Annotated in this window: 48 protein-coding genes and 1 pseudogene (2 of these 49 cut by a window edge); 29 read left to right on the forward strand and 20 right to left on the reverse strand. The window is 63.6% G+C overall.

Annotation, left to right across the window (positions count from 1 at the left end):
• Together IEW24_RS11105 and IEW24_RS11110 are read right to left on the reverse strand one after the other, a co-directional pair.
• Positions 1 to 507 carry the 5' portion of a xanthine dehydrogenase family protein molybdopterin-binding subunit gene (locus IEW24_RS11105; protein ID WP_188578423.1) on the reverse strand. 1,803 nt of this gene lie to the left of the window's left edge, so the window shows 507 of its 2,310 coding nt (coding positions 1–507); the start codon lies at positions 505 to 507; its stop codon lies off the left edge, out of view.
• Positions 508 to 659: 152 nt separating this feature from the next.
• Positions 660 to 1,427, reverse strand: coding sequence for a competence/damage-inducible protein A (locus IEW24_RS11110; protein WP_188578425.1), 768 nt, complete (start codon positions 1,425 to 1,427; stop codon positions 660 to 662).
• Between the two features lie 163 nt (positions 1,428 to 1,590).
• On the opposite strand from IEW24_RS11110, the gene IEW24_RS11115 reads away from it, so the two are divergent.
• The 10 genes from IEW24_RS11115 (at position 1,591) to IEW24_RS11160 (ending at position 11,995) form a co-directional block, all read left to right on the forward strand.
• The gene (locus tag IEW24_RS11115; RefSeq protein ID WP_188578427.1) at positions 1,591 to 3,006 is read left to right on the forward strand and encodes a circularly permuted type 2 ATP-grasp protein; all 1,416 of its coding nucleotides are present in this window, start codon (positions 1,591 to 1,593) and stop codon (positions 3,004 to 3,006) included.
• A 133-nt stretch (positions 3,007 to 3,139) separates the two neighbouring features.
• On the forward strand, positions 3,140 to 4,090 hold the full coding sequence (locus tag IEW24_RS11120; RefSeq protein ID WP_188578429.1) for an alpha-E domain-containing protein: 951 nt from the start codon (positions 3,140 to 3,142) through the stop codon (positions 4,088 to 4,090).
• Positions 4,091 to 4,173: 83 nt separating this feature from the next.
• The gene (locus IEW24_RS11125) at positions 4,174 to 5,016 is read left to right on the forward strand and encodes a transglutaminase family protein (protein WP_188578431.1); all 843 of its coding nucleotides are present in this window, start codon (positions 4,174 to 4,176) and stop codon (positions 5,014 to 5,016) included.
• Between the two features lie 206 nt (positions 5,017 to 5,222).
• The gene (locus tag IEW24_RS11130) at positions 5,223 to 5,657 is read left to right on the forward strand and encodes an HIT family protein (RefSeq protein WP_188578433.1); all 435 of its coding nucleotides are present in this window, start codon (positions 5,223 to 5,225) and stop codon (positions 5,655 to 5,657) included.
• A 206-nt stretch (positions 5,658 to 5,863) separates the two neighbouring features.
• The gene (locus tag IEW24_RS11135; RefSeq protein ID WP_188578435.1) at positions 5,864 to 6,991 is read left to right on the forward strand and encodes an ATP-grasp domain-containing protein; all 1,128 of its coding nucleotides are present in this window, start codon (positions 5,864 to 5,866) and stop codon (positions 6,989 to 6,991) included.
• A gap of 138 nt (positions 6,992 to 7,129) precedes the next feature.
• Positions 7,130 to 7,993 carry a hypothetical protein gene (locus tag IEW24_RS11140; protein ID WP_188578437.1) on the forward strand — a complete coding sequence of 288 codons (864 nt, stop codon included), beginning with the start codon at positions 7,130 to 7,132 and terminating at the stop codon, positions 7,991 to 7,993.
• A gap of 27 nt (positions 7,994 to 8,020) precedes the next feature.
• A complete protein-coding gene (gene folB / locus IEW24_RS11145) occupies positions 8,021 to 8,467 on the forward strand; it encodes a dihydroneopterin aldolase (protein WP_244644303.1) in 447 nt (148 codons plus the stop codon).
• Between the two features lie 127 nt (positions 8,468 to 8,594).
• Positions 8,595 to 9,581: a class 1 fructose-bisphosphatase gene (locus IEW24_RS11150; RefSeq protein WP_188578439.1), complete on the forward strand. Its 987-nt coding sequence runs from the start codon at positions 8,595 to 8,597 to the stop codon at positions 9,579 to 9,581.
• Between the two features lie 60 nt (positions 9,582 to 9,641).
• Complete coding sequence (gene rpe / locus IEW24_RS11155) at positions 9,642 to 10,322, forward strand: ribulose-phosphate 3-epimerase (RefSeq protein WP_188578442.1); 681 nt, start codon at positions 9,642 to 9,644, stop codon at positions 10,320 to 10,322.
• 200 nt (positions 10,323 to 10,522) lie between these two features.
• Positions 10,523 to 11,995, forward strand: a complete 1,473-nt coding sequence (locus tag IEW24_RS11160) for a protein adenylyltransferase SelO (RefSeq protein ID WP_188578444.1) — start codon at positions 10,523 to 10,525, stop codon at positions 11,993 to 11,995.
• Positions 11,996 to 12,107: 112 nt separating this feature from the next.
• On the opposite strand, the gene IEW24_RS11165 is transcribed toward IEW24_RS11160, so the two are convergent.
• Genes IEW24_RS11165 through IEW24_RS11175 form a run of 3 tightly spaced genes read right to left on the reverse strand, consistent with a single transcriptional unit; the run spans position 12,108 to position 17,630 of the window.
• Complete coding sequence (locus tag IEW24_RS11165; protein ID WP_188578446.1) at positions 12,108 to 15,551, reverse strand: SbcC/MukB-like Walker B domain-containing protein; 3,444 nt, start codon at positions 15,549 to 15,551, stop codon at positions 12,108 to 12,110.
• Positions 15,548 to 16,195 (reverse strand): DUF4194 domain-containing protein, encoded by a 648-nt coding sequence (locus tag IEW24_RS11170; protein WP_188578448.1) that lies wholly within the window; start codon positions 16,193 to 16,195, stop codon positions 15,548 to 15,550. The genes IEW24_RS11165 and IEW24_RS11170 overlap by 4 nt, the downstream gene beginning before the upstream one ends.
• A complete protein-coding gene (locus tag IEW24_RS11175) occupies positions 16,185 to 17,630 on the reverse strand; it encodes a Wadjet anti-phage system protein JetA family protein (protein ID WP_244644304.1) in 1,446 nt (481 codons plus the stop codon). Before IEW24_RS11175 ends, IEW24_RS11170 begins: the two co-directional genes overlap by 11 nt.
• Positions 17,631 to 17,874: 244 nt before the next feature.
• Here IEW24_RS11175 and IEW24_RS11180 point away from each other — a divergent pair, with 244 nt between their 5' ends.
• From IEW24_RS11180 to IEW24_RS11190, 4 genes are all read left to right on the forward strand, one after another.
• Positions 17,875 to 21,474, forward strand: coding sequence for a S8 family serine peptidase (locus tag IEW24_RS11180; protein WP_244644305.1), 3,600 nt, complete (start codon positions 17,875 to 17,877; stop codon positions 21,472 to 21,474).
• Positions 21,471 to 22,883, forward strand: coding sequence for an MBL fold metallo-hydrolase (locus tag IEW24_RS11185; RefSeq protein ID WP_188578450.1), 1,413 nt, complete (start codon positions 21,471 to 21,473; stop codon positions 22,881 to 22,883). Before IEW24_RS11180 ends, IEW24_RS11185 begins: the two co-directional genes overlap by 4 nt.
• 172 nt (positions 22,884 to 23,055) lie before the next feature.
• Positions 23,056 to 23,265, forward strand: coding sequence for a hypothetical protein (locus IEW24_RS28745; RefSeq protein ID WP_244644306.1), 210 nt, complete (start codon positions 23,056 to 23,058; stop codon positions 23,263 to 23,265).
• Positions 23,262 to 23,897, forward strand: coding sequence for a DinB/UmuC family translesion DNA polymerase (locus IEW24_RS11190; RefSeq protein ID WP_244644307.1), 636 nt, complete (start codon positions 23,262 to 23,264; stop codon positions 23,895 to 23,897). The genes IEW24_RS28745 and IEW24_RS11190 overlap by 4 nt, the downstream gene beginning before the upstream one ends.
• On the opposite strand, the gene IEW24_RS11195 is transcribed toward IEW24_RS11190, so the two are convergent.
• A complete protein-coding gene (locus tag IEW24_RS11195) occupies positions 23,782 to 24,894 on the reverse strand; it encodes an alpha/beta hydrolase (protein ID WP_188578452.1) in 1,113 nt (370 codons plus the stop codon). The two genes, IEW24_RS11190 and IEW24_RS11195, sit on opposite strands and share 116 nt — an antisense overlap.
• A gap of 571 nt (positions 24,895 to 25,465) precedes the next feature.
• On the opposite strand from IEW24_RS11195, the gene IEW24_RS11200 reads away from it, so the two are divergent.
• From IEW24_RS11200 to IEW24_RS11235, 8 genes are all read left to right on the forward strand, one after another.
• Complete coding sequence (locus IEW24_RS11200) at positions 25,466 to 26,521, forward strand: oxidoreductase (RefSeq protein WP_188578454.1); 1,056 nt, start codon at positions 25,466 to 25,468, stop codon at positions 26,519 to 26,521.
• Positions 26,522 to 26,868: 347 nt separating this feature from the next.
• Positions 26,869 to 27,309, forward strand: a complete 441-nt coding sequence (locus tag IEW24_RS11205; protein WP_188578456.1) for a carboxymuconolactone decarboxylase family protein — start codon at positions 26,869 to 26,871, stop codon at positions 27,307 to 27,309.
• Between the two features lie 18 nt (positions 27,310 to 27,327).
• Positions 27,328 to 27,801 (forward strand): (R)-mandelonitrile lyase, encoded by a 474-nt coding sequence (locus tag IEW24_RS11210; protein ID WP_188578457.1) that lies wholly within the window; start codon positions 27,328 to 27,330, stop codon positions 27,799 to 27,801.
• Positions 27,802 to 27,850: 49 nt separating this feature from the next.
• A complete protein-coding gene (locus tag IEW24_RS11215; RefSeq protein ID WP_188578459.1) occupies positions 27,851 to 28,333 on the forward strand; it encodes a cytochrome P460 family protein in 483 nt (160 codons plus the stop codon).
• 30 nt (positions 28,334 to 28,363) lie between these two features.
• Positions 28,364 to 29,044, forward strand: coding sequence for a DUF4405 domain-containing protein (locus IEW24_RS11220; RefSeq protein WP_188578461.1), 681 nt, complete (start codon positions 28,364 to 28,366; stop codon positions 29,042 to 29,044).
• Between the two features lie 262 nt (positions 29,045 to 29,306).
• Complete coding sequence (locus IEW24_RS11225) at positions 29,307 to 29,753, forward strand: (2Fe-2S)-binding protein (RefSeq protein WP_188578463.1); 447 nt, start codon at positions 29,307 to 29,309, stop codon at positions 29,751 to 29,753.
• 11 nt (positions 29,754 to 29,764) lie between these two features.
• Positions 29,765 to 32,020 carry a xanthine dehydrogenase family protein molybdopterin-binding subunit gene (locus tag IEW24_RS11230; RefSeq protein WP_188578466.1) on the forward strand — a complete coding sequence of 752 codons (2,256 nt, stop codon included), beginning with the start codon at positions 29,765 to 29,767 and terminating at the stop codon, positions 32,018 to 32,020.
• 92 nt (positions 32,021 to 32,112) lie between these two features.
• A complete protein-coding gene (locus tag IEW24_RS11235) occupies positions 32,113 to 33,462 on the forward strand; it encodes a cytochrome c (RefSeq protein ID WP_244644308.1) in 1,350 nt (449 codons plus the stop codon).
• A gap of 15 nt (positions 33,463 to 33,477) precedes the next feature.
• Here IEW24_RS11235 and IEW24_RS11240 read toward each other — a convergent pair whose 3' ends face one another.
• The gene (locus tag IEW24_RS11240) at positions 33,478 to 34,374 is read right to left on the reverse strand and encodes a LysR family transcriptional regulator (RefSeq protein ID WP_188578468.1); all 897 of its coding nucleotides are present in this window, start codon (positions 34,372 to 34,374) and stop codon (positions 33,478 to 33,480) included.
• Positions 34,375 to 34,703: 329 nt separating this feature from the next.
• Between IEW24_RS11240 and IEW24_RS11245 the strand changes: the two genes are divergently transcribed.
• The gene (locus IEW24_RS11245) at positions 34,704 to 36,158 is read left to right on the forward strand and encodes an MFS transporter (RefSeq protein ID WP_244644309.1); all 1,455 of its coding nucleotides are present in this window, start codon (positions 34,704 to 34,706) and stop codon (positions 36,156 to 36,158) included.
• A 37-nt stretch (positions 36,159 to 36,195) separates the two neighbouring features.
• Positions 36,196 to 37,026, forward strand: a complete 831-nt coding sequence (locus tag IEW24_RS11250; protein WP_188578470.1) for an oxidoreductase — start codon at positions 36,196 to 36,198, stop codon at positions 37,024 to 37,026.
• A 90-nt stretch (positions 37,027 to 37,116) separates the two neighbouring features.
• Here IEW24_RS11250 and IEW24_RS11255 read toward each other — a convergent pair whose 3' ends face one another.
• The 8 genes from IEW24_RS11255 to IEW24_RS11290 form a co-directional block, all read right to left on the reverse strand.
• Positions 37,117 to 39,396: a xanthine dehydrogenase family protein molybdopterin-binding subunit gene (locus IEW24_RS11255; protein WP_188578472.1), complete on the reverse strand. Its 2,280-nt coding sequence runs from the start codon at positions 39,394 to 39,396 to the stop codon at positions 37,117 to 37,119.
• Positions 39,397 to 39,406: 10 nt separating this feature from the next.
• Positions 39,407 to 39,865 carry a (2Fe-2S)-binding protein gene (locus tag IEW24_RS11260; RefSeq protein ID WP_188578474.1) on the reverse strand — a complete coding sequence of 153 codons (459 nt, stop codon included), beginning with the start codon at positions 39,863 to 39,865 and terminating at the stop codon, positions 39,407 to 39,409.
• A gap of 285 nt (positions 39,866 to 40,150) precedes the next feature.
• A complete protein-coding gene (locus tag IEW24_RS11265; protein ID WP_188578476.1) occupies positions 40,151 to 40,927 on the reverse strand; it encodes an SDR family oxidoreductase in 777 nt (258 codons plus the stop codon).
• Complete coding sequence (locus IEW24_RS11270) at positions 40,924 to 41,952, reverse strand: alpha/beta hydrolase (protein WP_188578477.1); 1,029 nt, start codon at positions 41,950 to 41,952, stop codon at positions 40,924 to 40,926. Before IEW24_RS11270 ends, IEW24_RS11265 begins: the two co-directional genes overlap by 4 nt.
• Positions 41,953 to 42,020: 68 nt before the next feature.
• Positions 42,021 to 43,013 carry an aldo/keto reductase gene (locus IEW24_RS11275; RefSeq protein WP_188578479.1) on the reverse strand — a complete coding sequence of 331 codons (993 nt, stop codon included), beginning with the start codon at positions 43,011 to 43,013 and terminating at the stop codon, positions 42,021 to 42,023.
• A gap of 42 nt (positions 43,014 to 43,055) precedes the next feature.
• Positions 43,056 to 43,790: an SDR family oxidoreductase gene (locus IEW24_RS11280; RefSeq protein WP_188578481.1), complete on the reverse strand. Its 735-nt coding sequence runs from the start codon at positions 43,788 to 43,790 to the stop codon at positions 43,056 to 43,058.
• 265 nt (positions 43,791 to 44,055) lie between these two features.
• Positions 44,056 to 45,105: an alpha/beta hydrolase gene (locus tag IEW24_RS11285; protein ID WP_244644335.1), complete on the reverse strand. Its 1,050-nt coding sequence runs from the start codon at positions 45,103 to 45,105 to the stop codon at positions 44,056 to 44,058.
• 390 nt (positions 45,106 to 45,495) lie between these two features.
• Entirely contained in the window at positions 45,496 to 46,416 is a 921-nt protein-coding gene (locus IEW24_RS11290) for a LysR family transcriptional regulator (RefSeq protein ID WP_244644310.1), read from the reverse strand.
• Positions 46,417 to 46,534: 118 nt separating this feature from the next.
• On the opposite strand from IEW24_RS11290, the gene IEW24_RS11295 reads away from it, so the two are divergent.
• Together IEW24_RS11295 and IEW24_RS11300 are read left to right on the forward strand one after the other, a co-directional pair.
• The gene (locus tag IEW24_RS11295) at positions 46,535 to 47,665 is read left to right on the forward strand and encodes an alkene reductase (protein ID WP_188578483.1); all 1,131 of its coding nucleotides are present in this window, start codon (positions 46,535 to 46,537) and stop codon (positions 47,663 to 47,665) included.
• A complete protein-coding gene (locus IEW24_RS11300) occupies positions 47,662 to 48,111 on the forward strand; it encodes a nuclear transport factor 2 family protein (RefSeq protein ID WP_188578485.1) in 450 nt (149 codons plus the stop codon). The genes IEW24_RS11295 and IEW24_RS11300 overlap by 4 nt, the downstream gene beginning before the upstream one ends.
• A 119-nt stretch (positions 48,112 to 48,230) precedes the next feature.
• On the opposite strand, the gene IEW24_RS11305 is transcribed toward IEW24_RS11300, so the two are convergent.
• The 3 genes and pseudogenes from IEW24_RS11305 to IEW24_RS29100 all read right to left on the reverse strand — a co-directional run.
• On the reverse strand, positions 48,231 to 48,671 hold the full coding sequence (locus IEW24_RS11305; protein WP_188578852.1) for a tyrosine-type recombinase/integrase: 441 nt from the start codon (positions 48,669 to 48,671) through the stop codon (positions 48,231 to 48,233).
• Positions 48,672 to 48,728: 57 nt separating this feature from the next.
• Positions 48,729 to 51,314, reverse strand: a complete 2,586-nt coding sequence (locus IEW24_RS11310; protein ID WP_188578487.1) for a hypothetical protein — start codon at positions 51,312 to 51,314, stop codon at positions 48,729 to 48,731.
• 1,398 nt (positions 51,315 to 52,712) lie between these two features.
• A pseudogene (locus tag IEW24_RS29100) lies at positions 52,713 to 52,796 on the reverse strand (IS5/IS1182 family transposase); the annotation flags it as partial.
• Positions 52,797 to 52,937: 141 nt separating this feature from the next.
• Here IEW24_RS29100 and IEW24_RS11315 point away from each other — a divergent pair.
• Positions 52,938 to 53,384, forward strand: a complete 447-nt coding sequence (locus IEW24_RS11315) for a Ros/MucR family transcriptional regulator (protein WP_188578853.1) — start codon at positions 52,938 to 52,940, stop codon at positions 53,382 to 53,384.
• Positions 53,385 to 53,609: 225 nt separating this feature from the next.
• Here the strand turns inward: IEW24_RS11315 and IEW24_RS11320 are convergent, their stop codons facing one another.
• Together IEW24_RS11320 and IEW24_RS11325 are read right to left on the reverse strand one after the other, a co-directional pair.
• Positions 53,610 to 56,213, reverse strand: a complete 2,604-nt coding sequence (locus IEW24_RS11320; protein WP_188578489.1) for a TniQ family protein — start codon at positions 56,211 to 56,213, stop codon at positions 53,610 to 53,612.
• Between the two features lie 130 nt (positions 56,214 to 56,343).
• Positions 56,344 to 56,904 carry a hypothetical protein gene (locus IEW24_RS11325; protein ID WP_188578491.1) on the reverse strand — a complete coding sequence of 187 codons (561 nt, stop codon included), beginning with the start codon at positions 56,902 to 56,904 and terminating at the stop codon, positions 56,344 to 56,346.
• A 304-nt stretch (positions 56,905 to 57,208) separates the two neighbouring features.
• Between IEW24_RS11325 and IEW24_RS11330 the strand changes: the two genes are divergently transcribed.
• Both IEW24_RS11330 and IEW24_RS11335 read left to right on the forward strand, forming a co-directional pair.
• Positions 57,209 to 57,448, forward strand: a complete 240-nt coding sequence (locus tag IEW24_RS11330) for a helix-turn-helix domain-containing protein (protein WP_188578854.1) — start codon at positions 57,209 to 57,211, stop codon at positions 57,446 to 57,448.
• A gap of 202 nt (positions 57,449 to 57,650) precedes the next feature.
• Positions 57,651 to 57,671 carry the beginning of a hypothetical protein gene (locus IEW24_RS11335; protein ID WP_188578492.1) on the forward strand. The gene runs 648 nt beyond the window's last position, so 21 of the gene's 669 nt are visible here — the first part of the coding sequence; it begins with the start codon at positions 57,651 to 57,653; its stop codon lies beyond the right edge, outside the window.

Consider the following 57,671-nt stretch of genomic DNA (forward strand, 5'->3'; position numbering starts at 1 on the left):
TGAAGTGAAGGCGATGTTGCCGGGCCGCTCCGCATACACGAGCGGCGCGCCGTCTTCCGCCGCCACTCCGAGATCGGCGACCGCCGGCAGAGCGTCCCAGTCGATCTCCAGTGCCTCGGCGGCATCGCGCGCGGCGCTCAACGTATCGGCGACGATATATGCGATCGGATCCCCCACGTGGCGCGCCGTACCGCCCGCTAGCATGGGATGACCGGGCACCCAGAGCTTGTCTTCGCCAACAATCGTGATGGCGGCTGCCATCGGCATGTCGCCATAGTCAGCGAGATCATCGGCCGTGAGGATCAGCCGCACACCCGGCAGGGCGCGCGCGATCTCCAGATCTGCGAAGGCAAAGCGGGCGTGGGCATAAGGGGAGCGGACCACGAGGCCCACCCACGCATCGCTGGCCGCCGCGGCATCGGCCACATAGCGACCGCCGCCCGTCAGCAGGGACGCATCCTCGACACGCTTGTGGGGCTGCCCGACACCGAACTTCAGTTGCGCCATATGCCCGCTCCCGCGTGCCTGCTGATGCCTGCCTCAAGGCGTAGCATGATCGACCTGCGACGCCGCAAGCCAATTCGCATGCCGTGTCGCAGGCGCATGCTGCTCGGGCATGCCTCGGAACCTATCGGGGAACCTCTGGTCCGCGATCCCGTTCACCCCACGCTCTGCCGCCCGGCCACCATGGCCATCACGGCCTCACGCGCTGCAGCAAGAGCGTGCGGGTCGCGGGACCGCACCACGAGGTTGGTGTTGGGCCCGGTGTCGGAGGTGAAGGGATAGGACCCGATGGATACCCCCGGAAAGCGTTCGGCGATGGCCTTCAGGGGCGCAGCGATGTCGCCCTCCTTGGCATTGGCCAGGACGGTTTCGGAGAGCATGCGCGGCCCGGTGTCCAGCGTCGGCAGCACCACTTCCAGCATTGCGTGCATGATGGCCGGCACGCCGGCCATGACGATGACGTTGCCGATTCTGAAACCCGGTGCCTTGGAGACGGAATTGGCGATCAGATCGGCACCGGCGGGGATGCGGGCCATGCGCAGGCGGGCCTCGTTGAGGTCCTTCTCCGCGATGAATTGCAGCAGCATGGCCTTTGCGCGGGGATCGACGTCGATGGACACGCCGAATGCCTTTGCAACCGCGTCCGCTGTGATGTCATCATGGGTCGGCCCGATGCCACCTGTGGTGAACACATAGGTGTACCGACGGCGCAGCGCGTTGAGAGCATCCACAATGTCCTCTTCCACGTCGGGAACGACCCTGACCTCGCGCAGATCGGCCCCGATCTCGGTCAGCCGCTCGGCGATGTGGCCGATGTTCTTGTCCTTCGTCCGGCCGGAGAGAATCTCGTCGCCGATCACCAGAAGCGCCGACGTGATCTGCCGTTCCGCCGCGACCGGTTGCGTGCCGTTTGCCTCCGCCATCCACCTTCCTCCTGCCTACGGCAGAGCCATACCGCCTGCCGCTGCACATGAATTGTTCAACACATTCATCTTTGTACCCGATTGAGGCCCACGAATGATGCGTTAGCCCTTCCTTGGCACGATGTTTGTACATAGGCTGAATTGAACCGGAGTGGCAGTCCCGATGGCGCGTGCGTTCGACGAGATGTCCAGTGATGACGGCAGCGTCCGTAAAGCCTATGAGACGTTGAGCCGCTGGTTGACCAGTGTGCCGCATGATGTGCTCGATCATCGGCGCAAGGAGGCGGAATATATCTTCCGCCGCATCGGCATCACCTTCGCCGTCTATGGCGAGCAGAATGCGCAGGAACGGCTGATCCCGTTCGATATCGTTCCGCGGATCATCACCAGCGATGAGTGGACCCGCCTCGCCAAGGGGCTGGAGCAGCGCGTGAAGGCGCTGAACCTCTACATCAAGGATGTGTATTCCAAGCGCGAGGTTCTGCGCGCGGGCATCGTGCCCGAGGAACTCGTCTATCAGAACCCGGCCTTCCGGCCGGAGATGAACGGCCAGTCGGTGCCGCACGATCTCTACGTGCACATCGCCGGCATCGACATCGTGCGCACTGATCCCAACAGCTTCTATGTGCTGGAAGACAATGCGCGAACCCCGTCCGGCGTGTCCTACATGCTGGAGAACCGGGAGATCATGCTGCGGTTGTTCCCCGAGCTGTTCTCCATGCACCGAGTGGCGCCGGTGGAGAATTATGCCGACGACCTGCTCGCTACCCTGCGCTCACTTTCGCCCAACGGCGCGCATGAGCCCAACGTCGCGATCCTCACGCCCGGCATCTACAATTCGGCCTATTACGAGCACTCCTTCCTCGCCGACAAGCTGGGCGTGGATCTGGTGGAGGGGCGCGACCTCTTCGTCGAGGACAATGTCGTCTACATGCGCACCACCGAGGGGCCGAAGCGCCTCGACGTGATCTATCGCCGGCTCGACGACGATTTCCTCGACCCCCTCGCCTTCCGCCCCGACAGCGTGCTGGGCGTGCCCGGCCTGATGAGCGCTTACAAAGCAGGCAATGTCACGCTCACGAATGCCGTCGGAACAGGCGTTGCGGACGACAAGGCCGTCTACAGCTACATGCCCGAGATCATCAAATTCTATCTCGGCGAGGAGCCACTGCTGGCCAATGTGCCCACATGGCGCTGCCGCGAGCCCGACCATCTGAAATATGTGCTGGAGCATCTCGGCGAACTGGTGGTCAAGGAAGTCCACGGCTCCGGCGGATACGGCATGCTGGTGGGGCCGAAATCCGACAAGGCGCAGATCGAGGCCTTCCGCGCCAAGCTGAAGCACGATCCGGCCAATTTCATCGCCCAGCCCACTCTGGCACTCTCCACCTGCCCGACGCTCGTGGACGAAGGTGTCGCTCCACGTCACGTGGACCTGCGCCCCTTCATCCTGTCCGGCTCCGACAAGGTGCGCATCGTGCCCGGCGGGCTCACGCGCGTGGCCATGAAGGAAGGATCACTGGTGGTGAACTCCAGTCAGGGGGGAGGAACGAAAGACACCTGGGTTCTCGACGCCTGAGGCGGAGGTGCCCGCCGGCTTGTGTGGCAGGCTGACGGGGAAACGTTTTCCCGCCGGTCTCGTCAGGGAACCGGTTCTGAGCCGCGGCGCCATACGGCACCGCTTGCCATGTTTCTTTTGAGATGGGCTTTTCATGCTCTCCCGCACCGCCGATAATCTCTACTGGCTGAGCCGCTACGTGGAACGCGCCGATTGCCTGGCGCGCATTCTCGACGTGGCCCAGCGTCTCTCTCACACGCCTGTCACCTATGGCGGCTCCACCAATGAATGGAGTTCGGCCGTACTCACCGCCGGCTGCGTGGAAGGCTTCGTTGCCCGCCATGGCCCCGTGGAGAACGCGACCGAGGAGAATGTGGTCTCCTTCATCGCGTTCGACCCGGAAAACCCGTCCTCCATCCGCAATAGCTTCGAGGTTGCCCGCACCAATGCGCGCTCGGTGCGCACCGCGCTGACCTCGGAAATGTGGGACGTGATCAATTCCGCCTGGATCGAGCTGCGCGCCTTTCCGGACAAGGCCATGACGCGGGAAGAACTCTCCCGCTTCCTCGCCTTCGTGAAGGAGACTTCGCTGCGCTTCGACGGCGCCACGTTCCGCACCATGCTGCGCAACGACGCCTACTGGTTCTCGCGTGTCGGCGCACATGTGGAGCGGGCGGACAACACCGCACGCATCCTCGACGTGAAGTATCACGTGCTGCTGCCGGAAAAAGAGCACGTGGGTGGGCCGCTGGACTATTTCCAGTGGGCCTCGATCCTGCGCTCCGTCTCCGCGCTCACCGCCTTCCACTGGGTGTACCGCGACAGCGTGAAGCCGTGGCTGGTGGCCGACCTGCTGATCCTGAACCGGCAGATGCCACGCTCTCTGGCGGCCTGTTACGACAATCTCTCGCGCAGTCTGGATGACATCGCCGCCGCCTATGGTCGGCAGGGGCCCGCGCAACGCCTCGCCCGCTCCACGCTGGCCAAGCTGTCCAACCAGTCCATCGACGAGATCTTCCAGGCTGGACTGCACGAATTCATCAGCGACTTCATCGGCGACAACTACAAGCTCGGCAACGAGATCGTCGAGCAGTACCTGACCTGAGTTTTGCGCCGGCGCGCCGCCGGCGAACCAACGTGACACCGGAATGACAGAGGGCGGCACCGGCCGCCGACGGGGGAATGGGAATGCGGGTGCGCGTGCGGCATGAGATCACGCATCGGTTCGAGCCGGCGGCACGGCACGCCATTGCCACGCTGCGGCTGACCCCGCGCAGCCATGTGGGCCAGCATATCCTGCGCTGGACGCTGGATGTGTCGCCCGACTGCCGCCTGATGCCGGAGGAAGATGCATTCGGCAACACGGTTCACACCTTCTCGGTGGGCGGGCCGGTGGAGACGATCACGGTCATCGCCGAGGGCGACGTGGACACGCAGGACACCACCGGCGTCATCGCCGGCTCGGCCGAGCGGTTTCCCCCCTCCCTCTTTCTGCGCCAGACCGACATGACCCAGCCCGACGCGGCCATCATGAAGCTGGCGGACGCAGTGGCGACCAAGGCGACCACCCCCCTCGACCGCCTGCATGGGCTGATGGTGGCGGTCCACGAGGGCACCACCGAGACGGCCCCCGAAGCGGATGCGACGGCCATTGCCGCCGGCAAGGCGCTGGCGGCTGGCGAAGGTACCGCAGCCTCGCTCACGCACGTGTTCATCTCCGCCGCCCGCCACCTCAAGCTGCCGGCCCGGCAGGTTTCAGGCTATGCCGTGATGGCGGACGTTCCGGCCGCCTTCCGCGAATGGGCGGAGGCGCATGTTCCCGGAATCGGCTGGGTGGGTTTCGACTGCGGCAAGAATGTCTGCCCGTCTGACGGCTATGTGCGGCTGGCCGTGGGCCTCGATTCCCTCGCGGTGGCGCCCATGCTGTCCACCGGTTCGCGGGCCGAGAATACGGCCGTGGCACGTGACTTCTTCCAGTCCCCCAAGTCCGGCCAGAGCCAGCAGCAGGGACAGGGCCAGCGCCAGGAATAGGCAGCGCCTCACCGCGCCTTCGCCTACCCGGCTTCCTTCCGTCAACTTGACCCGTGTGCTCGCGCCTGCGATGCCCCCTGCGCTTGAGCACGTTCCGTTCGGATCGCGTGATGATCCGGATGGTAGAACGTTCTCTATCAAGGTTTAGAGGCTCAACGATCAGGTTGCTCAACCTGATCTGATCAGCCTCCGAGAGGAGACACCGAATGAGCGCGACGACCGCCTACGACACCAACAACGTTTTCGCCAAGATCCTGCGCGGCGAACTGCCCGCCCATAAAGTCTATGAAGACGACCGCGCGCTGGTGTTCCTCGACATCATGCCCCGTGCGCCCGGCCATGCGCTGGTGATTCCCAAGGCCCCCGCCCGTAACATCCTCGATATCGAGCCCGATGATCTCGCCTATGTGCACCAGATCGCGCAGAAGGTGGCCAAGGCCGGCATGAGCGCTTTCGGGGCCGACGGCGTGACCCTGCAGCAATTCAGCGAGGAGGCCGGCGGGCAGGTGGTGTTCCATCTGCATGTCCACGTGATCCCCCGCGTGGCCGGCGTTGCCATGAAGCCGCCTGCCAGCGAGATGGAGAATGGCGACATACTCGTCAGCCATGCCGCCAAGCTGAAAGCCGCGCTGGAAGCCTGAAGCCGCCCCTATCCACGATACCGTGCGGCGCACACAGGGATATTGCGTCGCACGGCAGGGTGCTTTTTCCGTCCTGCCGCCTTGGTTATGCTGTTCGAGCCATAATGGCGCCCGCGACCGTGAGCGGGGAACCGGCGCCGGAGGAGTGCGTTTCCTCCCACCGTGTCCTCGTTGACCCCCTTCCCCGTCACGGAGGACGACACGCCATGGACCTTGCCGTCATCGCCTTGTGCGCCCGCCCGCTCGTGGCCAGTGCTGCGCGCGCCGGCCTTTCGCCGCTGTCGCTGGATCTGTTCGCCAATCTCGACACCTGCGCCAAGGCGGCCCGGTGCGTGCGCGTGCATCGCTCGAATGGCGCCTTCGATGGCGATGATCTCATCGCCGCCCTCACCAATCTCGGCCCTGCCGGACTTCCGGTGGTGCTCGGCGGCGGACTTGAAGATGATCCGGCGCTCATGGAGCGCATCGCCGCGCGCAACCCCATTCTTGGCAATGGACCGGCCACGGTACGGGTTCTGAAGGATCCGCTGGCGCTGGCAGCCTTGTGCGGTGCGCTGCGGATCCCCTTCCCTGATGTCTCGCTGAACGCCCCCGACGCAGCATTCGCTGCCCGGCCTGCGCTTGAGAAGAAGATCGGCGGCTGTGGTGGCGGCCATATCCGCCGCCGCGCCGCCGGCGATCTCGCGCCACCGCCGGATGGTTTCTTCCTGCAACAGGAAGTATCGGGCGACATCTATTCGCTGCTGATGCTCACCAACGGCACTGAAGTCAGGACGATCGGTGCCTGCCGCCAATGGCACGCGCCGGACGATACCCACCCCTATCGCTACGGCGGCATGGTCGGCCCCGTCGCCTTGCCTGCGCGCCACGCCTCCGCCATCGAGGCTGCCGCCCGCGACATCGCGCTGGCCTGCGGGCTCGTGGGGCTGGTGTCGGTGGACCTCGTCATCGGCGCCGATCGCTGGTGGCTGGTGGAGGTGACGCCGCGCCTCAGCGCGATACTGGACATTCTCGACGCCGATCCGTTACCGCCTTTGCTCACCGCCCATCTCGCCGCGTGCGGCGGCCAGATGCCCGGCCCGTTGCCGATGCCGAAGGAACATCGGGCCTGTGCCGTGCTCTATGCCACGGCAGAGGTCATCATTCCCGATGGCCAATGGCCCAGCGCGACCGCCGACCGGCCGGCACCCGGAACGGTGGTGAAGGCCGGTGCGCCCATTTGCACCGTCCACGCCGCCGGCACGGCTCCTGCTGCTGCGGAAGACCAGTTGACCCGCCGATTCATCGAAGTGCGGGAGTGGCTGGGGCTTGAAGCGGTGGAACTCGCGGGCTGAGCCCGACTTCCCTCACCAAAGGGGAATGAGTCTATACTCGCGGCAGAGCAATTCCCGCGGAAACGAGCGTGGTTCTGCGCCAGGAATTGAGCCCAGCCCATGGCCAGGAGCATTTCCGCGTTTCCATGATATGCGGAAATGCTCCTGGCCTTGCGGCTGATGGGTGACGAAAGGCGTTCCATGCGCGTCTTCCTGTGCGAATACCTCACCGCTGGCGGTTTTCGGGCCGCCCCGCTGGAGGCACTCGCGCCGGATCGTGTGCGTCAGGCCCTGCTGCTGCGCGATGCGCTGGCGCGGGATCTGGAGGCCATTCCCGGGGTCACGGTGGTGCTCGCCCATGATGACCGCCTGCCCGCGCCAGAGACGCTGAGCACTGCCGTGCCGGATGGCACCGATCCGTGGGTCATCTGGACCGAGCTCGCTCGGCAGGCGAACGTCGTCTGGCCCGTGGCGCTGGAGCCGGCCCGCCTCGCCACCATGGCCAGCAGCTTCCGGCATCTGACACCGCATGTGATCGCACCGAGCGCCGATGCGCTCGCTCTTACGGCAGATCCTCTTCGCCTTTCATCCCTGCTGGCGCGGGCTGGAGTGCCCGTTGCCGACACGCGCGGCGCCCCCGCCTCCCTTTCCGTCCTTGCCCGGCCGGATGGCACGACCCTGCTGGGCGTGAACATTCCGGATCTGGCAGCAGACGGCAGCGCCCGCGCCATCACCGTCGGTGCGCGGCCAGACACCAATGGCGCGCTGGCCGCTCTGGCCGCTGCTGTGGTTGAGGCGGTGCCGGGCCTGCTCGGCCTTGTCGATATCCACATTCGCCTGCAGCCGGGAGCGGCCACCGTGACGGGTATCCAGCCCGGCCCAGGTCTCGCTTATGCGGGTCTTCACCGTTCGCGCGGTATCAACCCCCTGGCCTTCCTGCCCGCCCTGATCCGCGAGGGTCGCCCGCCCCGCATGCCGCATCTACCCCCACCACAACCCGTCACGGTCTGTCTCAGCGACTGATCCGCCCCGCCTGCCTTCCGGAGCCCCATGTCTTCCGCCGAACCCGATAATCCGATGCCCGATCCGCAGCCCATGGCCGAGGCCGTCCCCGACAATCGCGCGCGCCCGCCGCGCAACGACCGCCTGTTCCTGCGCGCCCTGCCCTTTTTCGCTCATCACGGCGTCTATGAAGAGGAGCGACGGCTGGGCCAGCGCTTCATTGTGGATGCGGACTGGTGGCTGGACGCTCGCCCCGCCGCCTGGGCTGACAAGGCCGAGCTTACGGTCTCCTATCAGGACGTCTATGAGCACATCAAAGCCGTCGTGGAAGACGATCCCGTCAACCTGATCGAGACGCTGGCCGAACGTATCGCCAGCCGTCTGCTGGACCACTTCCCGCTGATCGACCAAGTCCGCATCGCCGTACACAAACCCGGCGCCCCCATCACCGGCGTGTTCGGCGACGTGGGCGTGGAGATCACCCGCCAGCGCTAAAGACTGTGACGTCGCGGGATTTTCCTGCCCCATCCCTGCCATCTCGCCATTTTATCCCTCGCCGAGACGTGACGGGCGCGCGCTCTTGCGCCATAAGGGCCCGTCCTACGGGAATGAGGAGAGACGCGTGAGCGAAGTGACCCTGCAGGCCTTCCTTGACGACTGGGCCGGTGCCGATCCGCTGCGTTGCGCTGTGGCTGCGACGGTAGAGCGTCTGGCGGAAGCCGGGGTTGCCATCGCCGAAATGGTGGCGCGCGGCCCTCTCGCCGAGGATTTCGGCAAGGTGCGCGGCGACGAGGCCAATGCCGGCGGCGACGCCCAGAAGGAACTCGACGTGATCGCCGAGGAAGAACTGGTGGACGCGCTGGGCAAGGCCCCCGTCGCCTTCCTCGCCTCCGAGGAGAGCGAGACCCCGATCCCGCTCGACCCGCAGGGCCGCGTGGTGGTCGCGGTGGACCCGCTGGACGGCTCCTCCAACATCGATACCAACGTCTCCATCGGCACCATCTTCTCGATCCTGCCGTATGACCTCGAGCAGCATCCCGATCCGTCGGCAGCGCTGCTCCAGCCCGGTACGGCGCAGATCGCCGCCGGCTTCCTGGTCTATGGCCCGGCCACCGTGCTGGTGTCTTCGCTGGGTGATGGCACGCAGGTGTTCGTGTTCGACCACGACACCGCCACCTTCATCCTCGCCCGCGAGAAGGTGGAAATCCCGGCCACCACCAAGGAATACGGCATCAACCAGTCCAACGTGCGCCATTGGGCGCCGGCCACGCAGCGCTATATCGAGGACTGCCTCGCCGGCAAGGACGGCCCGCGCGGTAAGGATTTCAACATGCGCTGGGTCGGCTCGCTGGTGGCTGACGCTTTCCGCATCTTCACCCGCGGCGGCGTCTATCTCTATCCGGGCGACAGCCGGAAGGGCTATGCTGAAGGCCGCCTGCGCCTCATCTATGAGGCAAACCCGGTCGCCTTCGTGACCGAGCAGGCTGGCGGTGCCGCCACCGACGGCACGCGGCGCATCCTCGACATCGTGCCGAGCCAGATCCACCAGCGCATCCCGCTGGTGTTCGGCTCGCGCGAGGAAGTCGAGAAGATCGCCAGCTACTATTGATCGGGGCCACAGGCCCATTGGCGGGGCGTGTCCCCGCCATTTGCATTTCTGGAGACTGACATGACCGGCCCGCTGATCGCCCCTTCCATCCTCGCCTCCGACTTCTCGCGCCTCGGCGAGGAAGTGCGCGACGTGGCGGCGGCTGGCGCCGACTACATCCATCTCGACGTGATGGACGGCCACTTCGTACCCAACATCACCTTCGGCCCGGACATCATCAAGGCGCTGCGCCCGCACACCGACAAGGTGTTCGACGTGCATCTGATGATCTCCCCCGTAGAGCCTTATCTGGAGGCCTTCGCAGCGGCGGGCGCCGACATCATCACCGTGCAGGCGGAAGCTACACAGCATCTGGACCGCTGCCTGCAGGTGATCCGGGGCCTCGGCAAGAAGGCCGGCGTGGCGCTCAACCCGGCGACCCCGGAAAGCGCTATTTCCTACCTGCTGGACAAGCTGGACCTCGTCTGCGTGATGACGGTGAACCCCGGATTTGGCGGGCAGGCCTTCATTCCCGACGTGCTCCCGAAGATCGAGCGCATCCGCGACATGATCCGCGGCCGCGACATCCGCCTCGAAGTGGACGGCGGCGTGAACCCCACCACCGGCGCACTCTGCGCCAAGGCCGGTGCGGATGTTCTGGTGGCGGGCTCGGCCGTGTTCAAGGGCGGCATCGAAGGCTACCGCACCAACATCTCCGCCATTCGCGGCGCGGCGGCGGGCGCCATCGGGCTGGTGGCTTGATCGCCGGGCTGCTCCGCGTCCCCGGACCTTGCGTCGGCTGGACGACCGACGCAAGGTCCGCACAACGGTTGTTCGGTGACGGGCCAACCGGGTGCATCTGCACGGGCTGTCCCTGAAGCCGGATCACATCCGCCAGGGTTAACCCTTGCGTCTTGAACCCGTGCCTGCCGGACCTCACACAGTGGACAGGCACCCCGGCCATGGCGATTGCATTCGAGAGCACCTACAGCGCGCTTCCCGAAACCCTCTTTTCCCCCGTTCAGCCCAGTGCCGTCCGGCAGCCGGTGCTGATCCGGCTCAATGAGGCGCTGGCCGACGAACTGGGCCTGGACGCACGTTGGCTCAAGGGGGCCGACGGGCTCGCCGCGCTCTCCGGAAATGCCATTCCCGAAGCGTCCACCCCCATCGCGCTGGCCTATGCGGGCCACCAGTTCGGGAACTTCGTGCCCCGGCTCGGCGATGGCCGCGCCATTCTGCTGGGCGAGATCCTGCGTGAGGACGGTGCCCGTCGCGACATCCAGCTCAAGGGCGCCGGCCGCACGCCCTATTCCCGCAACGGCGATGGCCGCGCCGCGCTTGGCCCGGTGCTGCGCGAATATATCGTCAGTGAGGCTATGGCCGCCCTTGGCGTGCCCACCACCCGCGCTTTGGCGGCGGTCGCCACCGGCGAGCGCGTGCAGCGCGAAACCGGATTGCCCGGTGCCGTCCTCACGCGCGTGGCGGCGAGCCATATCCGGGTGGGTACATTCCAGTATGTGGCGGCGACCGGCGACCACGCAGCCCTGCGCAGCCTCGCCGACTATGTGATCGCACGGCACTATCCCTCCGCAGCAGAGGCGGAAAACCCGTATCTCGCGCTGTTCGAACAGATCCTGCGTGCGCAGGCGGCGCTGATCGCGCACTGGATGTCCATCGGCTTCATCCATGGCGTCATGAACACCGACAACATGGCCATCTCGGGCGAGACCATCGATTATGGCCCCTGCGCCTTCCTCGACACCTACGAGCCCACCAAGGTCTTCAGCTCGATCGACCAATTTGGTCGCTACGCCTTCGGCAACCAGCCGCGCATCGCGGTATGGAACCTCGCCCGGCTGGCGGAAGCGCTGCTGACACTCATTGCAGACGATCCCGACACGGCGGCGGCGCTGGCGACGGAGAGGCTTCAGGGCTTCACGGCCCAGTTCGACGGGCCTTATCTCGCGCGCATGCGGACCAAACTCGGGCTGGCCACCGCGCGGCCCGAGGATGCCCAGCTGATAGCGGATTTCCTCCAGACCATGCGCGAGGGGCAAGCCGACTTTACGCTGGCTTTCCGCCAGTTGTCCCAGCCCGCACCGGAGAACGGCGTACCCACACCATTGGCGGCACTCTTCTCCAATCCCGATACCTTGAACGACTGGGCCGCGCGCTATCGCGAGCGCCTGCGGTACGAGACGGTGTCGCCGGAAGAGCGCCGACAGGCCATGGATCAAGCCAACCCACGCTTCATTCCGCGCAACCACCAGATCGAGGCCGTGATCCACGCTGCCGTCACCGAGAACGACTACACACCGTTCCACAAGCTCATCGCGGTGCTCACGCACCCCTTCGCCGAGCAGCCGGAGAACGCCACCTTCGCCACGCCGCCCGCTCCCGAGGAAGAGGTGCACGAAACCTTCTGCGGCACGTAAGTTTCGGGCTTCGGGCTATCGTCGCGAGGGGGAAAGGGACCTCTGCCCTCACTCCCCCAACTTCTCCGTGCCTTCCTTCAACGCGGGAGGGCGTCCCGGCGATAGCCTCGTTTCACTCCGCCGCGCCCGGCGCTTCACTGACATCCAGCAGGTCGCCCAGATCCTCCTCGCTGAGATGCTGCGGGTTCGCCGCCCGCATCTGGACGCGCGCATGGGGCTTGATGCGGGCGCATTCCGCCGTCGCCTGATCGCCGTGCCGGAACACGTCGACGATGCTGTCCAGATTCTCATAGACGACAGAGCGCTTCTCGGAGGGCGCCGCGATCACCACCTGCAAGCCGATGTCGTCGTAGAAATCCAGCAACGTCCGCTGGTTCGGGCCGTCCATCTTGCTGAACGCCTCGTCGAAGACCGCCAGCCCGACACCGCGATCCGTAAGGGCGAACTGCTTGCCGGCGCCATGATAGATGCTGGAGAGCGCCGCCCCGATGATCACATAATAGGGCACCTGCCGCTCGGCACCGCTGGCCACACCCCGGCGCCGATCGAAGCTGGTGGAACGTGTTCCGTTCACATCCTGCATGCGCAGATCGAAGTCGAAATAGCTGCGGTAGTCCTGATAGGCGGAGAAATCCATTTCCTGATCGCCCAGCAGCCGCTCCACCTCGGCCAGCGCGTTGGCATGGGCCGCATCGCGCGGCTTCTCGCCCGCGAACAGCAGGTCCAGCAAATCCTCATTCTCCTCGCTCTCGCGGGCGAGGCGATACAGTTCCTCGAAGGATGCCTTGGGACGCACCTGCAACGAGTAGATCTCATTGTGCAGCGGACGGCTCTTGAGCGAGCGATTGAGAGCGTCGATCTCGGTCCGCATGCCGGAGAAGCGCGCATTCAGCTCGTGCACAAAGGCGGTGCGGAAGATGCGCACCACCTGCTGGGCCGCCTCGTCGGCCTGGCGGCGGTACATGATCAGCTCATTGGTCTCCAGCGCCTCGATGGCCTCCACGACCCACGGCTTCATCACCGCGATCACCTGACCCGGCAGCACATGGGGCGCGTTTTCGTCGAGCAGGCGGAAGCGACCGTGCGCCTCGCGAATCTCCCCTTCACAGGCCCGATGCTCTTCCCGGCTCTCCGCCGCTTCCTTGTCCATGTCGCGGGCGAACTGGCTCAGGCTGTCGCCACCTCGGGTACGGTAGGTCGCCTTGAGCAGCTCCAACTGGTCGCGATTGCGCACGCGTTCGCGGAACCGGCTCCATCGCCAGCGCCAGCAATTCCAGGAGCCCAGCAATTCGTGCGCGCCCCGCAGCTTGTCATCGAGGCTGGCCACTTCGGCCGTCAGCCGGCCGCGCCTGTCCAACAGTTCCGCCTGACTCTTCTCAAGCTCGCTGCGGCGGACCTTGTTGGTGTCCAAAGCCTTGCGCAGGGACGGATCGATGGTGGCAGAGATCTGCTCAAGGCGCGCCTGAAGCTCCTCGCGCTGCTCGTCCCTCCGGGCAATCTCGGCAGTCAGAACATCCAGCCGCTCTTCCGGCTTGATCTCCTGCGCGAGATCATCCAGCCGCCGGGCGATATCGGCGTGGAATTTTTCGGCGTCGCGATGGGCTTTCAGCAGCGCGCCAACCTCGTCGATCTGCCGCCGCAGCCCCTCTTCCATCAAAGGCGCAGCGGCGCGACCGAGCTTCAGATCACGCGCCCGCAACACCTCCACCACGATGCCACTGTTGAAGGCGCCGTCCCGCATGATCGCGCGACCATCGCCCATCAGGTTCGCCTGCGTCTCGGCCAGAGCGACGGAGCCTGCATGGAAGACCACGAAGGCCTGCGCGAGCGGGTCATCACTGGCGATCACGCCGGCGAGCGTGCCCTTCGATGCCTCACGGGGGAGTTTTGCGAGGCGGCGGGTGTTGGCCACACGGCAGCCGCGATACTGATCGCGACCCGCCCGCAGGATCTCCACGGCACGCGAGGCGTGTTCCGGCTCCACGAGGATCGCCTCGCGATTGCGGCCGAAGAAGGCTTCCGCCGCATCGCGCCAGCTCTCGTCAGCGATCTCCACCACCTGACACAAGGCGCGCGGCCGCATGCCGGCCTGCTCAAGAGCGGCCATCAGGCGTAGCGTCGTCCCCTCCAGCGCTACCGAGCCGGTGCGCGCCTGCTCCCGGCGCTGCTCCAGCTCACGCATTTCGCCGAGCAGCACGCGGGCCTGATAGATGGCTTCGTCGCGCCGGTCGACGATGCGGGGAAGCGCGGCCCGCGCGGCATCCCGGCACGCTTCGAGCAGGCCTTCCATCTCGTTGGGGTTCCGGGGCCAGGCGGGTGGCACCAGCCCATCGCTCCTGGCCTTCACAGCTTCGAGGGTCCGCATCACCTCCCCCATGCGCAGGGATGCCAGCCGCTCGCCGCTGTCGAGAAGCGTCACGCTGCGCGCTGCCGCCAGATAGCGAACCCGAAGGCGCTCCACCGCGACATTGCGCTCCTGCTCGGCCAGACGCAGAGAACTGGAAACGACACTGCGCTGGCTGGCCGCGTCCTGGGCCGCCAGTTGATCCTGCAGGCTCTCCGCCTCTTCGGTCAGGGTTCTCAGTTCGTCCGCGTGGCGCTCCAACTGCCGGGCCGTTTCCTCCTGCGCCCGCCTTGATTCCTTGCGCTTGCGCAGAACCGCCAGCAGCGCACTACCGCCCTCGATGGCCCGCGCCAACAGCGAGACGCCGCGCCGAGTCTCCTCCCGGGCCAGCAGATCCTCATATTCCGTGACCAGCGCCCGGATCTCGCGCAGCGCCTCAAGCCGGCGCTCCAGCTCCCGAATGTCCTTCTGGATGTCCTGATACCGGCGAATGGAGTCGCGCAGGTCGCCGATGTCGATGTCCTTCTTCTCCAGCAGGAACTGGTGCACGAAGTGATCGACGGAGCGCATGTCCTCGAAGGACAGCGCCATCACGAAGGCCCGCACGAAGCGTTCCGGATCGGCCGGTCGCCGCCCGGTGAACAGGTGGCGCATATATTCGCGGATGAAATTGCGGGCGCTGTCCGGCTTCGCCAGCTCCGTGCCGACGGCAGCGCACTGATCCTCCAGGCTGCGGCGGGTAAAGCTCCAGGACGCGGCCCTGTCGTGCCCGCTCTCCAACCGCTCCACGAAGGAAGCGGTGCTGATCAGAACGCCGGGCGTCACGTAGCGCCCCACGATCTGCGCCTCCTCCTGCGCGGAGGCTTCGATGCACAGTCCGATGCTGACCGGCGGGCGCAGGCCATCGGGATCCTCGAAGCCGAGCGCGATGTGGGTGATGGAAGCCTCTCGCTGATACTCGCCCTCGCCCAACTGGCCGAGGCAGTAGCTGCGCAGGGTGCGCTCCGAGCCCCGGCTGCCGCTCTCTCCGGCCGAGCGGTTGAACTTGTGATAGCGCGCGGATCCGCCACTCATGACAGCCTGAATAAGGTCGATGAGCGTGGATTTGCCGGAGCGGTTCTTGCCCAGGATGGCGGCATCGCCGACGAGGTCGAGATCCTCTCGCCCGAACAGGTGCCACTGCACGAGCGAGATACGGCTGAGATGCATCATGCCGGAACCTCGCTTTCGGCTTCCTCGTCGCTCTGGTCGGCAAGCTCTGGCCGCAGCAGCAGTTTCTCCAGACGATCCACCACATCGTCGCCGGCCACGGTGGCGATCAGCGCGCGAATGGTCAGGCCGTAATCCTGCAATTCGGGATCATAGTCGGTAAGCCGGACCACGGCCTTGCGGCCGAACCCTTCCACCAGAGTCTTGAACTCCCCCACCGCCAGGCTCGGGCGTCGCGCCCGCGCCACGGTGTCCTGATAGGCGTCGTATGCCTCGTTCAATGTGACCTCGACATTGCCGTGGCGCTCCATTTCTCCGTCCTGCACGCCCTCTTCCCAGAGGCGCCGGAGCAGCAGCAGCACGATGGTCTCGTCAATCCGCAGCCGGGGCAGACCGACCTGCTCCGTATCGGGCACGATACCTGCCCAGCCTTCCGCCTCACGGACCACCAGCGTGTAGCCCGCAATCTCGAAATAGGCTGACACCAGCCGCTCCACATCGGCGCGCAGCAGCCCTTCCAGCAGCGCGGCGGAGCCGCGATCATCGGTGTGGATGAACTGGTGCCGCAGCAGATGGCGGATGATGCGGACGACACGCTCATACTGGCGGGGGTCGCGGTTTTCGAGGTTCGAGAACTCAGCCAGCACGTCCGGCCTCCAGTGTGACGTGGTCATCCTTGCGCACGACCACGAAGTCGGAGCAGGTCAGCCAGGCGTTATCGACGATGTCTTCAGCGGCCACGCGGAAAGCGAAGCTCCGGCTCAGCCGCGCGCCCATGGGCGTTTCGGACAGGGACTCGCCCGCCATCGCAATCAGGCGCAGAGCCTCGAAGGCCAGGAAGTCGTCCACGGTTTCGATCGGGAATCCATCCGCACGCGCCTCGCCGAAGGGCGGCACGCGGCGCTCCAGAAAGCGGCACATCTGCTCGGGCGAGACCGAAAGCCGCTCCAGATACTCCCGTTCCAGCCGCTTGCGCAGTTCGTGGCGGGGATCCGGCTGCGGGAGAACAATGACGCCGCCGACAATCGGCGCGCGGGAGAGGCGCGGACGGGCCAGCAGGAAGGGCGACAAAGGCTTCTCCGGCCGCTCGACCAGCCCATCCACGGTGAAGGCATCGGGCTGGCGCGCCTGAAGGACATCGAGGCGCAGCAGCAACTGCTCGCTGCGCTGGAGAAATCCTCCCGAACGCCGCCCCGCATAACGCACCGTATTGCGCAGGCGGGTTTCCAGCCGGGCGCGGTGCTGCTGAATGCGGTCAAACACATCCTCTATGCGATCGAACACCCGGCGGATGGTGGAAAGATCATCGAACACCTGATCTTTCGCCGCCGGAAGGTCGGGTGCGAGGCGCGCTTCCAGATAGGCCTGGGCGAGATTGGCCACATCGACGCTCGAATCCTCCAGTGCATCCAGGCGCGTGAAAATGCGATGCCGGAAGCGATAGGGGTGAGCGGAGGTGGTGATCGCCCGATAGTCCTGCAGCAGGATACGCTCGACGAAATCCTCGAAATAGAAGCGCAGCCGCATGCCGATGCTGTCACTGAAGAGAATCTGCTTGTCGATGTCGCGCAAGGCAGACAGAACGCTGCGCAGATAACGCCCGAACGAGGCCGCATCCCGCGCCGCCTTGTGCAGTCCGAGCGCATTTTCCCGTGCGTTGACGTGCACGGCTTCCAGTTCGTTCTTCACCTGGATAATGAGGCCGCCGAGCTGGTCCGACACGCCCTCGCGCAGGCCGGTCAGGAACTCCGCCAGCCGCATGGAAGCCGCCGGCATGTCCACGGTGACTTTCACCCCGTAGCTGGTCGGCTCCAGCCAGCCGGTGGCCACGAGGCGCCGATAGATGTGACGGGCACGGGACATGGCGTCATTGGTCGCTTCGGCGTCGGCATGTTCCTGCTGCCGCCGCTGGAGCCGACGACCCCGGCGCGTCACCACCTCGTCGAGCTGGACAGGCTCCTCGTCCTCGCGCCAGAGCGCCATGTTCTCGCGCAGGTTGTCATAGATCAGGCTGACGATATCGGCCTGCGTGGGGAAATTGAGGTCCGAACGGTAGAAGGTGCCATAGATGCGATCGACCATAATCTCGTAGATCGCACGGTTCGGTCCGCCGAAAATCGTGAAGATGTCAGCGTTTAATTGACCGAACAGCATCCCAACTCCCTGTCTCCTGCCTGTCTACGGCGCGTGATCGACATCCTCATCCACGCGACCAAGCCTTCCCATTGCTGTGGGGGTGTCACGCCTGAACGGATGTGACAGTCCCTTTAGAACAAAAGGCAAACGCTCGCAAATTGCCCATTCCCCCATACGTGCCGGCCTTCGTGTGGGCGGCAGCAGGTTTGCCTTGCATGCGGGAAACGCCTGCGCAACTATAACTTGTATAAGCTGCAAGCTGGCCGGGGGGCTCCAAGTGGCAGTTGATCCAAAAATCGCGCAGCCGATTCCGGCCGGCCTGCTTCTCAAGCTGCGTGGCAGTGACCGCGCCAGCATGTCCTTGGCTTCGCAGCGGCTCGCCGCGGGTAGCGAAGTTCTCCTCGAAGTTCCCGCCGGAGACGGTCTGGCAGGCTTTGCCGAAGCCCCGCCGGCGCAGTGGGTCCGTATCAATGCGGCCGACGACCCCTGGGAGCAGGCCCACGCCATGATGCGGGCGGGCTTCGCCGCCGGTGGCGGAGATGTTCTCGCAGCGGAGCCGGACTTTGAGCAGGAATGGCCCAGTGCGCCCCGGACGGCCCAATGTGTCGCCGAACCGCAGGAGCGGTCCGGCGGCAAGCAGATCGGGCCTCATGACCGCTGGCATCTGGATGCGGCGTTCAGCAGCCTCGGCAGTGCGCGCGACAAGGTCGATGCGGCGGCCCTGCGTGACGTGCTCATTGCTCATGTGGACACGGGCTACGACCCCGATCACCGATTCAGGCCCAAGCATCTCGATCCGGCGGAACGCAGCTTCGTGGCCGGAGATGCCGATCCGAACAGCGCCAGAGATGTGTCGAAGGCGGGCAAGCTCACCAATCACGGGCACGGTACCGGCACCATCGGCATTCTGGCCGGGCCAACCATCGGAGGCGCGCCGGGCGCGCGCGTCCTGCCGATCCGCATTGCGGATTCCGTGGTGCGTTTCAGGACCGGCACCATGGCGCAGGGTTTCGACTATGCGCTGGCAAAGAACGCTCAGGTGCTCACCCTGAGCATGGGGGGACTGGCTTCGTCCATTCTCGCCGATGCCGTCAACAAGTGTTACGCGGCCGGCCTCGTGATGGTGGCCGCCGCCGGCAACAATTTCAGCGGCCTTCCGGTGCGCTCCATCGTCTATCCGGCACGCATGCGTCGCGTCATTGCCGCCTGCGGCGTGATGGCGAACATGAAGTCCTATTCGGACCTCGATGCAGGCACCATGGAGGGTTGCTACGGCCCGGCCAGCAAGATGCTCACCGCACTTTCGGGCTTCACGCCGAACATTCCGTGGCCGGAAATCGGATGCCCGAACGTGATCGACGAGAATGGCCAGGGGACCTCGTCCGCCACGCCGCAGATCGCCGCCGCGGCCGCCTTATGGCTGGCCCACCATGCGCAGACGCTCAGGAAGCTGCCGCAGCCATGGATGCGAGGAGAAGCCGCCCGCCGGGCCCTGTTCGCCAGTGCGTCCCTCGGCGGCGGGAGCCAGCCGGACGGCAAGCTCGGCTGGGGCGCTCTGCGGGCGGAAGCCTTGCTGCAACAAACGCCATTGGCCGCGAGCGCTTTGAGCCCAGAAGCTCCGGCCAGCGCGGGCTATGCCTGGCTGAAACTGCTGACCGGCGAAGGGGTGGGGTTCGCCCTCAGCAACGCCGCGGAGGCGGACCGGCTGCTGGGGTTGGAACTGATGCAACTGGCCCAGCGCGACCCTGCGCTGGAAGCCGCCCTGGCCGATCCCGATCATGACGGGGTGACGGCGGCCCAGCGCCGGCTCTTCCTTGAGGCGGCGGAAGCTTCCCCGCTGGCGTCACGCCCCCTGAAGGCGGCCATCGGCGCCAGCCTGTCCGGTCGCGGCCAGCAGCGCCTTTCCCCCCCGCCCCCCCGTGCCGCGACACCGGAGGTGACGCCCAACCCGGTCCCACCGCCGGCGCGCCGCCGTCTACGCATCTATGCGCTGGACCCAAGCCTCGGCGGCTCGCTCAACTCCTATGAGGACCAGATCGCAACGGTGGACGTGCGCAACGAGCCCAACCTGCGGCCCGGACCTGTGGGCGAGTATCTGGAGGTGGTGGATATCGACCCGGCTTCCAACCGTGCCTATCCGCCGGTGGATCTCAACAATCCGAACCTCATGCTGCAGGACGGCGCACCGCCCTCGGAGGGTAATCCGGCGTTCCACCAGCAGATGGTCTATGCGGTTGCCATGCGCACCATCGAGCATTTCGAGTTTGCTCTCGGACGCAAGGCTCTTTGGACGCGCCGGTGGTCCGGGAAAAAGGGCACGCGCAATATCTACATGCAACGCCTGCGCATCTATCCGCATGCCTTGCGGCAGGACAATGCGTATTACAGCCCCGCGCACGGCGCCCTGATGTTCGGCTATTTCCCCGCCAACTCGCAGGTTTCAGACCTGACGCCACCCGGCACCATGGTGTTCAGCTGCCTGTCGGCGGATGTTGTCGCCCACGAAACCACCCACGCACTGCTGGACGGGCAGTCCCGTAGCCTGCGCGACCCATCCAATCCGGACGTACGCGCCTTCCACGAGGCCTTCGCGGACATCGTGGCGCTGTTCCAGCAGTTCACCTATCGCGATCTGGTCCGGCGCGAGATTGCCCGTGCCCGGGGGGACCTGTCGGCAGCGGGGCTGCTTAGAGGCCTCGCACGGCAGTTCGGCGAGGGCACCGGACACGCCGGCCCGCTGCGGCGCTACGCGCAGCAGGACGCGACCATCGCCTATGGGACCACCTTCTCCCCCCACGCGCGCGGCTCGCTGCTCGTAGCGGCGGTGTATCGGGCGTTCCTGGCCATCGTGGAACGGCGCACGGCCGATCTCGTCCGCCTCGCCACCGGCGGGGGTGGCATTCTGCCAGCCGGCGCACTCCATCCCGACCTTGTGGCCCGCCTTACTGAGCAGACCTGCAAATCGGCACAACATGTGCTGCGCATGTGCATCCGCGCGATCGACTATTGCCCTCCGGTGGATCTCACCTTCGGAGAATATCTGCGGGCGATCATCACCGCCGACATGGAGGAAGTGCCGGAGGACCGATATGGCTATCGCGTGGCCTTCCTCGAAGCCTTCCGTGCCTTTCAGATCCTGCCGCGCAACCTGCGCACCGTCTCGCTGGAAACCTTGCGCTGGCATCCCTGGGACGGCCCTTCACCCCAGTGGCTTTCCCCCGCCATCGCGGCGCTCAAGATCGACCTCACAACCCATCGAAACCGTGAGGAGATCTTCAATAAGAGTGAAGAAAACGGCCGGAAGCTGCACGCGGAACTGTTGAAGGCGCTGAACTCTCCGGAGGCTTGCATGGCATTCGGCCTGCAGCATGGACTGGGGACCTACAAGTCGCTCGACGCCAAGCCGGAGCTGAAAGGCCCGACGACCTTCCTGGTAGACGATGTACGCGTCGCCAAGCGCGTGCGCGAGGACGGAGAACTGGCGGCCCAGCTCATGGTCGTCATCCGTCAGCGCCGCCCGGAGAGTCTGGCCGAAGCGTCTCAGGAGCCGACCAAGGACTTCTGGTTCCGTGGCGGCGTGACACTGATCATCGACCTCCTCGGCGAGGGCGCTCCGCGCATACGCTATGTGATCCTCAAGGCTATCACCAGTCCTACCCGCCTCGCCCTCGAGCGGGCCTATCGCGGAGGAGAGGGGAACGGCGGCTTACGCTCCATGTATTTCGGCGCCGACGGTTTCGCCGCCGGCGAGCCCTTTGCCATCCTGCATGCATCGAGGGACACGGAATGACCGGGGTGAGCGTGGACATCCGCTGCTACTGCCACGGGCTGGGCGACTGCATGCTGCTGTCGCTGCCCAAGGCTGACGGATCACCATTCTGGATGCTCATCGATTGCGGCATCCACAGCTCCGCCAAAGGCGGCGCCGACAAGATGCGCGACGTGGTCGCCGACATCGCCAAGCGCACCAAGGGGCATATCGACGTCATCGTCGGGACGCACGAGCACTGGGACCATCTGTCCGGCTTCATCCAGGCCGCCGAAGCGTTCGACAGGATAACGGTAGGCGAGGTGTGGTTCAGCTGGGCCGAGAATCCCGCCGACCCCGATGCCCGTAAGCTCGACAAATACAAGGCGGACGCGGCTATGGCGCTGGCCGGCGCCGCGCTTCAAATGGCCGGCGTGAAGGAGCTGGAGGAAAGGGCGAAGGGCATCGAGACGCTTCTCGGCTTTCAATTCGGCGCCAAGGGCGAGAAGGTCCGCGATGCACGCGAACGACTACGCGGGGTAGACCGCATGGTGCGCCACCTGGAACCGGGCACCCTCGCCCCGCTCGACGCCGTACCCGGCATTCGCGTCTATGTGCTCGGCCCGCCGCGCGACCCGAAGCTTTTGGGGACCGAGGATATCCTCTCGGAAACCTATGCACTGGGCGGACGATCCATCTCGGTAGAACCGCTGTCCAACGCCCTTGAGCTGAATGCGGCGACCCTGCGGATCGACGATGACCCGGCGGCGCCGTTCGACGGTACCATCGGCCTCCCCTTCGCCGATCTGGCGCGCGGGAAATGGCCGGACGATCCGGACACGGCGCAGTTCTTCTGGAACAGCTATTTCGGGCCGGAGGCAAGGAACAACGCCGAGCTAGACCAGAGCTGGCGCCGCATCGACAACGATTGGCTCGCCAACTCCGTCGACCTCGCCCTGCAGCTGGACTCCCGCACCAACAACACCAGCCTCGTGCTGGCGCTGGAAATCGTCGAGACCGGACGTGTTCTGTTGTTCGCCGCAGATGCGCAGGTGGGCAACTGGATGAGCTGGTCCAACGTCAAGTTCCGAGGCACGAAGGATCGCCCCGCGCGCAGGGCCGATGATCTGCTCCGCCGCACGGTGTTCTATAAGGTTGGCCACCATGGCAGCCGCAACGCTACGCGGACGGCGGCACTGGAAATGATGGACCACTCGGCGCTGGTTGCTTTCAGTCCCACGGATGAGTCTCTGGCCGGCAAGGTCGGCTGGAAGGACTTTCCGGCGCCGAAAACGTCCGCACGTCTGCGCGAGGTAACGTCGGGCCGCTTCATCCAGTCCGACGCGCCATGGATTCACGATGCGCGCCTGCCGATGCCCATCAAACCGGGCGGCGCACTGCGCGCCATCACAGTCAAACATGGACTCTATGTGGACCTGACCCTGGCGTGATGTAGTGAACGAACCAAAGTTTGGATTCGCGGCACCGCATCCCATTGATGTTACGCCATTAATTTTTGCCGCCACAATTTCCTCACCATAGTTTGGTGGCGAGATTAACCAAAGTTTGGTGCCTATAGGTCTAAAGGCCGCATAACTCCACCATAAACTGCTCAACGAGCCGATGTTCTCGACGCTCAGCCAGAGCTGCGTTCAGCACCTGGCAAGCTGGCCTGCTGCCGGCTTCGTCGCGGCGCTGCCGGTCAAGAAGTTCCACGGCGTCGGCCCGGCCACAACCACGAAGATGGATCGGCTCGGGATCGCCACTAGCGCGGATCAGCGGGCAAAATCGCTGGACTTCCTGCGACAGCTTTTCGGCAAATCGGGCGGTTGATACTATCGCATCGCGCGCGGCATCGACGAGCGACCCGTGGAGGCCCATCGGAGCGAAAGTCGATCGGCGCCGAGGATACCTTCGCGATCGACATCTTCGACTTCGAGAAAGCCCGCCAGGAGCTGGAGCCCCTTGCTGCTAAAGTCTGGCGCCATTGCGAAGCGCGGAGTCTGGCGGGGCGTACCGTAATCCTTAAAGTGAAGTATGAGGACTTCCAACAGATCACGCGGAGCCGTACGCGCGACGTCATGATCACCAGCCTGGCGGACCTCCAGCAACTCGCTGAAGGCCTGCTCGTGCCCTTGTTTCCGACGGAGAAGGGTATCCGTCTGATCGGGGTGACGGTGTCGTCGCTCGAGGTGCTAAGCGCTGCTCAGGATGCAGACGGGCAGCTTCCCCTTCTCCGAGGAATACCCGTTACCCCGATCGTCGTCACGGCAACGCCAGGCGGTCGGCTTTGGCCGACCGCCTGCTTTCGTCGAACAGGTGATCAGAACCCTCGTCTTTCGCGACGCACTACGAGCGGCTGGAAACGAGGGTACGGGCGAAGAAGGGAGTCAGCTTGCCCATGGCCACCTCGACATACTTGGGAACCCAATAGGTCTCGATGTGGGTCGCGCCGTCGATCTTGAACAATTCCTTGTCCTTCGTCCCGGAGGCCTTCGCAAACGCGTCCTCCGTCATGTACAGGCTGTCGGCTTTGCTCCCTGCCATCATCAGCAGCGGCGTATCAATGAGTTCGATCTGGTCCGTTGCGTCCCAGCGCATCAAGTCCAGCAGGCTGCTGGTGGTGTACTTGAACGTCGAGCCCGGATGAGCGTGCGTCTTCCAATAATATTCGTAACCTTGCCGGTACAGATCGAAGGGAAGCGCGGCGATCTGCGCATCGGTCAGGTTGGCGTCGCCCGAATAGAGAACTTCACCGCCGGCGACCTCCTGCGCACGGGCGGCGGATGCCTCCCGCAGGCGCTGCTGGATAGTCGCCAGTTGCGAATCCCCATATCCGTTGCGCCGCACGCGACCGGAGTTGAACATGCTCAAGGTCGCGATCGACCTGAAACGCTTGTCGGATTTGGCCGCCGCGAGCGAATACCCACCCCCGCCGCAGATTCCGAAAAGGCCGAGGCGTGAGGCATCGACACCCGGAAAACGGGTGATGAAATCGGCCATGCCGTGAATGTCTTCGGTGCGGAACTGCGGCTTGTCCACACTGCGCGGCGCGCCGCCGCTCCCACCCTGATAGGCAGCATCCGCGGCGATCGTGATGTAGCCCTGTTCCGCCAGGTTCTGAGCATACAGCCCGGCGACCTGCTCCTTCACCCCACCGTTCGGATGCGCCACGACGATGGCAGGATACGTCCTGCTCGGATCATAGCCTGCCGGAGTGTACACGTTTGCGACGATATCGAGACCGTTGAGCTTGTAGCTCACGGGGTGGATGTTCACCCGCCCGGCTTCATTCTTCGTGATCGCGCCGCCGTAGACGAGCGAAAACGCGTTCTGCTTGTAGTCCGCCGCGGCGGCATTCTTCGTATTCATGAATGTCAGTCCCAACATGGCACTTGAGATGGCGAGCGCGGATGTCCCAAGGAACTTGCGCCGTCCGGAGTTCACGATGTCAGTGTTCATTTCATTGTCCGTTCGTTGAGCGAGCGCCCAACTTACGGGCGCGATGCAAACCGCCGGCTTCGAGACCAAGGCCCTCGATGGATCGTCGCCGATGCGGCGTATCCAGCGATGAACGTCGCCCATCTCCGAATGATGGGATCGATGCCTTCAACCGCGTGTCGAACTTATTCCGTCGGCTGCCAGCCATTGCATCCAATATAGATGCAATGTATTGGGTGGTTAAGTGAGCATCCGAATAACGTTTCGCGCTGCTCCGTTCACCATTTCGCCGAGCAAGATAGAGCAGGAAGCCATTCCTGATTAGACGCCCACATCCGATAGGGTTTAGAAGTCCGTCTAATCAATCGGCTGACGTACGCTGATGCCGGGAGCGGGAACGCTTTTTCCTCCACGCAGTGCCGATTGCGCCCTCCAATTCCCGCGGGACGACGACGATCTCATCGCCCCAAAGTACGTGAGTGCTGGAACGTGCGGACGTGGCGCTCGTTAACGCGGAGGCCGCGGATCCCGCGTATTCGCAAGGAGGCAAACTCCGCCACCTAATTCATCCAGAAAGGAACGAGGTTTGACTATGAGTGATCGAAAGGTGCGCGTCGGCCTTGTCGGCTACGGTTTCGCGGGCAGGATCTTCCATGCACCGTTGATCCGTGCCGTCGAGGGACTCGACCTGGTCGCCGTCACATCCAGCGATGCGTTCAAGGTGAGGGCGGACATGCCCGATGTCGCGGTGCACGCGACCATGGACACGATGCTGGCCGAAATCGATCTGGTGGTCGTCGCGACGCCGAACGACACCCACGCACCTCTGGCGCGAGCTGCACTCGCGGCCGGCAAGCACGTTGTCATAGACAAGCCCTTCGCACTCGACGTGGCGGAGAGCCGCGCGTTGATCGGCGCAGCCGAAGAGAAGGGACTGCTGCTCAGTGTCTTCCACAACCGCCGTTGGGACAGCGATTACCTGAGCGTGAAGAAGGCGATCGAAGCAGGTGCGATCGGGCGCGTCGCGCATTTCGAATCCCGGTTCGAGCGTTTCCATCCGGAGGTCCGCGACAGATGGCGCGAGAGAGGCACGCTCGGCAGCGGCCTGTGGTTCGACCTTGGGCCTCACCTTGTTGACCAGGCACTACAACTGTTCGGGCTTCCGGACCGCGTGTTTGCCGACATCGCGAACCTGCGCGACGGTGCCCTGACCGATGACTGGGCCCATGCCGTCCTTCACTATCCCGGTCTGCGCGTCGTCATTCAATGTGGATTGCTGTGCGCCGGAGGCACCCAGCGCTTCATCATCCATGGAACCGGAGGCTCCCTGCTCAAGACGGCCGCCGATGTCCAGGAGGCCCAGCTCCGCAATGGACTGCATCCCGGCGAGGGCGGGTGGGGTCAGGATCCTGATGCGCTCATCCGCTTCGATGCCTTCGGAGAACGACATACCACACCGGCCGTAAGCGGTGACCAACGGCAGTTCTACGCGGGCATCGCGAAGACGCTGCTGCATGGCGCGGCATTCAATGTGAGGCCGATCGAATGCCTCGCCGTCATGGCCGTGATCGAAGCGGGGTTCACATCTGCCCGAGAGGCTCGCGCAGTGGAGCTTCCCTTGACGGCGCTGGAGCGGGCTTCTTGGTGAACCTCCGGGCATGAGTATCGCGAGGAGGACTTGCGTGCGGCAGGCTCCTCCTCGCTCCCGCTTGATCACGGCATCCCGGTCGGCAAATGAGCGAGACTGGCGCTCGTCGCCCGGCCGAAACCCGATCGGACATCGACGCGTCCGTCGAAGAGCTGGACCGGATGTCGCCCTCTCCAAATTAATGATCAGAAGTTTATCTTCTTGGGCGTCGGATTGATAAGGCCGGGTAATAGGCCTTTGCGGAATTCGACGTCTAATCGTGACCTCGGCCATCGTTTACGTTGCGACACGTGAGCGTACCCAGCCTCGGCCGCTTCTGATCACGTGATGGCGTTGGAGGGACCGTGATGTCCAAGTTATTGAATACGCTGCTCATCGTCGGCGGGATGACGATTTCCGGGTATGCAGGTGCCCTGCTTCATGCCCAGGCCCAGGCGCAGACCGCATCCAAGCCGCATGCCCCCGTCGGAGAGCGCGCTCCATCGCGCGCGCAGCAACTGATGGGCGACATCGCCCCCAAGCTGGCCGAGCTGACAGACGAAGTTCTCTTCGCGGACGTCTGGGAACGGCCGGAACTCTCCAAGCGTGACCGCAGCCTTGTGACCGTCGCCGCACTCATCGCGCTCAACCGGCCGGACCAGCTGCGTTCTCACATGGCACTTGCCCGCACCAATGGCGTCACGGAAACCGAGATGGTGGAAGTGATTACCCATCTCGCATTCTACGCCGGCTGGCCGAGCGGGGTCTCGGCGGTCGGGATCGCCCGGGATGTGTTCAAGAAGAACTGAGCCGCGCAGGAGCATCACATGAAGCGGATAGCCGCCTTCCTTGCCGCCGGGATTCTCGTGATTTCGGCTGCCGTGGCCCAGAATTCCTCGACGATCTCGGTGGTCTCCTCGAAGACGCAGCCCACCGCCACAGGCCCGTCCCAGAATTTCACGGGAAGCGTGAAGGTCAGTTCCCGCTTTCAGCGAACCGATCCGGCCCGCGTCGGGGGCGGCGTCGTTGCATTCGAGGCCGGCGCCCACACCGCGTGGCACACCCACCCACTCGGGCAGACGCTGATCGTGACGAGCGGGACCGGCCTCGTTCAGGCCTGGGGCGAGCCGATCCAGCGCATGGAGGTTGGCGACGTGGTCTGGATTCCGCCCGGCGTGAAGCACTGGCACGGTGCCGCGGCTGCGACCCCGATGACGCACGTCGCCATCTCCGAAAGCCAGGACGGCAAATCGGTGGAGTGGCTCGAATTGGTGACCGACGACCAATATTCCCGGCAATGAGGAAACCCGTTGCCGTCGCCTTCCGCCGCCCTTCCCGAGAGTGCCACCATTGAAGACCTTTCTTCGTCTGACCGCGTCATCCGTGGCTGCCGCCATCGCCGCCCTCGCCCTCGTGTGGCCCTTGCACGCCGAACCGACCCGCGTGACGTTCCCCGATATCGAGAGCCTGACCCATTACACGACCGTGAGGCGGGGTAACGTCACCGAGCACATCCTGACGACGCCTGCGGCCATCGAGGCGGTCAAAAACGGGAAGCCGATCCCCACGGACACGACGTTCGTGCTGGCCGATTATCGCGACGGCAAAATCTACCGCTACTTCGTCATGGAAAAGGGAGCCGGGTGGGGCGCGGATTACGACGAGCGGCGTCGCACGGGTGATTGGCAGTTCCAGTGGTTCTGGCCCGATCGCACCATCAACGAGAAGGAAAACACGGCCAGGTGCCAGTCCTGCCATGGCTCTCGGGCGGACTCCGAGTTCCTTTTCACCTTCATCCAGTTGCGTGATTTCGACGGGCGCACGCCCGATTGAGCGCCTGTTCGGTTGAGCCAAGGTATCGTCTTGAAACCCCTGTATGCGCTCCGGCTTGTCCTCGACACCCTGTCGGCGATCCTCTTCCTCGTCGGTCTGGCCTATTGGTGGCAGGACAATCTCACCCATGAACTGGCGGGCTGCGGCCTGCTGCTGCTGCTTTTCGCCCATGCTTCATTCAACCGACACTGGTATGGGTCGGTAGCCAAGGGGCAATACCCGCCGAAGCGCATTCTCAATGCCACGATCATCGCCCTGCTTCTCGTCTCCATGGCCGTCCTGATGGTGTCGAGCGTGCTGATCTCCAAGGATGTCTTTGCCTTCCTCGGCGTCCGCTTCCGGCCAACTGCCCGGCAAGCACACGTTCTCGCGGCCTATTGGGCGATCCCGTTCATCGCACTCCATATCGGGACCCGTTGGACGGTGGTGATGAATGCCATCGGCAGGCTATCGGGATTTCGGGGGGCGGACCGCCGGACCACGATGATCCTGAGGGCGGCCTCCATCGTGCTGCTTGCCTTCGGCCTGATAAGCACGATCGAGATGGGTCTCGGCCCAAAGCTCCTGCTTCAGCCCAACCTGGATATGTGGGACTTCAACGATGAAGCGGTCGGCTTCTTCGCGCGGTATGCCGCGATCATCGGCATGTTCGGCGTCATCGGGCACTACGGCTCGGGCGGCTTGCGCATCGCGCGGTCAACCAAGAACTGATCTCTTACTCAATTAAGTCAGACCGCTTCAAAGATTCCCCCGGGCACTCGCCAGCGCGAAGCAGCGCCTTTTGATTAGCCTCACTTATGGAGCCTTGCGTAATCCGCGTCTAATCCGCGCACGCGTCGCAGGTTAAAATCATTCGAATTGTTCATCGTGCGGGCGAGGACTGCCGGCGCGCGCGTTCACCCCATACCCCGACCAGGTGCACGCAGCATCAGGTGACGGCACCGCCTCCCGCGCCAACATAAGGAATGCACCGATGGAGTTGCGTATCAACGGGATGACCCACCAGATCGACGTGGAGCCCGAGACGCCGCTGCTGTGGGTGATCCGCGAAGAGCTGGGCATGACCGGAACCAAGTATGGTTGCGGCCTCGCGCAGTGCGGGGCCTGTACGGTCATGATCGACGGGCGGGTCGCACGGTCCTGCGTAACCCCGGTCGAAAGCGTTGCAGGCGCCGAGGTGACGACCATAGAGGCCGTCGAGACGGATCCGGTGGGGCGCAAGGTGGTCGCCGCCTGGATCGACAATCAGGTTCCGCAATGCGGCTACTGCCAGTCCGGCCAGGTCATGGCCGCTGTTGCGCTGCTCAAGGAGAACCCCAGCCCCGGTGAAAGCGAAATCACCGAAGCCATGGTCAATCTGTGTCGATGTGCGACCTACAACGCCATCCATGCCGCCGTCCGTCAGGTCGCAAAAGCGTGAGCGAGGGAAACATGAACAGCCTCGCTTCCACGGATCTCGGCCCACACGACCTCTCCGAGACCCCCATCAACCTGTCCCGCCGCGGCTTCCTCGGCGCATCGTTCGGCGCCTTCGTCCTCGGCGTTGCCCTGCCGGCGGGACCGGCAAGGGCGCAGGCAGGGGCAGGCCCCGCCATCGATCCCGGCACCCGTGTCCCCGCCTTCCTGGAAATCCGCCCCGATGGGTCGGTCCTCCTGCAAAGCCCGTTCATCGAGGGGGGACAGGGCATCTTCACCGCCATGGCACAGATTGTCGGCGAGGAGATGGATGCCGATCCGTCCCGCTTCAGCGTCGTCGCCGCCCCACCCGGGCCCGATTATTTGGTGGTGAACGGAAAGCTGCGCATCACCGGCGGCAGCATGTCGGTGCGCACCAGTTACGAGCGCATGCGCAGGCTTGGCGCGATCGCGCGGAGGATGTTGTTGCAGGCGGCGGCCGACCGGCTTGGCGTGCCGCTGGCCGATCTTCGGACCGAGCCGGGCAAGGTCGTCCATATCGCTTCCGGGCGCGAGCTTGCGTATGGAGAACTCGCGCCAGCCGCAATGACGCTGTCCGTGCCGACCGACGTGCCCCTGAAGTCGCCCGCCGACTTCCGCTGGATCGGCAAAAGTGTCCCGAGACTGGACGTTGCCGATAAATCGACGGGCCGGGCCACCTATAGCATCGACGTCGCAGTCGATGGCATGCTCCTGGCTGCCGTCCAGCACGCGCCGCGGCTTGGTTGCGAACCCGCTGCTCTTCTGAACGAGGCCCAGGTCGGCGCCATGCGCGGCGTCCATTCGGTGCATCGCCTGCCCGGCGCGGTGGCGGTCGTCGCGGACCGCTGGTGGCGCGCCCGGAAGGCGGTGGAGGCCCTCCAGGTCGAATGGAAGGAGGCGGACCCGTTCGTCCAGCGTCCGTTCCCGGTCATGCCTGCGGATTTCTCCAGTGCGGCCCTGAAGGACAAGCTGATCGCCAGCCACGGCAAGGCCCTTGATGCCGAGGTCGTCGGCGATGTCGGCGGAGCCATGGGCAAGGCGGCAAAGGTCGTCGAGGCCGTCTATGATGCGCCCTTCATCGCTCATGCGCAGCTTGAACCGCCCGCCGCCACCGCACGGTTCAATGCCGACGGCACGCTCGACCTCTGGGTTCCCAATCAGGCGCCGGAGATTTTCCAGCGCAATGCCGCCAAGCTGGCGGGATTGGAGCCCGAACAGGTCCGCGTGCATTCGCCCATGCTCGGCGGCTTCTTCGGTCGGCATTTCTACTACGAGGCCTCTCTCGCCTTTCCCCAGGCCATGCAACTGGCAAAGGCAGTCGGCCGTCCCGTGAAGCTGATCTGGAGCCGCGAAGAGGAGTTCCTGCGGGACACGCTCCGCCCCATGGGCGTGGTGCGGTTCAAGGCAGGCCTCGACGCACGCGGCAAGCCGGTAGCCCTCGAGGCCGAGGTTCCCGGTGAGGGCCCCCGGTTCCGGGTGAACAAGGTACCCCTCGACAAGCCCGACCCCACCGCGGTCGAAGGCATTGCCGAGAAGCCTTACGCCATCCCCAACCGGCGGATTTCGCAGATCCCCGTGCCGTATCCGGTGATGATCGGCTTCTGGCGCTCCGTGGGCCATTCGATGAACGGCTTTCTCTACGAGACGTTCTTCGACGAGATGGCCGATGCCGGCCAGCAGGATCCGTTCGCATTGCGACTGGAACTGCTTGCGGGCAACGCGCGCCTGACCGCCCTCCTGAAGTCCGTCGCCGACCTTTCCGGGGGCTGGCGCCGCGGTCCCTATACGGCAGCGGACGGAAGCCGGCGAGCGCGTGGGATCGCCATGGCCTCCCCCTTCGGCTCCGAGGTGGCGACCATCGCGGAAGTGTCCGTCAGCAAGAATACCATCGTGCTGCATGACATCTGGGTCGCGATCGACCCGGGCCACGTGGTGAATCCCGCCATCGTCGAGGCGCAGGTCCGTTCCGCCGTGGGCAACGGACTGTCGACGGCCTTGCTGGAAGAGGTCGTCTACGAGCACGGTCGCCCCAAGGCCCGGAATTACGATCAGTATCCCATTCTGCCGCCTGACCGTATGCCACCGGTGCACGTCCGGATCATCGAGAGCGGTGCGCCGATGGGCGGCGTCGGCGAACCGGGCGTGCCCGGCGTCCCGCCTGCGGTAGCGAACGCCCTGTCGACCCTGCTCGGCCGTCGCATCCGCAGCCTTCCGCTTTCGAAGGCTCCGCTGACGGCATCGGCGAGCTGATCCTCCTCATCACCGATGGATCGAGGACCGCATCGATGCGGCCCTCCCCTCGGCCATTTGTGACCTGAAAACCTGCGAGGGTGGGAATTGCCGTGCTGAAACGCCTGATTGCCGTATTTGCCGCCGCGATCGTCGTGATTGCCGCCGCCGGTGCCTGGTGGGCGACCCGTGTCCCTGCCTCGCCGTTCGACCGGGCGAGCCAGGCCTCCCCCGGCGCGACGGAAGCGCCCGAAGCAACTGTGGCACGCGGTGCTTACGTGGCCCGCCAGGCGGATTGCGTCGCCTGTCATACGACGGAGGGCGGGGCATCATTTGCGGGCGGGCTGGCGATGGGGACGCCGATCGGCGCGATCTACACCACCAACATCACCCCGGACCGGGAAACCGGCATCGGCTCTTACAGCCTCGCCGAGTTCGACAACGCGGTGCGGCGGGGCGTCGCCCGTGACGGGCATCGGCTGTATCCCGCCATGCCCTATCCGTCCTACGCCAAGATGACCGACGAAGACGTCCAGGCGCTCTACGGCTACTTCATGAAGCGTGTCACTCCTGTCCGCCAGGAAAACCGAGCTTCGGATATCCCATGGCCGCTCAACATGCGCTGGCCGCTCGCCTTCTGGAACATTCCCTTCTACGACGGCCACCCCTACGTCGCCGACACGTCCCGCAGCGCCCAATGGAACCGTGGCGCCTATCTCGTCCAGGGTGCAGGGCATTGCGGCAGTTGCCACACCCCGCGCGGCTTGGCCATGCAGGAGCGCGCGCTTGATCAGGGCAGCGCTGCCTACCTGTCCGGAGCCCTACTCGACGGTTGGTACGCGCCCAGTCTACGGAACGACCCCAACACGGGCCTCGGCCGCTGGAGCGAAAGCGAGATCGTCAGCTATCTGCGCACCGGCCGGAACGTCCACGGTGTCGTGTTCGGCTCCATGCTCGAAGCCTTCAACAACTCCACGCAGCACCTGTCGGAGGAAGATCTGGGGGCCATGGCGCACTACCTGAAGTCCCTTCCCGGTGACCCGGAGCGCGACGGAAAGCCATGGAGCTACCAAGCGGCACCGGCGCGGACCGGAAGCCCATCGAACGGCGAGAAGATCTACGCGGCCCGCTGCGCCTACTGCCATGGTGTCGATGGGCGCGGCCGTGGGCAGTGGATTTCTCCCCTCGCGGGCGCCAGCTCGGTTCTGTCGAAGGAGAATGCCTCGACCATCAACATCACGTTGAATGGCTCCGGTCGCGTGGTTCAGGCTGGCACGCCGGACAGCTACCGGATGCCGCCCCTGCGCCAGTTGTTGTCGGACGGGGAGATCGCGGACGTGCTGACCTACGTGCGCGGGGCGTGGGGTAACGGAGCTCCGGCGGTGACGCCCGAGGATGTGGCCAAGTTGCGCCGAACGACGAATCCTTCGAGCGACGAGGTCATCATCCTGCAAATGCGCTGACGCCCCGACCTGCGTTCACCGTTCGCGATAGCGCAATGCTTCGATGAGAACGGTGAGCGCGGGCGAGGAATGGTGGCGGCTGGGATAATACAGGTGATACCCCGGAAAGGGTGGGCACCAGTCCTCAAGGACACGGACAAGGCGCCCCTTCTTCACGTGAGGAAGAACCTGGTCCTCAGGCATGTAGGCAATGCCCAGGCCGTCTAGAGCCGAGTTGAGGCGCATTGCCAGGCTGTTGAACACCAGTTGGCCCTCACCGCGCACCTTCACCTCGCGCCCGTCCTGCTCGAGCCCCCAGGGGAAAATGCCGCCATAGGTGGGAAGACGGATGTTGATGCAATTGTGGCCCGTCAAGTCCTGCGGCGTCTTCGGGACCGGATGATCCTTGAAGTAGGACGGTGCTGCCACCACCGCCATGCGCATGTCAGGTCCGATACGCACGGCGATCATGTCCTTGGCCACCTGCTCTCCCATCCGGACTCCAGCATCATAGCCTTCCGAGACGATGTCCCGCAGGCCGTGGTCGATGATGATCTCGATGCCGACGTCGGGATATCGGAACAGAATGCGCTTGAGCGCCGGCTGGAGGATCGAAACCGCAGGATGCTCGCCGGCGGTAATGCGGATCCGACCGGCTGGCGTCTCGCGCAACTCGCCGAGCGCCTTCAGTTCCGCCTCGATCTCGTCGAACCGCGGCGAGACCGTGCGCAGGAGGCGTTCACCCGCTTGCGTCGGTGACACGCTACGTGTGGTCCGGATCAGGAGACGGAGCTTGAGGCGCTCCTCAAGGGCGCGAATGGTCTGACTCAGCGCGGACTGCGACATGCCAAGCTTCGCAGCGGCGCGTGTGAAGCTTCGTTCCTTCGCGACCATCGCGAACGCGGCGAGGTCGTTGAAATTCTCGTGGGGCATTGATTAGGCGTCCTAATAAGCACATGCCGGATATAGCGCCTAATCACTGAACGATGCGAGTGCTAGCATAGCAAAGTCGCATAATAATTAGTGTGCAATTGTATCCAATCTGACACAATCAGACAGTCATCACGCACGGTTGCGCAATCCGAGAGATCTCTGCACAGACGGATCGAAGCTTCGAGGCCGCAATCTTCTCAACGAGAACTTCCGGAACGTATGGCGGATTTGACGCATCCACACCCAAACCGCCGATATGGATCACTTACGATCCGCGTATACCGGAAGACCGCCCACCAAAATTAGTATCCCTCTTCGAAGAAAGTGCAATGATGTCGGGAGCAGCCCGCCGCGGCCCCAACAAGCCGGCCATCCTTGCGATCATCCTCGTCAGCTACGTGATGATCGTCCTCGACATCTCGGTCGTGCTCACCGGTCTGCCGAAGATCCGGCAGGACCTCGGCTTCTCCGATGCCAGCCTCGCCTGGGTCCAGACCGCCTATACCCTGACGTTCGGCGGCTTGCTCCTGCTGGGAGCCCGTGCCGGCGACATGCTCGGCCGGCGGCTGATGCTGATGGTGGGTCTGGCCATCTTTACCGTGGCCTCGGTCGCCATCGGGGCCTCGCAATCGGCCATCTGGATGCTTGGATGGCGGGCCGTTCAGGGCCTCGGTTCGGCAATCCTTGCCCCGTCTACCCTCGCCCTGCTGCAGATCACCTTTCCGGAGGGACCCGAACGCACGCGCGCGGTCTCCTACTACAGCGCCGCCGCTGGTGCTTCGGCGACGTTCGGCCTGGTGTTGGGTGGCGTGCTCGCCGACTGGTTGTCATGGCGGGTCGGCTTCCTGATCAACCTGCCGATCGGCGTCGGACTCATTCTCGCGGCACGCGCCTTCGTGACGGAGGGGGCGCGGCGGCCCGGCCACTTCGACCTCCCCGGTGCGCTCACCTCCACCATCGGCATGACCGCGCTGGCCTACGGCTTCCTCCATGCCGCCCGCTCGGGCTGGTCCGATCCCGGCAGTGTCATCGCAATCCTGGCTGCGGTGCTCTGCCTCGTGGCGTTCGTCTTCATAGAGCGGCGCCAGAGCCAGCCCATCCTTCCCCTTCGGCTGTTCGCGAGCCCCGGGCGATCGGGCGCCTACATCGCGCGGACCCTGTATCTGGGCGGCATGGTCGGCTTCTTTTTCTTCACCACGATCTATCTTCAGGACGTGGCCGCCTACGGACCGGCGCTGACCGGTCTCGCCTTCCTGCCTGCGACCCTACTTCATGTTCCGTTCTCGGTTGCCGTGCCGCGGCTGACGCGGTGGTTCTCCCTCAACCAGCTACTAGTCGCCGGGATGCTGATCGGCATCGTCGGCATGGCCTGGCTGAGCCGAGTCTCGCCTCAATCCGGATACCTGCTCGGGGTGGCCGCACCCATGCTGCTGATCGGAATCAGCCAGGGGCTCACCCTCAGTCCCCTCACGTCCGCCGGTGTCGCGGGCGTGTCCCCGGAGGATGCCGGTGCCGCATCCGGTGCGGTCAACGTTGCCCACCAGCTTGGCACGTCCGTCGGGCTCAGCCTTCTGGTGGCAATTTCCTCTTTGGGCGCCACGGGTCTCGCCGGCCCCGCCCTGACTGCCCATCGCGTGGTGCTCGCGTTCGATGCCGCATCCGTCATGCTGGTCGTCGCTTTTCTGGTCGCCATCGTGACGATCGTGCTCCCGCATCGGCGTCATGCCTGCACGGTGTGCACTGTTCGAACGGCATCCGAGGACACCTCCCCGGCCCGTCGCTGATACCTGATCGGCGCAGTTCCCCCAGAAAGGACGCCCTATGGATACCTGGCTGATTACCGGCTGCTCGACGGGCCTCGGGCGCAGTCTGGCGCAAGCCGTGCTCAAGGCTGGCCACAACGCCGTCGTGACCGCGCGATCGGTCGAAGCAATCGCTGACATCGTCGGCGATTATCCCGACACGGCGGCTGCGGTCGCGCTGGATGTGCGGGACAAATCCCAGGCCCTCGACGCCGTGGCACTCGCACAGGCTCGTTTCGGAGGTGTCGACGTTCTCGTCAACAACGCCGGATATGGCTATCGCGCGGCAGTCGAGGAAGGGGACGAAGCCCAGGTCGCGGCGTTGTTCGACACGAACTTTTTCGGCACCGTCACCATGATCAAGGCGGTGCTTCCCGGCATGCGCGCGCGCAAGCGCGGCAGCATCCTCAACGTCTCCTCCATCGCCGGGCGGCTGGCGGCTCCCGGCTCGGGCTATTATTCGGCCACAAAGTTCGCCGTCGAGGGCATGTCGGATGCCCTGCGCAAGGAAGTCGGCCCGCTGGGTGTGCGGGTGATGGTCGTGGAGCCGGGTGCCTTCCGCACCGATTTCGCCTGCCGTTCGCTGCACCAGTCCAGCAGCAGGATCGACGATTACGGCGCCACCGCGGGGCCGCGGCGCAAGGAGAATGACAAGACCCACGGCACCCAGCCCGGTGATCCGGAGCGGGCGGCGCAGGCACTGCTCCGCGTCGTCGGTGGCACGAAGCTGCCCTTCCGCCTGCTGCTGGGCAGCGACGCGGTCAAGATAGTCGGGAGCGAGGCGGACACCCAGCGCCAGGAGATTATCGACTGGACCGAAGTCAGCGTCAGCACCGACTTCCCCTCCTGATCCACGGCGGCGGATTTCTTCGTCCACGCCGTGCCTCCTGCCGGCCGGAGCCGCCCCACCATCCGGGGAGGCTCCGGGCCGGCCTCTTCCTCAGCCGGCCGAGGCGGACTTCTCGCCCCAACGCAGGTCCTGCTTGCGGAACGGCGTGGTCCGCAGCCGCTTGCCGGTGACCGCGAAGATGGCATTGGCCACCGAGGGACCAACCGGACCGACCGGAGGCTCACCGATCTCGTAATAACGCTCGTTGTCCGACAGACCGCCAAAATGGATGTGGAGCTGCGGAATGTCACCGATGCGCAGCATCGGATATTCGTGGAAATTGCCTTCCACGATGCGGCCGTGCTCCACGTTGAGTTCCTCATTGAGGGACATGTTGAGGCCGAAGATGGCACCGCCCTCCAGCTCCGCGCGCACCGCATCGCGGTTGAGGATGCGGCCGGAATCGAAGGCGATGTCGAGGCGGTGGATGGTGAGCTTCCCGTCCTGCGTCACCTCCGCATGGGCGACCGCGCCGCAGGTGGTGCCGGCGAAGGGCTTGCCGCGCATGCCCCAGTTGCCGATGGCGACCCCACGGGCCTGCCCCTTCGGCAGCGGCTGGCCCCAGCCGGACTTGTCCCGCAGTTCCTCCAGCACTTTCACCCAGGCCTTGTCCTGCCATTTGGCGTAGAGGCGGATGCGATACTCCATCGGATCGACGCCAGCCGCATTGGCCAGTTCGTCCACGAAGCTCTCCATGATGAAGGCGCCCGAATTGTAGCCCGGCCCGCGATAAGGACCGTTCAGCACATGCAGATCGGGCAGGATGTGCGTCTCGACGTGGGCGTTCGGCACGATCTGCGGGAACACCGTGTCGGACACGCCACGGAAGTTCATGCCCGGTCCACCGGACCCATGCGCCTCGAACGCCGTCGGCAGGCCATCCTCGCCGAGGCGCGCCTTCAGCCGGCCCGCCACCATGGCGCGATAGCGCCCCTGCCGGGTGGATTCCTCGCGCGACCAGATGGTGTGCACCGGAACGCCCGGATATTGCTGGGCGACGGCCACCACCATGCGCGCGTCGTCGCCATAGGCCCGGCGCCCGAACCCGCCGCCGACGAAGGTCTGGTGAACGGTGACATTCTCCGGCGCGAACCCGGTCTGCTGGACCGCCAGCGTGAACGCCATCTGGGTGTGCTGGGATGGATGCCACAGCTCGACGGTCTTGTCCGTCACCAGCGCCGTGCCGTTGAGCGGCTCCATCGGCATGTGTTCGCAATAGGGCGTCAGATAGCTCGCATCAATGATCTTGCCCCCCTTTGCGAAATCCGCCCGGGCATCACCGGCCTGGAAGTCCACCTTCCCGCCGGGCTTGTCGAGCACAGCCATGGCGGCGTCGGCCATGGCCTGGGTGTTTTCCCACTTACCGCCCGGCCCGTCCTCCCACTCGATCGGCAAGGCGTCGAGCGCAGTGCGCGCCTGCCAGTAATGATCGGCGATGACGGCAACGGCCGCCTGGATGCGCGTGGTCTCCATGGGAAAGGGAGACGGCAGGATGTTCTTCTCATTCGCAGGGGTTGGCTTGATTTCCACCACTGTGCGCACGCCGGGCATGTGGCGGATGGATTCGAAATCATAGCTCTTCAGCCGCCCGCCCATGACCGGGCTCTGCCGCAGCGCGGCGTAGACCTTACCGGGAATCTTTACATCGATGCCGTAGACCGCCGCTCCGCTGACCACGAGCGGATTCTGCACCTTGGCGGGGCTGTCCTTGCCGAGATGTGTCCATTCCTCGCGTCGCTTCGGCTTCGGGTCCTCAGGCAGTGCCACGGATGCCGCGTGGGCCAGGAGGGCGCCGAATGGGGTCGAGCGCCCGGAAGCGGCATGATGGATAAGCCCATCTCGCGCCTCGACCTCGCCGACCGGGACATTCCATTGCGCCGCCGCCGCGTGCCGCAGCCGCTCACGTGCGTTGGCAGCGGCGGTCATATAAGTGATCCGACGTTCATCACTGGTCGAGCGACCGCCGAAGTAACCGATGCTGCCGTTGACCTTCGAGTAGACGCCGCCCAAGGCGTAATCGCTCGAGGTCGAGGCGTACTGCGCCCGAAGGTCATCCCAACGGGCGCCGAGTTCCTCGTAAACGAAACTGAGTGCCTGGGTGACGACGCCGTTGCCGATGTCCGGCGTGGTCACCATCACGGTTACCTGCCCGTTAGGGGCGATCGACAGCCATGGCGTGAATTCATGCGCGCCGGTCGGGGTATCCTTCGTCCAGGGCTCGGCATCAACGACGGCAGCCAGGATCGGCCTCGTACCGATCACAAGGGCGCCAGAAGCGGCCAAAAGGGAGAGTACGAAGCCGCGGCGGGAAAGGGTCGGGACGTCGGTCATCACGCTCTCCTCAACCGCGCATCATTTCGGCGGCCTTGTGGATGGCCGCGCGGACACGCGGATAGGTCCCGCAACGACAGATGTTGTCGACGTGCAGGTTGATGTCGTCATCGGTGGGGTTGGGATTGGCTTCCAGCAAGGCCGCGGCAGCCATGAGCATTCCCGCCTGACAGTAGCCGCACTGAGGCACGTTCGCCTCGACCCAAACGCGTTGCAGGGGATGCTGGGCGTTCGGGGCGAGCCCCTCGATCGTGGTGATTTCCACTCCAACGGCCGCCTCGAGCGGAAACTGGCAGGACCGCGCCGCGACGCCGTCCACGTGGACGGTACAGGCGCCGCACTGCGCCACGCCGCAACCGAACTTCGTGCCGGTCATGCCTAGATGATCGCGCAGGACCCAGAGGAGCGGGGTATCGGGCGCCGCATCCACATCGACGGCCGCCCCATTGATCTTGAGTGAATAGGACATCTCTATCTCGCGCTCCAAGACTTAGAGGCCGACGGAACGGCATCCGATAATATCAGCTTGCCCGGCGAGTCGATGTGTCAATAAATTGCGAAACATTATCGCTATGCGGAGAACTCACGCACTTTGAGATCGATCCATCCGAATTCAACTTCCCGCCGATCGACAGCCGATATTCGGCGGCCTGACAACACGCCGCCGGACAAGCCGCATTCATGCTAACGCGATACAGAGAAAGTATTTATAATCCAAATCGGATAGCTCTCATTACAACCGCTAATGAATGCCTTAGGGGTACCGGCGGCTGCGCCTCGTGCGATCGAGATCGCTCAAAACCTCACCCGGCTCCCGGTCCAGCGGCATGTTCTTCGCATCGTGCGCACCATCGAGGCCGGCTTCGGCATCGATATCAAGATTCCGGAACATGTCGTCGAGCTTAACCTGTGCCTCGCCGGCCACCGCGACCAATTCGAGCGTCTTGCCGTGTGCTGCCGACGACGTGAGCGCCGCCACAAGGACCTTGGCGACCTGTGCGCGCGCGATGACACCATCCCGGGGAGAGCCGGACTGGCGGGTATCTCCTTGCAGGAACGCCAGGTGGCGCTGGTCAGGGGTGTTATAGTCAAACCAGCCTGGGCGCACGATCGTGTAGGGTCCACCGCTGGCTCGCACCAGGCGTTCGGCGCGACGTTTCCAGTCATGAGCGCCTTTCCGATCGGTTACACCGATGGCGGTCATCAGGGCGACGGTTACTGGTCGTCCCCGCAACGCCTCCAACACGTTGCGTACGCCGCCATAGTCCACCGCCTCGGCCGCGGCATTGCTTCCATAGGTTCCGTGCACGAACACCACGCCGGTGATGTCCGCCACGGCGTCCGACAATGTTTCGGGGCGCGTGAGATCACCCACGCAAATGTCCGCCTCGCCGGGCAGCCGCGCGCCCGCGCCGTTGCGGACCAATGCACGAACCCGATGTCCCGCGCGCAGCGCCTCTTCCACCACATGGCGGCCGATGCTGCCGGTCGCACCGACGACGAGCACTTCAAGCCGGTTGTCCATCGTCATTCCTTTCCGTCATGAAAGCGGCCCCAGAATGCGATGGCCTCGCCGAGCCAGCCCGCCGCGCTTGTGCCCACGCCGGTGCCGAAACCGTGTGCGACCCCCGGGTATCGATGATATTCGACCACGCCACCGGCCCGACGCAGGGCGGCCACCCGGCGCTCCATCGTCGCCGGCGGAGCAATCCCGTCCATGTCCCCGACGACGACGAAGGTCGGAGGCTCGTGGCCGGAGACATCGGAATGGGCCGTATAGGCCATGATCACTGCGGACGGCTTTGGGCCCGGCCCGCCGCCGAAGGCATCCAGACCATGGGAGCCGATCGAGGCCGCCATCCTCGCCCCTGCCGAACTCCCCCAGAGCGAATATCCGTCGGGGTTCACCTTGAGGCTTGCTGCATTGCGCCGGATGAAGGAGACCGCCGCTGCCAGATCCTCGGTGGCCGGCCGGCCACCCTGTCCGACCCGGTAACGCAACACGAAAGCGTTGTAGCCCTCGTCGGTGATGGCGGTGGCATAGGGAAAGCCCTCATGCAGCGATCCCACGTAGGCAAAGCCGCCACCCGGCGCAACGACGGCGAACGGTGCTCCCGGACGCCCCCGGAACACGAACAGACCGGTCCCGGCCTTCGCCGGATCCGAGCGCCGGTCCGCCTCACTGTAGAAGGGCAAGAACAACGTCTCGCCCGCACAGGCGGCGTCAATCATGCGGTTGAGCGCCGCTACGACCACGTCCGGTTCCACGTGGCTGTGGTAGGGCATCAGTGCACCCACGTCGTGCAACGGCATGTCAATGCGATACGCAACATCGTCACGCGGCAGCAGCAAGGGCGCGAAGCCCGCGAAGGCGGGATGATCGAGCAGATCGCCGATCGTGCTGTCCGCGGACAGGTGCCCGCGCGTGCAGGCTGGTCCGGATGGTGTCATGGCGGCCTTTCGGATGGGCGCGATGCGCTCGCCCGCATACACCGCAACGGGCGAAACCATCAGGAGCGTAGCCAGAGCCAACACCGACAGCCGCTGAAACGTCATGGCAACCCTCGATGAGCGGAACCGGTAGCCGCACGGCCCACCTGAACAGGTCGGCCGTGCGGGTGAGCTCAGAGGCCGGTCATCTTGAGCACGGGCTCGGGCAACCTCTCACCCTGAACCGTGATTCCGGAGACCCCCGCATCGATTTCGGCGAGATCGTCGGCGCTCAACTCCAGTTCGACCGCGCCAAGATTTTCCTCCAGCCGGTGCAGCTTCGTGGTGCCCGGAATCGGCACGATCCAGGGCTTCTGCGCCAGCAGCCACGCCAGCGCGACCTGTGCGGGTGTCGCCGCCTTGCGGCCCGCCACCGCCTTGACCACCTCGACCAGTGCGAGATTGGCCTTTCGCGCCTCGGGCGAGAAACGCGGCACGAAATTACGGAAGTCGTTGGCGTCGAACGTGGTGGTCTCGTCGATCTTGCCGGTCAGGAAACCGGCTCCGAGCGGGCTGAACGGCACGAAGCCAATTCCCAGTTCCTCAAGCGCCGGAAGCAATTCGGCCTCGGGGCCGCGCCAGAACAGCGAGTACTCGCTCTGAACCGCCGTGACCGGCTGTACGGCATGGGCGCGACGGATGGTGCCGACAGAGGCCTCCGACATGCCGAAATGCCTCACCTTGCCCGCGGCGATGAGTTCCTTCACCGCGCCGGCCACGTCCTCGATCGGCACAGCCGGATCCACACGGTGCTGGTAGAGCAGATCGATGTGGTCGGTCCTGAGGCGCTTCAACGCCGCATCCGTGACCGCCAGGATATGGTCGGGACGGCTGTTGGTGCCTCCGTTACGCTCGCCGGTCTCCAGATTGATGTCGAAGCCGAATTTGGTGGCGATCACCACCTTGTCGCGGATCGGCGCCAGCGCCTCGCCGACCAGGTCCTCATTCGCGAATGGGCCGTACGCCTCCGCGGTATCGAACATCGTCACGCCGCGTTCATGGGCGTCGCGGACGAGCTTGATCATCTCGTTCTTGTCGCCCGCCGGTCCGTAGACCGCGGTCATACCCATGCAACCAAGCCCGAGGGCCGACACCTCGAGGCCTTCGCCCAGGATACGTGTCTTCATCTTCATTCTCCACTCTTCAGCACATCTGGCGGTGGGTGGGGATCAAGGCTCCACCTGCTTCACCGGCCTGACGAGAATTTCCTGGACTAGAACCCGGGGATGCTGCGCGAACGCATAGACCAGCGACTGCGCGACATCGTCCGGGGTCAGGGCATCGAGGCTCTGGCGACGATCGCGCAGAGCCTCCTTGGGCACGTTGTGACCGAACTCCGTCCACACGGCGCCGGGTTCGATCACGGTGACCCGAATGCCGTCGGCGCCAAGTTCTTTGCGCAACGCCTCGTGGAAGCCCACCACTGCGAACTTGGTGGCGCAATAGACCGCCCAGCCCGGGACACCATAGCGCCCGCCGGTGCTCGATACGGACGCGATCATCGAACCCGGTCGCCCCCGCAGCAGCGGAACGGCGGCCTGGGTGCAGGCAAGCAAGCCGAGCAGGTTGGTCTCGACCATGCCCCGCCAGTCAGCCGGCTTGCTGTCCATGAAGGTGTCGAAGACCCCGAAGCCCGCATTGTTGAACAAGAGGTCAAGGCCGCCGAACTGCTCCTTCACGAGCGCGAAGACCTCGGAGACTTGCGCTGCATCGGTGACGTCGGCAACGACGGGCGTGGCAAGTGCACCAAACTCCTTGGCCAACTCAGCGATCCGCTCGTTCCGGCGCGCGACGAGAACGACGTGCACGCCCTCCTTTACCAGGAGCCGGGCCGTGGCTTCTCCGATCCCGCTCGAGGCACCGGTGACGACGGCGACCTTCCCGCCGAGTTTCTGCATTTCCATGACGTGTGCATCCCACTGACTTTGTGTTGTCTTGCGCTCCGGCAATCTGCTTCGGCGTCCGACCCGGGACTGGAGGTTTACGGAACACCGCTCCACGGGACTGATGTCGGCGCGTGAATGCCGGATGGCGCCCGCGCATTCGGTCGGGGGGCCGTTGCAATGACTGAGCCCCACGCAGCCGAGACCGAAGGCGGACACCGCGAGGAGACTCCCGACCGTGCTTGCCTCCGGTCGTGCATGTCACCCGCATCCTCGACGGACGAGGTCAATCCAGCTTCTTTTCGGCAAGAAAGCCGGCCACCTGATCGGCGATTTGGACATTGTTCAGGTCGGAGAACATGAAGTGCGTATTGCCACGAATGCCGATCTCGGGCAGGTGCACAAGACGTGCATCCCCGCCGTGGGCATTGATCGCTTTTACGAACAACCGCGCCATTGCCAGCCGGACGCGCCAGTTGTCCTCGCCGCGCCGCGTCGTCGGCTCGGTCGGGATATTGTCTCCGTAATAGATGACGATCGGAATGCGGGTGAGCCTCTGGAAGTCGGCCAGCGGGACTGTCTCGGCGGGCAGCGGCCCCGCCGCGCTGGGCATGGTGGCGGGGGCCTCGCCTTCAGGGAAGACGAAGCCGCTTCCCGGCTCGAACGCGACCACGGCCTTCACGTTCGGGTTCCGGATCGCGGTCAGCCAGCCCGGCCCGCCGCCCTGCGAATGGGTGAAGAGGATCCCCTGGCCGATCCGGGAGAACAGATCCGACATGGAGGAAGCGATCACCTGCGCATCGTAGGGCCCGGTGTTCGGCGTCACGGAACGGAAAAACTGGTTCAGGGCCTCGGGCCGGCGATCGAACTGCACGTCATCGAAATATTTCGGCCAGATACCGAGGCGAAACTGGTCGAAGAACAATTGGTCGTAGGGGACCGGCTCGATCTTCATTTCAACCGTGCTGTTGCCAGCCCGGCCCCGACGGGGCTGGTCGACCACATAGACCGGGAAGTGTCGGCGCAGGAATAGCGTCTGGAACCCCTCGCGGCCGTCCGGAGTGGTCTCCCAACTCCGGCCCGACTGGAAGGCTCCGTGCAGCATCACGATCGGCAGTGCCTTCGGCTGCGTCGGCACCTGGTAAAAGGCATAGAGATGGTCGCCGTGCAGTGTCTGCCCTGCCGCCGTCGGCTGATCGTTGGCGTAGGTCCCGGGCGTCGCGATAACACTCCCGCCCACGGCAAAGCTGCCCTGGGCTTCGATCACGAGAGGCTCCGACTTGGCGACCTCTCCTGCCGCCGCCGTTAGGGACACGGCAGAGGGAACGGACACCAGAAGGGACACTGCAAGGGCGCGCAAGATCGACAAGGTAGGGGCTCCCGTGTGGCCGATTTATATTGGGCCAAAGGTACCGCCAACCTTGCCTCGTCAGTAGCCACCTTAATCGGATAGGACCAAGTAGCTGAGCTAATCAATTAGTTGCGCACGACACGGCCGCTGGCCATCCGCAGCTTCGCTCTCGGCCGGCTGCTGCCCGCCCTACGCCGACCCAACTCGGGCATTGCCCATCATGCAATGGCATGGTCGAATATTGACCCAAACGGAAGGCCGTTAGGTCAACTCGAGGGGAATTTCAGGATCGCCTACTCTAATGGAGGGAGATGACGGTCATGATAAATGCAGTAGTTCCACGGATTGGAAGTAGTCTTCACCTCCATGCCGATTTCATGGTTGGAAGCCGGATCCGCTTTGTTGAGCAGCCCGAAACAGGGCATCGATGATGACCCTCAGCTTGGGCTGGAGATAGCGGGACGTCGGCCAAACCGCGTGTATTGGCATCTCAGCGCCCGCGAACTCTTCCAGGACGGGTATGAGTGCGCCGACGGCAAGGTGATCGGCGATCAGCCAGGTCGGTAGCTGGCAAAGTCCGCCCCCTGCGAGTACAGCCTGCACCATTGCCTCGCCATCGCTGAATTCGTGGCGCACCTTGATCTCCTGCGGCACGAGACCGCCCGCCGCATCTTTAAGCAGCCAAACTGGCCTCGGCACACGGCGCCATCCGATGATGCAGTCGTGATGGACCAGATCCTCGGCCGACGACGGCGCACCGCAGCGCGCGAGATAGTCGGGAGAGGCGCAGATCAGCAGCTTTTGCGTGCCGAGCCGCTTTGCCACGAGATCAGTGTCATTGCCCAACATGCCGATCCGGACTGCCAGATCGATATTCTCATCGATGATGTTCGACGTCCGTTCAGTGAATATCACTGCGAGATCGAGATGCCGGTGCTGGTTGGCCAGTTGCATGAGCACCGGCATCACATGTCGCCTGCCGAACGCACCGGGCAGGCTCAACCGCACGGTGCCAACCGGATTTTCCCGCCCTGTCGTGATCCCCGTCTCGACGGTTTCGAGCTGTTCGAGAATGCGCAGGCACGCCTCATGATATTCCTGCCCCTCGTTGGTGAGGGTTAGTCGGCGCGTCGTGCGGTGGATCAACTTGATGCCAAGCCGGGCTTCCAGCCGCGATACGCTTTTTCCGATCGCCGATCCGGTCACGCCAAGCTGCGCAGCCGCTGCGGTGAAGCTGCCGAACCGCACCGAAGCCACGAATTCCGTGAGACCGACAAATCGCTCCTGCTCCATCATTATGGAACTGTGGGACGGAATGATTGGCTGCGCAAGCCTATTATCGCGCCCCCGGAATAGGGATAGAGCAACAACATCACGGCGCCCAGTCGCCATCCTTCTCTCCAAGGACTGTCCCTTGAGCACTTTGTTTGAACCGACTGACCTGGCAGGACTGCCTCTCTCCAATCGCGTGGTCATGGCTCCGATGACCCGTGCTCGTGCGGAAAGCACCGTCCCCGACGATCTGACAGTGCTTTATTACAGCCAGCGCGCGGGCGCCGGTCTGATCATCAGCGAAGGCGCGCCGGTCTCGATCGAGGGACGGGGCTATCTGTTCAATCCCGGTCTCTACACCGCTGAGCAGGCGGCTGGGTGGCGGCGCGTCACCGATGCCGTTCACGCCAAAGGCGGCAAGATTTTCGCGCAATTGTGGCACGTCGGTCGCGTGTCGCACACGACGTTGCAGCCCGGCGGCGGTGCGCCTGTTTCGCCGACTGCGACGCGTGGCCCCAAGTCGATGGCGTTCGCCTATGACTCGGAGGGCAAGGCAGGCCTGGTTGCGACCAGCGAGCCGCGCGCACTTGAAACCGAAGAAGTCACCAGGATCACGCAGGATTTCGTCCGCGCCGCGCGCATGGCGATCGATGCCGGTTTCGATGGCGTCGAATTGCACGGCGCTAACGGCTATCTGTTCGAGCAGTTCGTCAACGGCGCGCTCAACCAGCGCGAGGATCGCTACGGCGGATCGATCGAAAACAGGCTGCGCTTCGTGCTGGAGACGCTCGATGCGATCATCGCCGAGATCGGCGGCGATCGGGTCGGCGTGCGAATCTCGCCATTCGGGCGCCTGTTCGACATGGAGCCCTATGTCGACGAGGCGCAAACATGGGTGGCATTGGCCGCCGCTTTCGAAGCGCGCTCGCTCGCCTATGTCCATCTCAGCGACCAACTGACGATCGGCGCGGAAAAGATGCCCGAGGATTTCGCCGCATCGTTCCGCAAGACCTATCGTGGCACGCTCATCGCCGCCGGGGGCTTCACCCGCGAGACGGCGCAGGAAGCGCTGCGGACAGGGGATCTCGACCTGATCGCCTTTGGCCGCCCGTTCATCGCCAATCCCGATCTGGTCGAGCGGATGCAGCAGGATCACCCGATTACCGTGCCGGACCGCGCGACCTTCTATGGAACGTCCGGCGCGCGGGGCTACACCGATTACCCGACCTGGGCCGAAGAGAGCGCCGCGATGAAGAGCGAGCAGGAGGCATGAGCGGCATCGAGCAACGGCTCGCCGCCCTGCTGAATATCGAGGACATCCGCGAGTTGCGCATCGCCTATTCGCACTGCCTCGACAGCGGCGATTTCGACGGGCTCGACCGGGTGTTCACGGCCGACGCCGTCGTTGGCGTCACGGTCGGCGAGATGAAAGGTTTGCCCGCGATCAAGGCAGGGCTGATCGGTGCCTACCAACTCTACGACCGCGATGGTCGGGGCCATTACCCATTCCTCCACGCCATCGCTAATCATCAAATCACGCTGACCGGGCCGGACACTGCGACGGGCAAATGCTATCTGATCGATTTCGAGACGGCATCGAAGCCCGATCCGAACCCGCTGCTGCTGCTGGGGCTCTACGCGGATCGATATCGCCGCGTCGACGGCGCATGGCGGATCGTCGAAACGCACCTTGATGTCGTCTGGCCGACTCCGGCCTAATTGAGCCGGGCTGGCGTCCGGTTCCAGGAATAGCTGCCACTTGAGGCAGCCTCGTCGAACGTCAGTTTTGTTCCAAGCGCCCGTGTCCGGCTCTCTACCGGAAACGGGCGCCCAAGGGTTCAGATTCCAGTGTTTTCGGCGAGGGCAAGCGCGTCTCCCACGTCGGTCCCGAGATAGCGCACCGTATTCTCGATCTTGCTATGGCCGAGGAAGATCTGTGCGGCGCGAGGGCTGCCGGTCCCCCTGTAAATGATCGATGCCTTCGTTCGGCGAAGCGAGTGCGTGCCATACTCACTCCGTATCAGGCCCACCCCGGTTACCCACTCATCAACGAGCCTGGCATACTGGCGGGTGCTCAGATGCCCGTTATGGTCGACCCGGCTGGGAAAGACATAGTCGTCGACAGTACCGCCTCGCTGATCGAGCCAAGCCAGAAGGCTGGCCCGAGCGTCTGGGAGAAGTTCGAACTGAACAGGACGGCTGGTTTTCTGCTGCATCACGATCGCCCGCGCTCGGATCTGCCTGCCGCTGACAAGGCCTCCGATTTTCAATTGCACCAGGTCACCTGCCCCCTATGACCTCCATCACGCAGATCGCTGGTAATATTGCGTCACTGTTCAAGACAGGAACTGACCGGGCTCCAATTCACCAGGATCGAATGTCAGTAGCTGCACCTCGACGCCCACTTCGAGTTTGGATCGCAGCTTCTCAACGGCGCGCTTCAAACCATCCGTCTCAGCATCCATACATGCTATTACAAGCACATCCGGTCTAATGAATTTTGATGCTGTAATCAGTTGGTCGATCTCGTTGGAGTCGAGCTTGGCAGCGCTCTTGGCCTCTACGAGATGGACCCGCCCGTCGACCACCACAATAGCATCCACCTCGATGTCAGCCGTTCGATCATTGGCTGGTCTCTCACGCCACAGGCGCAGCGAAGGCGCATAATAGAATGATCGACTCCAGCCCTTCCAAAGTCGCCACAGTGCCCAGATCGCGGCTTCCGTGCCATGATCACGGTATGCTTCCACCAGGAAAGAGTTGGCGCGAAATTGCCAATCTCCCTTGACGGATGCAGGTTCTTCGCGTGCGCACACCGCGCAGGTCATAGTTCGCGAAAGTGCTTCGATGCCGATCCAGTTGCGATTGAAGCAACGAGGACAACGCCAATCTCGCCCTTGGAACAACACCTCACATTGACACAGTCGTTGAAGTGACCGGGCTAAACGATCATCGTCACGGTAATAGGCGTCAGCATCCGGATCTTCGGTCCCGTCAGACGCCTCCGCCAAGAATGCCTCGACGCTGTCGCCCCATCGGCGTCTCAACTGACCGTAGGAGACGTATCTGCGCTCGCGATCAATCATGCGACCGGCTCGAAGCGCCTCGGTTGCGAGACGCTCAATTGCGTCATCGTCCGAAAAATTGAGCGGCCCTGAAGGCTGAGAGAATTTGCGGCGGAGCCGTTTGATCAGCTGGTTCCGCAAGTCAGTGGCCTTCTCCGCGGGTACTCCGCCAAGCCGCTGCAACTCTTCGCGCCAGAACTCGTTCATTAACACGTTGAAAGCACTCGACAAAGAGTCGAACATGCCAATCACGCCCATCAGATATCTTCCCTTATCGGATACCTCAGCGTGCGCAACCCTTACCCTACCTCGAGGACGGTCACTCCGCGCGCGATCGAACGGAACCCATTCTAACGTTTCGCACAACCCTCTGCGGATTGCCGCCAGATCTTCCGGTAGTGATATCGAGACCTTGGGTGCGCCAGCCTCGTTTGCGAGCGCGAGAGAGCCCGTTCGGATCACCCGGAGCGAGTGGACCGCCTCGACACGACGCGCCGTGGGATCTCGATCAATCCTGACCGCTCGCTCCAATCTTATCCGACGAGGAAAAATCCAGACGTCGCGTTGATTATCGAACCTTCCATGATCAAGAGCGCGATCAACAGTCAGATCGATCATCCATTGCCCATGTCGAAGACCAGCAGGGGGAACCGCTTCCGTCATATGCCAAGGCGCAGCCGCGGGTACTGGGGCACGACTTGAACTGAACTCGGCACTAACCTGCTGGATCGGCTCAGCAAACATTCCTCCTGTATGGAGAGTGACCTTTTCCTGGTCATTGAGAGGCGGAACGACGACTGCGTGCGAAGAAATCGAGAGAGTCTCAATGGTCGAAATACCACTCCTCTTAAGTCGATCCGAAATTACGCCCAGGCATTCTTCATCCATTGAACATGACATGAGGCAAACCCGCACACACCCGTCGTGTCCACGCATTCCCCTCTGTAGAATGAGCGCTGCCACCTTACTGAATAAAAGCTCATTTTCTACATAAGACTTTGGAATCCGGAGTGCTCCGATCTCCCAAAATGATGGCCGACTGAGACGTTGATACACGTTCCAGAAGGCCAGCCGATCGTCAACGGAATCCCCGACAACGACGTGGGTGTATCGTGCCCTGAGATCGACACAGAGCTCCCAACTCGGACTAAACCAATCTGAAATTTGAGCGAGCGTCAGGGGGCCACCAGCTTGCCCCAATGCAGATAGTACGTCGCTTTCACTCGTCAGATAAGTAGCATGCGCGTCCTTACCCTGCATCGGGTCGCTATATGCGTTCGGCCCTATAAGCGTCGTGGACGTGAATAGGTCCGGATGCTTCTTCGCGATCTCGCTGTTTGAATAAGATATGAAAGGGAACCCAAAGTTCTCCCGCAAAAACGGTGTATCGCTGCCGTCCCAATAAGTTTCCAACACCTTAATGTCTCGTGGAGGACCTTCAAATCCCCAACTGCGCGCTCGAAATGCCGGCAACACCGACAGGCTCAGCAAGCTACTTATTGGCAGCTGTATATCGTAGCGCAGCACTTCGCCGGTTTTCGCACTCAATTCACGATGCTTGATAAGGTGCGCCGGCCCACACGTCTCATGCAGATACGCAACAGCCTCGTCACTCAGATCGGCGAAGCTGTAGATGATGTCGGCATCAAAGACATATAGCCATTTTAGATACCGACTATCGATGCCTGTCGCCAGGACCGGAACCACGAGCGTGCGACGGCCGCCCCATCGCCCATATGCCTCCGCAAAAATTGCATCGAGAATACGCTCTGCGTCCCGTTCGAGATCCACGAGGTAGGCCACGCGTAGAGGCCGCGCCAACCCGGAGATCGTGAGGTGCTCGGAGTTTTCCCACATCTACGTTCACTCAGCCCGAAGGGATGGCTGCACCTTGAAAGATAGGACGCAGGGTTCCAGTTCTATCTGGTTTGCATTCCAGAACAACGGCGGAGGACTTGATGCGCAAACACTGGGTCAGAGCCGTGCTGCCACAATCGCCACGGCCTCTCGCAGCCAATCGGTTCCGGCTGCGCAGAGACTCATTCCGGTGCGACGGCACTTTAAGCGTGGCAACGAGGGCGCCGTCGATCTCGCCCACCGCCACTTCCGCGACGGCTACAAGGTCACCGCATTTAGGTGCACTAGGAGCGCTCCGGGATGGACGGCTTACTCCATTCGCGGAACGCTAGCAGCACCTGAAGGCTGTTCAGAGCTGCCAGGAGCGGATTCCGCGCGATCGCTGACGCCGAACGTGAGCGCCTCAGCTGGCGTCCATCCCTTGATCGCTCGCGTTCGCGCAAGACGTGATCGCCGCGCAGCTGCGACCGCCTCATCCCAAACAGGTCCCTTTACCAGATCAAGGTCGTCGGACCACGGATCGTCCGTAAAGGGCCCCCAGCTACTCGAGCGGTGCTTTGGTCTATCCCCGGCCATCGGCGGTCTCCCCGCACCTGACTGCAATCGAAAACGTCAGCGACGTTATCAATGCCCTGGCATCGTGTGCAATCGTCCTCGTCGCACCTGGACTGCGTCGGCTCCGAGGAAATGGCTGGTTGGAACAGTCTACGCTGCTCCAACTCACATGTGCGGAATCAACACCGGTTGAAGAAGCGCACCGATGCCGCGGCCATCGAGGTATCAGCTTGCTTGGATACGAGGACTGACGTTCGCGCATAGTTGCACGCGGCAAACTGACCCAGCGTTTCCGAAGATAGTCGCATGTAGGCGCCGTCGAGGAGAATGCCAATCGAGCAACAATCCTCACGTCGAGAAGCGCACTCGGCCGACACAAGAAGCGTCGACGAGCACCTCGGACATGAACTCCCACCACTGGGCCAACGAAAACAGCCCGCCGCGGAGGTGCGACGGGCTGCTTTCAGAGTTCGAAGGTCAGCTTCTTCAAAGCCGCACAATCATTTGGTTTTCAAATCCCACCCCAAACTTTGGGGGGCCAAAAACCCATTTCGTGGCCAGATTCACATATCCTTTGCGAACATGGACACATGGACAACAACGACAACGCGAGATGATTGGCCCGCCCGTCGTGGCCCCGCAACTCTCGCACTTCACACAGGCCCAACTTCGAACCAACCCGAGTTCAGAGCATGGGCGCGCACAGCCAACTCTTCTAGCGCTGCACGGTGGCTGCGTGAGTTCATACCGTCCGATTTCACGCTGAGCACGACCTATGCGTCAATCGGGCAGCCCAGAAGGGTGAATGAGGACGACTATGGGTGGATCCACAGGGACTTAGGCTCATAACCAGTAGCTGACGGTCGCCGGGATACAGACGGCGGCGATGAAGTTGACGGCAACGCGGTCGTATCGTGTGGCGATCCTCACCGCACGAACGAATTTCATTCTCACCTACCCAATCGTGCCCCGCTGCCGAATGCACTCAAATGACGTCGCCAGAGCCCTATAACTGTGAATCACATCTATTAGGCGTTGAAATGGGAGGCCATATTGAGCACCGCTGATATGCCGGGCGAAGCGCTGCTCGACCTCACGAGCGACATCGTCAGCGCCTATGTTTCGAACAACACGGTTGCAGCTGCCGATCTCCCGGGATTGATCAATACCGTCAGCTCAACGCTTGCTGGGCTTCATCGAGCGGAGCCGCTTCAGTCCACGACTATCGAGCGGACACCTGCCGTACCTGTAAAAAAGTCGGTGAATCCGGATTTCATCATCTGCCTGGAAGACGGAAAGAAGTTCAAGTCGCTGAAGCGCCATCTGGCGACGTCATTCGACATGACGCCCGACGAATATCGGCAGAAATGGAACCTGCCCTACGACTATCCCATGGTCGCGCCGAACTATTCGAAGCAGCGCTCACAGTTGGCCTTGGACCTCGGTCTCGGCAAGAAGGAAGTAGCTGTCGTCGAGAAGCCTGCGCCGAGAACCCGGAAGCGTAAGACCACCTGACACCACTCCGACCCCAGCAGGTTCGTCGTATCGGAGGAAGATACCTGCACCTGAAACTTCCAGGGAGTGCATTCGCAAGGATGCGCTCCCTTAGTTTTTGGGGATTGCCATTGCCTGCATGCTTCTCATGGGGGCAGCGGCTCCACGCCTCCCCCCCTCTCTCGCGAAGCGCTCGAGGGTTCCTCCGACTAGAGGAGCCATGGTGATGTCCAGTCGGATCATCGTCTACGCTACGTCCGGACCGCCGTGCCCGCATTCGGCTTCGGCAAAGAGAGCATCCACGGCGAGCCGATCATACATCCCCGGAATGCCGAAGGCATTCGTTACGCCGCCCTGCTCGAAGATGTCTTCGATCTCCCGTGCGGTGATCCCAATCGCGCTGCTCAGCTCGGCGACACCTACATAGCCCTGGCGAAGGGCTTTCACGCTTTCCGGTGTGTACGCAAAGCTGCCATCGGTGCGCTTCCATTGGTCTGCTGCGGGCACAAGGACCCCGGCCTTCACCAGATCATCCAATCGCGTCGCAGTCAGATTGCGAAACTCGCGCTTTATGATCTGATCTGTCGACTCCGCGCTGGCATCAGACAAATCCAATTTCGCAGTGATCAGCCGAGAGACCTCATCCTCGTCAACACGAATTGACGAAGCCCTCCGCTCCCCCGAGAAGCCTCGCCAAGGCTCACCGCTTTCGGCTAGCGTTGCCAGGAGGGTCGGGACCGTAGCCCCCGTCTGGATGGCCGCCCTTATGACGGACACTTTGCGACTTGCGAGGTCCGCGATCGGTGTCGCCTCACCAACAATTCGAGCCCAGAAGTCTGCGAACTGGCCCGTCGGGATACCATAACCGGAAGTTTTTCCCTCAGCGGCCGGCATCGGCTTCAACGAGAGGACCCCGATGCGCCCCAATTCGTGGAGATGTTCGCTCCGAATGCCCGTGCTCTGACTTGCTTCATGCAGGTGCAAGAGGTCACCCTCGAGGCGCATTGACGTAGCATGAGCAATCTTGCCCTTCCGGCTAAACGCATTTGCTAGGCGGATGCAGGCCGCGATGCGGCCGAGCATGGCTCTTGCGGGCCTGAATTCCATTCCTTTCAACACGTCAGGCAGAAGGGCCGATCGACCAAGAACCGGCTTTCCCTGGCTGCGCTCGTGGAGCTTGGCCAGATAGGCATGCAATTCGCCTTGTCCCCTCACAGCAATCCGGAATCCATCCTCCCGTGCGGAGGCCTTCCTCTCGGGCGTGAGTGACGTTCCAGCGCTACGTGGCGCCCCCGCCAGGCCAAGCACCTCGCTCAACGTGATCACGGCATGGAGCGGCATATCATCGAGCCAGCTTGCAGGCACCGTCGTGTTAGTCAGACGTGCCTCCACCCACCGATGTAAGTCGGAGCGCCGGAAGGTCACGGAGCGCTGCGCCAATCCCTCCAAGGCAGGCACCAAGGTCTGGACAATGGAATGAAAGTCGACGGCAACAGTCTGTTTCGAGTGATCAATCTCGTGCAGCAAAACGCCATGTTTGCCGCAAGCCACCATCGGCTCATGAATCCAGCTGACACGAAGCCATGGCCTGCTGAGGCGGGGACCTTCGCCATGGTCAATGTCATCGAGCAGACACCGGGGGCAAACGCGAAAGCGGTGAGGCTTGATGTGGTCCCTTCGAACAACCTCTCCAAAAATTCTCAGATGGAAAATTGTTGCCGCCAGGGAGGATTTCCCAGTGGCTCCTACCGGCACAAACGCCGCTTCTTCCAGCTCAACCTGTGACGCTCCGGTCAGCGTGCAAAGCCGGGTTATGGCCCTCTCGCTCGCCAACGACGGCGCGACTCGCCGGGCTTCGGCGAAACTCTCTCGCATCGCTTGCAGCGTGCCTGAGAGATAGTTGTGGGAGCTCCAGCTCGCCACGGAAGTACAAATGATCGGTAAGCCAGCCGTGCGTGCAATCGCCTGCACCAAGGTCGTTTTTCCACAACCGGGAGGACCGCTGATCACAGCCCCCTTGTCGACGTCGGACCAGGCAATCGTTCCATTAGCGAAATCAGACAGGTCCTGGATGAGATTCTCCGCCCAGGCTTTTGCATCCCCCAAGCCGTGAAGCTCATGCAGAAGCGGGCCATCCGCCTGAGGGCGCGGCTCCTGCTGCTGGAGAAGTTTCAGAATGCGCTCGTTGCACGCCTCGACGGACAGTCCCGGGGCAAGTGCAAGCCCCGCTCCTGACGGGCTCAAGCTTCTGGCGCCTGCGTCATCAACCTCAAGAACGCATTGCTGGCGCAGATATAAAGACCCAACCCATTCCAGCATCTCGACGTCCAGGCTTGGCAGGTCCAAATTATGCGTCCGCAGAGCCTGAAGCGTCGGTGAGAGGACGTTTTCGACGTCCCACCAGATCGCGATGAGCGAGCGACCAGATGCCACGATATCCTCAGCGTCGGCATGGGATTTCCGAACAACAGCGCGCTCCTGCCGCTCACAGAGCATCACTTTAGGGGTCGCGGCTTCTTTCTGGCCGCGCTCCTCATCGCGGAACGGGGGCCTGTAATCGCCCTTCCCCATCAGATACTCGCAGAGGATTCGCGCATCGTTCAGCGCAGGGACTTTGATCGTGACGATCGCATTGCCCTGAGAAATGCGATCGCAAAGGCCCGGCGTCTGGTCCAACAAGCGATTGGCGAGCAGTATAAGGAGCACGCCAGACGCAGGCCCAGGGCTGCTCTCCAGAACGGGCAACTCAAAATCGAAGGAGCGAGATCCAGGCGCCCCCCAGGGAATGCCCTTCACCGCAGCAATCATCCGCCGAGCGCGGGCTTCGTAGCTCACGATTTCGCTGGTCATGATCGACCTCAATGCTGCATTGGATGCTCTCTCACCCGCCACGCCTTCGAACGGCCGCAGGGGCGAAACGACTCAAGCGTGCCGGACCAGCCGGACCACCCACGTTGAAAGAAGACTGGATCTCCGGGGATCAGTGCCCCATGACAGATCGTCCGCGGCTTCGACGGGTCGGCAGCGAAACCAGGCTTGAGGGCCCAATGGGGCGGGTCAGGTCAATCCGCAGCTTTTTGTCCGCAACGAGGGACAGGACTGCTCGGATCGGATCCTCGTTGCGAAGCACGTATGCTGCGCAATCAAAGAGAGGAGAGGATCCGCCATTCTCCAAGAGGTGCTGCTCGAGAAGAATTCGATCCGTGCGCGCGACCTCATGGTCGGAGGCTCCGACAAGGGTAATAAGGTTGCCGAGACGAGGCTGACGAACCAGCCACCGCTCCGTTACAATCAGGACGCCGGTCATCCGCCACTGCTTCGACAGCACACGGCGAATTCCTGCAACCGGCATCCCGTCGGGGATTGCCACGATTGAGAGAATCCGATCGGCTAGTTTCGCGAGCCGAATGACTGAACCGTTTGGGGCCGAAGACGCCGCGAGCTTTTCTTCGGCTCGCCGATCAGGGCGAAAATCGCGGATGCGGTGCGAGAGGAGAAGGTTGGCGTCCAACGCGTCAGCCAGGCTGTCCTTGAACAGCAAGCAGTCGGCATCTGAGGATTTTATGGATTCGGTTGCAGCACATGAATGCATGGCAAAGCTCCGCCGGCGCTGGAGTGACACTCCAGACGTGGGAATGGATTCGTTTCCGAATGCTTCGAGAAACCCGAAGTCGGACTGGTGAGATGAAGTCGTATTTGGAACGTTGCGCGGATTGGCGCTCGTCGCCCGCTCGGCGCTCGACTCGCAACTGCACTCAAAGCAGGGTGCCGCTCATGCGGTCTATCCCGCTTGACGGAATGACTCATACAAAGTTGCAGTTTTTCTGCAACTCTTCATTTTGAACATGGTTAACGGAGCTCAAATTCGAGCCGCCCGCGCCCTCCTGGGCTGGGATCAGCAACTGCTGGCGGATCGTGCTCAGATCGCCGTGCGCACGCTGTCTTCCTTCGAGGACGGATCTCGCTCTCCGCGAGCGCGCGTACGCGATGCCATTGTGACCACCCTGATAAACGCTGGGATCATATTCTCGGTGACAGATGAAGGTGTGGGCGTCTTCCTTCGTTCAGCCCAATCTGCCGACTAACCTGTCTGTTGCTGATGCAGATCTCGATGCACCGGCCCCACGCATTCGGCTGAACTTTAATGGGAGCGCATCCGGCTGCGGCAGGCCGATGCATCGCACCTTGCTTTTCCTCCTTTGCAACAGCCGCCGGCGTCGTTGAGATTTGCAGGACGTCCCCCAATGGTTCGAGCAACACCATCTTTCGAACCGACGGGGAGATATCATGTCATATGCTCATGCGAAG

Origin of the sequence: Azorhizobium oxalatiphilum (assembly GCF_014635325.1) — a bacterium.
GTDB lineage: Bacteria > Pseudomonadota > Alphaproteobacteria > Rhizobiales > Xanthobacteraceae > Azorhizobium > Azorhizobium oxalatiphilum.

What these genes read in the sequence shown, in the direction of transcription:
- IEW24_RS11225 (WP_188578463.1), top strand. Translation starts at nt 29,307, where the DNA reads ATGGAGTTGCGTATCAACGGGATGACCCACCAGATCGACGTGGAGCCC.
- IEW24_RS11265 (WP_188578476.1), bottom strand. Translation starts at nt 40,927, where the DNA reads ATGACGATGGACAACCGGCTTGAAGTGCTCGTCGTCGGTGCGACCGGC.
- IEW24_RS11270 (WP_188578477.1), bottom strand. Translation starts at nt 41,952, where the DNA reads ATGACGTTTCAGCGGCTGTCGGTGTTGGCTCTGGCTACGCTCCTGATG.
- IEW24_RS11280 (WP_188578481.1), bottom strand. Translation starts at nt 43,790, where the DNA reads ATGGAAATGCAGAAACTCGGCGGGAAGGTCGCCGTCGTCACCGGTGCC.
- IEW24_RS11140 (WP_188578437.1), top strand. Translation starts at nt 7,130, where the DNA reads ATGCTCCTGGCCTTGCGGCTGATGGGTGACGAAAGGCGTTCCATGCGC.
- IEW24_RS11195 (WP_188578452.1), bottom strand. Translation starts at nt 24,894, where the DNA reads ATGAACACTGACATCGTGAACTCCGGACGGCGCAAGTTCCTTGGGACA.
- IEW24_RS11320 (WP_188578489.1), bottom strand. Translation starts at nt 56,213, where the DNA reads ATGACCAGCGAAATCGTGAGCTACGAAGCCCGCGCTCGGCGGATGATT.
- IEW24_RS11255 (WP_188578472.1), bottom strand. Translation starts at nt 39,396, where the DNA reads ATGACCGACGTCCCGACCCTTTCCCGCCGCGGCTTCGTACTCTCCCTT.
- IEW24_RS11210 (WP_188578457.1), top strand. Translation starts at nt 27,328, where the DNA reads ATGAAGCGGATAGCCGCCTTCCTTGCCGCCGGGATTCTCGTGATTTCG.
- rpe (WP_188578442.1), top strand. Translation starts at nt 9,642, where the DNA reads ATGACCGGCCCGCTGATCGCCCCTTCCATCCTCGCCTCCGACTTCTCG.
- IEW24_RS11185 (WP_188578450.1), top strand. Translation starts at nt 21,471, where the DNA reads ATGACCGGGGTGAGCGTGGACATCCGCTGCTACTGCCACGGGCTGGGC.
- IEW24_RS11300 (WP_188578485.1), top strand. Translation starts at nt 47,662, where the DNA reads ATGAGCGGCATCGAGCAACGGCTCGCCGCCCTGCTGAATATCGAGGAC.
- IEW24_RS11330 (WP_188578854.1), top strand. Translation starts at nt 57,209, where the DNA reads ATGGTTAACGGAGCTCAAATTCGAGCCGCCCGCGCCCTCCTGGGCTGG.
- IEW24_RS11245 (WP_244644309.1), top strand. Translation starts at nt 34,704, where the DNA reads ATGATGTCGGGAGCAGCCCGCCGCGGCCCCAACAAGCCGGCCATCCTT.
- IEW24_RS11130 (WP_188578433.1), top strand. Translation starts at nt 5,223, where the DNA reads ATGAGCGCGACGACCGCCTACGACACCAACAACGTTTTCGCCAAGATC.
- IEW24_RS28745 (WP_244644306.1), top strand. Translation starts at nt 23,056, where the DNA reads ATGTTCTCGACGCTCAGCCAGAGCTGCGTTCAGCACCTGGCAAGCTGG.
- IEW24_RS11165 (WP_188578446.1), bottom strand. Translation starts at nt 15,551, where the DNA reads ATGATGCATCTCAGCCGTATCTCGCTCGTGCAGTGGCACCTGTTCGGG.
- IEW24_RS11205 (WP_188578456.1), top strand. Translation starts at nt 26,869, where the DNA reads ATGTCCAAGTTATTGAATACGCTGCTCATCGTCGGCGGGATGACGATT.
- IEW24_RS11125 (WP_188578431.1), top strand. Translation starts at nt 4,174, where the DNA reads ATGCGGGTGCGCGTGCGGCATGAGATCACGCATCGGTTCGAGCCGGCG.
- IEW24_RS11115 (WP_188578427.1), top strand. Translation starts at nt 1,591, where the DNA reads ATGGCGCGTGCGTTCGACGAGATGTCCAGTGATGACGGCAGCGTCCGT.
- IEW24_RS11135 (WP_188578435.1), top strand. Translation starts at nt 5,864, where the DNA reads ATGGACCTTGCCGTCATCGCCTTGTGCGCCCGCCCGCTCGTGGCCAGT.
- IEW24_RS11120 (WP_188578429.1), top strand. Translation starts at nt 3,140, where the DNA reads ATGCTCTCCCGCACCGCCGATAATCTCTACTGGCTGAGCCGCTACGTG.
- IEW24_RS11200 (WP_188578454.1), top strand. Translation starts at nt 25,466, where the DNA reads ATGAGTGATCGAAAGGTGCGCGTCGGCCTTGTCGGCTACGGTTTCGCG.
- IEW24_RS11275 (WP_188578479.1), bottom strand. Translation starts at nt 43,013, where the DNA reads ATGAAGACACGTATCCTGGGCGAAGGCCTCGAGGTGTCGGCCCTCGGG.
- IEW24_RS11250 (WP_188578470.1), top strand. Translation starts at nt 36,196, where the DNA reads ATGGATACCTGGCTGATTACCGGCTGCTCGACGGGCCTCGGGCGCAGT.
- IEW24_RS11110 (WP_188578425.1), bottom strand. Translation starts at nt 1,427, where the DNA reads ATGGCGGAGGCAAACGGCACGCAACCGGTCGCGGCGGAACGGCAGATC.
- IEW24_RS11315 (WP_188578853.1), top strand. Translation starts at nt 52,938, where the DNA reads ATGCCGGGCGAAGCGCTGCTCGACCTCACGAGCGACATCGTCAGCGCC.
- IEW24_RS11230 (WP_188578466.1), top strand. Translation starts at nt 29,765, where the DNA reads ATGAACAGCCTCGCTTCCACGGATCTCGGCCCACACGACCTCTCCGAG.
- IEW24_RS11310 (WP_188578487.1), bottom strand. Translation starts at nt 51,314, where the DNA reads ATGTGGGAAAACTCCGAGCACCTCACGATCTCCGGGTTGGCGCGGCCT.
- IEW24_RS11160 (WP_188578444.1), top strand. Translation starts at nt 10,523, where the DNA reads ATGGCGATTGCATTCGAGAGCACCTACAGCGCGCTTCCCGAAACCCTC.
- IEW24_RS11175 (WP_244644304.1), bottom strand. Translation starts at nt 17,630, where the DNA reads ATGGTCGATCGCATCTATGGCACCTTCTACCGTTCGGACCTCAATTTC.
- folB (WP_244644303.1), top strand. Translation starts at nt 8,021, where the DNA reads ATGTCTTCCGCCGAACCCGATAATCCGATGCCCGATCCGCAGCCCATG.
- IEW24_RS11260 (WP_188578474.1), bottom strand. Translation starts at nt 39,865, where the DNA reads ATGTCCTATTCACTCAAGATCAATGGGGCGGCCGTCGATGTGGATGCG.
- IEW24_RS11240 (WP_188578468.1), bottom strand. Translation starts at nt 34,374, where the DNA reads ATGCCCCACGAGAATTTCAACGACCTCGCCGCGTTCGCGATGGTCGCG.
- IEW24_RS11290 (WP_244644310.1), bottom strand. Translation starts at nt 46,416, where the DNA reads ATGATGGAGCAGGAGCGATTTGTCGGTCTCACGGAATTCGTGGCTTCG.